Raw genomic sequence first — 57,671 nt, 5'->3', positions numbered from 1 at the left:
GGCCCCGCCCACGGAAAAGCCCGGTGTGTTCACTGAACACACCGGGCTTTTTGCCTTAGTGGAGAGCGTTAGGCCACATTGTTGGTGTAGTCGATGTCCCGGGTTTCCTTGCTCACGAACAGGGCGATCAGCGTCAGCACGGCCATGGAGGCGAGGTAGACGCCCACCAGCACTGTGCTGCCTCCCGCCAGTTCCCAGAGCCAAACGGCGATGAACGGAGCCACGGCTGCACCCAGGATGCTGGAGACGTTGTAGCTGATGGCGGAGCCGGTGTACCGGACATTGCCCGGGAACAACTCCGGCAGGAGCGCACCCATGGGACCGAACGTCAGGCCCATGAGCGAGAAGCCGATGATCAGCAGTGCCATGGCGCCCACGAATCCGGCGCTGAACAGCGGAACGAACAGCAGGCCGAAGGCGAGGATGCCGGAAGTTACAACAATCAGCATCTTGCGGCGGCCGAATTTCTCAGCCAGCGGGCCGGAGACCAGCGTGAAGATACCGAAGAATACGACGCCGGCGATCAGCATCCAGAGGAAGTCGTTCCGGCTGTAGCCCAGGCCCGGGACGAACGCTGCGGCAGCGGCCTCGGTCATCGGTTTGCCGGCCTTTTCGGCGGCGGCCTTAGCGGTGTCCAGGCTGGACGCCCGGGTGCCGTAGGTCAGCGTGAACGTGGTCATCAGGTAGAAGAGCACGTAGGTGGCGAGCATGATGAACGTGCCCAGGATCAGCGGACGCCAGCTGGTCTTGAAGACCCGTGCCAGCGGCAGCTTGGCAACCTCATTGGATTCGAGGACCTTGGTGAAGGCCGGGGTTTCGATCAGCTTGAGGCGCACGTAGAGGCCGATGATGACCATGACGGCACTGAGCAGGAACGGCACCCGCCAGCCCCATTCCATGAAGGCCTCCGGCGTCAGGGTGTAGCTGAAGACCAGGAAGATCACGTTGGCGATGATGAAGCCGATCGGGGCTCCCAGCTGTGGGAACGTGCCGTAGATGGCCCGCTTGTTCGACGGGGCGTTTTCGGTGGCCAGCAGCGCCGCGCCGCTCCATTCGCCGCCGAGGGCCAGGCCCTGGCAGAAGCGCAGGACCACGAGGAGCGCCGGGGCCCAGAAGGCCCAGCCCGGGACGCTCGCCGTCGGCAGGCAGCCGATCAGGAAGGTGGCAATGCCCATGGTCAGCAGCGAGGCAACGAGCGTGCCCTTGCGGCCGAACTTGTCACCGAAGTGGCCGAAGACCACCGAGCCGAGCGGGCGGGCGATGAACGCGACGCCGAATACAGCGAAGGATGCCAGCAGCTGGGTGGTCTCGTTCTGCCCGGGAAAGAAGAGCTTCGGGAAAACCAGCACGGCAGCGGTGGCGTACACGTAGAAGTCATAGAACTCGACGGTGGTGCCGATCAGGCTGGCGACAATCACGCGGCCGCGCGAATTCACCTGCTTGGTAGACCCACGCTCCGCGGAGGTTGCAGTGGATGACATGTAGTAACGCTTTCATGAAGACCGGTCGGATGTTCCCCAAGAGCCCGATGCCCGGGGCCGCCGGCTAGGGATTCGTATAAGTCCGATATTAGTTCCCACCGTCCAGTAAATGGACAAATGGTCCGTTATTTGGACACCGTGTCGTTGTCTCACGTGGTGGTCGTCACACCCATTCTCACACCGTCATAAAAGCCCCGATAGGCAAAAGTCACAGCGCGTTAATAAACCGCGACCGTCCCTGAAACGCGGCATCCCTACCTTTGAAGGACAACACCCCCCAAGGAGGTCTCCTAAGTGACTGCTGAACGCACCGCCGAAATCGGCACCGCAGATGCCGGCGCCGCCCGCACCGACGCCCTTACCCTCGACCACCGGCCCGGCCGCTGGATCGCCAACTGGGATGCAGAAAACAAGGAACAGTGGGAATCGGCCGGCCGCTCCATCGCCCGGCGCAACCTGAACTGGTCCATCTTCGCCGAGTTCCTGGGCTTCGTGGTCTGGCAGCTCTGGTCGATTGTTGTGGTCCAGCTTCCCGCCGCTGGTTTCACATTCTCCACCAGCGAGATCTTCTGGCTGATCTCCATGCCCAGCCTGGTAGGCGCCACGCTGCGGATCCCCTACACGTTTATGGTCCCCCGCTTCGGCGGCCGCAACTGGACCATCGCCTCGGCCCTGCTGCTGCTCCTCCCCTCGATCGGGCTGGCCATGTGCGTCTCCAACCCGGAGACCCCTTTCGGCACCATGCTGTTCGTGGCAGCCCTCGCCGGCTTCGGCGGCGGCAACTTCGCCAGTTCGATGGCCAACATCACCTTCTTCTACCCGGCCCGCGAAAAGGGCTGGGCCCTGGGACTGAACGCCGCCGGCGGCAACCTCGGTGCCGCCGTCGCACAGCTTGCCGTTCCGATCGCCATCACGCTGCTGGCAGCCGGCACCGTCAACCTGCCCGTCGCCGGCCTCATGTGGGTTCCGCTGATCCTCCTGGCAGCCTTCGGTGCCTGGAAGTACATGGACAACCTCACCAGCGCCAAGGGCGATGTCGCGGGCTCGCTCGCCGCGCTCAAGGAACCGCACCTGTGGATCATGGCGCTGCTGTACATCGGCACCTTCGGCTCCTTCATCGGCTTCGCCGGCGTGTTCCCCAAGCTCATCAAGGACTACTTCCCGGCGTTCTCCTCAATCGGCGTCGGCACTGTGGCACTGTCCCTGGCCTTCCTCGGCCCGCTGGTCGGATCCCTGGCCCGCCCCTTCGGCGGACGCCTGGCGGACCGGATGGGCGGGGCCCGCATGACCGTCGCGGCGTTCGCGGCCATGGCCGTCATCACCCTGACCATGCTCTGGACCCTGCCGCTGAAGAACTTCTGGCTCTTCCTGTTCCTGTTCCTGCTCCTTTTCACCGCCAGCGGCTTCGGGAACGGCGCCACGTACCGCATGATCCCGATCATCTTCGCCACCTCCAGCCGGGCCGCCCGCTCCGGTGCCAGCACGGTGACCACCCAGCGGCTCGCGTCCTCGGCCCTGGGCCTGATCTCGGCCATCGGCGCCTACGGCGGATTCATCATCCCTCAGGTCCTCAACGCCTCCAACACCGCCAGCGGCTCCTACACGTCAGCCTTCTACGGCTTCATCGGGGCCTACGTCCTGATGCTGGTGGTCTGCTGGTTCTTCTACATCCGCAACGCCAACCGAAACGCGATGGGACACGTCTAACATGACCACCGGCGCCGACACGCACTGCCCCTACTGCGCCCTGCAGTGCGCCATGACGCTCACATCTCCAGCGGCTCTGACCCCGGCTGTCCAGCCGGGGTCAGACCCCGTGTCGGAGCAGTCTGCGGCCGACACCCCCGTCGCCCTGCCTCTTCTGACAGTCGCCGGCCGGGATTTCCCCACCAACCGCGGCGGTCTGTGCCGCAAGGGCTGGACCTCGGCCTCACTGCTGAACCACACCGGCCGCGTCACGGAGCCCCTGCTCAAGGGCGCCGACGGCGTCCACCGCCCGGTCAGCTGGGACGAGGCCCTCGGGCGGATCGTCTCGGCTGTGAAGCAGGCCCGCGCCGAGCACGGGGCGGACGCCGTCGGCGTGTTCGGCGGCGGCGGCCTCACCAACGAGAAGGCCTACCAGCTGGGCAAGTTCGCCCGGCTGGCCCTGGGCACTTCGCGGATCGATTACAACGGACGGTTCTGCATGTCCTCGGCCGCCGCGGCCGGCATGCGCGCGTTCGGCCTGGACCGCGGGCTGCCGTTCCCGCTGGCGGACCTCGACGCCGCCAGCACCATCCTGATGCTCGGCTCCAACGTGGCCGAGACCATGCCGCCCTTCGTCCAGCACCTCCAGGGTGCGCGCGACGCCGGCGGGCTGATTGTGGTCGACCCCCGCCGCTCCGCCACCGCCGCTTTCACGTCCGACGGCGGCGGCCTGCACCTGCAGCCGTTGCCCGGCACCGACCTCGCCCTGCTCCTGGGGATCTCCCACGCGGTGATCCACGAGGGCCTCGCCGACGCCGGGTACATCGCGGACCGGACCACCGGTTACGAAGCCGCGGTCCGCAGCGTCGCGAGCTTCTGGCCGGAACGCGTCCAGTCGATCACCGGCGTCCCGGCCGGTCTGATCCGTGAAACCGCCCGGCGGCTGGCCGACGGCGCCGGCAAGGGCGGCAGCTATATCCTCACCGGCCGCGGCGTCGAACAGCACGTCGACGGCACCGACACCGCCACGGCCGCCATCAATCTCGCCCTCCTGCTGGGCCTGCCGGGCTCCGCGCGCAGCGGCTACGGCACACTCACCGGCCAGGGCAACGGCCAGGGCGGCCGCGAACACGGCCAGAAGGCGGACCAGCTCCCCGGCTACCGGAAGATCACCGATCCCGCCGCCCGCGCCCACATGGCAAAGGTCTGGGGCGTGCCCGAAGCCCTGATCCCGGGCCCCGGCCTCCCCGCCGTCGAACTCCTCAAGTCCCTTGGACAGCCCGACGGCGTCCGGTGCCTCTTCGTGCACGGCGCCAACGTGGCGGTGTCCGCCCCGGATGCGAACGCCGTGATCGCGGGCCTGCGCAGCCTGGACTTCCTGGTGGTGTGCGACTTCTTCCTCTCCGAGACCGCCGCCGAGGCGGACCTGGTCCTGCCGGTCACCCAGTGGGCCGAGGAAGAAGGAACCCTGACCAACCTCGAGGGCCGCGTGCTGCGCCGCCGCCGGGCCCTCACTCCCCCGCCCGGTGTCCGCAGCGAGCTGTGGATCATGACCCGGCTGGCCGAAATGCTGGACGCGCCGTCCGCGTTCAGCGAGGACCCGGAAACCGTGTTCGAGGAACTCCGGCTCGCGTCCTCCGGCGGCCTGGCCGACTACTCCGGGATCGACTACGCCATGCTGGACCGCGGCGAGGCCGCCTACTGGCCCTACCCCGCCGGAAGCGAAGGAACGCCGCGGCTCTTCCTGGAGGCCTTTGCCCACGCGGGCGGCCGGGCCGTGTTCACGGCAGTGACGCCCCGGCGTCGTTCTGTTTCTTCGAGCTCTGCGGACCGCGCCGGTGTTGGTCAGTCCGGAACGCCGATGACCCTCATCACCGGCCGCCTCATGGAGCACTACCAGTCCGGCGCGCAGACCCGCCGGGTGGCCGCGCTGGCCGAAGCCCAGCCGGAGGCGCGGCTGCAGCTCCACCCCGCCGCGGCCGCCGCCCAGGGAATCGCCGACGGCGACTACGTCTCGATTTCCAACGAACGAGGCGTGGTCAGCTGCCGGGCCGAACTGAGCACGGACATCCGCCCGGAGACGGTGTTCCTGCCGTTCCATTTTCCGGAACTCGAGAGCGCCAACCGGCTCACCGAGTCCGCCACGGACCCCATATCCGGGATGCCCGAGTTCAAGACCAGCAAGGTGTGGATCCGCCTGGCGGTTCCCGGCGGCGCGATGTGCGGGGACGCAGTTTCCGTGGGCGCGGCGGGCAATCGCAGCGGAGTTCCGGCCCGCGTTCTTCAAGCAGAGGAGACCTCATGACTGAGCGGATTGTGGTGGTGGGCTTCGGGCCCGTCGCCGCGCGGCTGATCGACGAGCTGTTGCCGGCCGTGCGCAGCGGCATCGCCCACCTGACGGTGATCGGTGACGAGCCCGAGGCGGCGTACAACCGCGTGCTGGTGGCCGATCTTGGCGTCGGCCGGACCACGCCGGCCGCCCTGGCCCTCGCCGACGCGGCAGCGTTGGTGGCCGACGGCGTCGACGTCCGGCTGGGCGTCCGCGTCCGCCGTGTGGACCGGGCCCGGCAGCAAGTTTTGTTGAGCGATGGCACCTCCCCCGGCTATGAGCGGCTCGTCTTCGCCACCGGTTCGCGCCCTGTCATCCCCAACCTCACCGGCCTCAACCCGGACCCGGCCGCGCCGGTGCTGCCGCCGGGCGTGACCGCCCTGCGGGATCTCCGCGATGCCTCCGTGCTCCATTCGGCCGTTGCAGGCGGAAAGCGGGTGGTGGTCCTGGGCGGCGGCGTGCTGGGCCTGGAGACGGCCCTCGCCGCGGCCGAGGAAGGCGCCACCGTGACTGTGGTGCACAACGGCCCGCACCCCCTGGGCCGGAACATCGACCGCGGCGGCGGCTCCGTACTCGCGGCTTCCTTGCGGAATTGCGGCGTGCGGGTGGCCGGCAACGCCCGCTCGGTCGGCGTGGAGCACAACGCGCCCGACGGCGGCTTCTCGGCCCTGCTGCTCGATGACGGCTCCGCGATCGACGGCGACCTTCTGGTGCTCTCCTGCGGTGTCCGGCCGCGGACCGAACTGGCGGAAGGCTGCGGGCTCTCCACCGCCGCCGGGATCCTGGTGGACCACAAGCTCCGCGCCCACCACGAACCCCACATCTTTGCGATCGGCGACTGCGCCGAAGTCCGCTGCCCGGACCCCGAGTGCGTTCAGTGCCGGACCGCACGCGGCCCGTCCGGCCTGGTGGGCCCGGGCTGGCGGCAGGCCGAATGGCTCGCCGACTATCTGACCCTGTTGGCGTCCGGCGCTTCTGCCGAGGCGGAAGCCTTGCCGTCCCTTGCGGCGGAGCTTCCGGGCGTGATCGTGCTCAAGGCCCGCGGCATGAACATGGCCGTGGCCGGGGATGTTTCCGCAGACCCGTGGGACGAGGAAGCCCTGACGGCCGGTGCCGTGAACGGCCGGGCGCGGCTGCAGATTGCCCAGTGGGCCGATCCCGAGCACGGCCGCTACGTGAAGATGACCACCCGGGCCGGCGTGCTCGAGGGCCTCGTGTCCGTGGGTATGCCGCGCACCTCGGCCGAGCTGGTGCAGCTGTTCGAACGCGGCGCGGAACTCCCCGCAGACAGGTCGCTGCTGCTGCGCCTGGACGGGCCGGACCAGGCCGCTGCCGCGGGTTCCGCCGACCCGGGCCGGACGGTCTGCCGGTGTGCGGGCGTCAGCGGGACGGCCATAGCCGCCGCTGCCTCCGATGGCTGCGGGACGGTGCCCGAGGTATCCGCGGCCACCCGCGCCGGCACCGGCTGCGGCGGCTGCCACGACGACATCAAGGGGATCATCGAGGCCCACTTTCAGGGGGCGGTTGCCTGATCGTGGGGTGTCCTGAAGGCAGGGAGCCCGGACCAGCCTGAGGCACAGTTCAGAAACGTTTACTGCGCTGCGCTGTCGAACGTCTTCTGCCACTGGGCATGCTCGCGGCCTGCGTCCAGCCGGCGGTTCGCAGTCCACCTGGGCAGGTATTCGGGCGCGGGCATCTCGCGGGCAGGCTGGGGCTTGGACTTGGGCTCAGGCCGGGTCTGGACAGGCTTGGGTTTAGGACGCGTCTGGACAGGCTTAGACACAGGCCGGGTCTGGACGGGCTTCCGGGGGTAGCTCGGCCTCGTGTCGGCCGCGGCGTGCCTCTTCCAGGCCACAAGCGCCCAAATGGCGAGTCCGGTCAAGGTGAGTTGCCAGTAAGTGACCAGTATCGAGATGACGACCAAGATTAGGAATAGAGCGGGGATCCACATGGCGACATTATGCATATGGGACACGCCCGGAGGTAGAGGACTTGCTCCCTGATCGCCCGCACGGGAATTGTCGTCCGCTTGGTCCTCCCCGCCGTCCGGATGATGAGGTCCACGGGCGGCGGAATGCCCGCCGGATTGCGAAGGGGTTCGGTTGCTGCAAGTTGCTTGCGCCGTAACCTCCGACAAACGCAAAAGCGTCCCCGGAAGTTGCCGGGGACGCTTTTGCGCTGGAATCTGGCGTCGCGGAGTTCAGTGCGTTCAACGCTCACAACTCGACTCCCCGTCGCGAAGCGGGCCTTTCTCCCCTTGGCGCAGCCGCTGCTGCAGCGATGCAATGGACTGAGGTCCGTTCGTCTGCAGGAGGCATTCCATGAACGTCCCGGTTATTTTGGCGCTCGGTGCAATAATTGTGTTCGCCGTCGTGATGGGTGTTGTCATGTCACGAGAAAAGGATCCGCAGCGGCGGGCCGCCGCGCTGACGCGCACCGGAGCGGCCGTCATGGCGGCGTTCACGGTCCTCGGGGGAATCTTCATCGGCGGGTTCGCGATGCAGGAGCCGGGCGGAACAGCCGGAACGCTGATAACGCTCGCCTGGGTCGTGCCGATGCTCATCCTCGGGGTCTCGGCCTGGTTTTGGCCGGCGGCAACCGCCCCCCTGCTGCTCGCCCTCGCCTCTGCCTTCATTGCCGCGTGCGTGTGGCTCGCCTTCGACCCCGCTGCCCTGAGCACCTTCCTCAGTGACAACGGCCCCGTTATAGCCGTCAGCGTGCTCGCGTTGGCTTTCCCGGCCGCCATCCTCGGGCTGAAACTCACCGCCCTGGCCGGCTGGCTGCTGGTGGCCCTGGGGGTTCTGCCGCTGTTGATTACGGTCATCGGAAGGTCGGGCGCGGTCGGATCGCTGATCGCTGCCAGCCTGGTTCCCCTGGTCTGCGGGATCGCCTATCTGCTGTCCGCCCGGATGGCTGGGGCCAGTTCGACGTCGGGAACCATTCACCCGGCGGCCGCCTAAAACTGCCGCGCCGCCGCCGAACCCGGCCGCGTAACGCAAATCGGGCCACGGGCAATCGGCGGGTAGCATCGGGGGCATGAGCGCCGAAGACGACGACATCACCGAAGAGTTGCTGGCCGACGCCGGGAAGCTGACCGGATTGAGCCTGGAACTGCTCGGGCTCGACCCGCACCCGGATGATATGACGGCCGAGCAGCGGCTCCAGTTTGATCCCGAGGACCTGGCCGAGATGGCCGCCGTCGATCCGGACGACCGTCACAAGGCCGTGGGCCAGACCCGCCTGCTGGCCGGACTCCTGTGGAACTCGTCCAGCATCCTCATCGACCAGCTGTTCCGCGATCTCGGCACCCTCAGCACGCTGGAGGTTGTCACGCCGGCCGACATCGCCGGGACCTCCGTCCTGTCCTCGCTGCCGCCTCAGTTCGCCGCCAGCTACGACGCGAAGTTCACCCAGAAGTTCATCGTGGTCGCAGCAGATGTCACCGCGTCCCTGGTCCGGGGCTGGACCGCGCCCGGATGCCTCGCAGCGGAACTCGCCGTCCGCTGCCTGCTCGATCAGGCGGAAATCACTGAGGAAATCTACGAACTGGACCTTCCGGAGAACTGGCGGGCCGCCGTCGGGGAAGTCCTGCTGGAGGACGCCGAAAGCGACGCTCTGTACTCCGACGACGACGGCGACAGCCCGGACAGTGCCGACGCCGACGCCGGGAAGCTGGGTTTCGAGCACTGGTACCGGCCCTTTGCGCCCGGCGATACCGTTCCGCCGTACGCCTACTCCTGATCCCTGCTTCTGAGTCCTACTTCTGACTGCCCGCGCTAGGCGAATGCCGCCAGATAGTCTTCGGTGAAACGCCGGACGCCGTCCCACTCGGTGTAGACATAGTCCCGGGTGGTGTCGGTGTCGAGGGATCCCTTGTCCTTGGCGATCTTCTTCATGACGTGCTTCTTGATGAACCCGTAGTGGGTATAGAGCAGGGCGCCGGCGAACAGCCCGACGTGCGCGGGCCGCCACCCCGTGTCCTGCTCAAACTTTTCCACGTAGCCCTCCGCGGTCTCCTCGTCTCCTTGGGCGGCCATGCTCACCGAAACCAGGGCGGAAGGCAGCCGCTCGAGCTCAGCGCGGTTCTTCTTGACGAAGTCTGCGACGTATCCCTCGTGCTTTCCCACGTGCACCGAGGCCGCCACGATCACGCCGTCGTAGCCGCCCGGCAGAGGGTCTGCAGAATGTTTGAGGTCCGCCGTCTCTGCCTGGTGCCCGTTCGCCCGGATTACCTCGGCGATGTAATCCGCGATTTTTGCTGTTTGTCCTTCAACGGTCCCGTAGGGGATATAGATTTTGGCCATGTGCCAAGTTGACCTCCCCCGGCTGTGACGCACTACGGCCGAAGGTCCCGCGGGCGGCAACGCACGGCCCTCTTGACGCCCGCACTCTTGACGGCGGCGGCCTACCGACGTGAGATGGACGAAGGCCCGGTCCGGTTCTGATTCGACCGGCCGGTACACAAGCAGGACCCACGATGAAAGGACGCAACATGTCCCTGCTCGACTCCGCCCTCTGGGACGGCAAGATCTACCTCAGCGGCTGGCGGCCCGGGCGCGGCGGGACCGGTGACGCCGTCGAACCAGCCACCGGAGAAACGCTGGGCCGCTATGGCGTGGCCTCAGTGGAGGATGTCCGCGAAGCCGCCGCGGTGGCCGCGAAAGCGCAGAAGGACTGGGCCGCCCGCAACCCGGAGGACCGCGCCGCCGTGCTCCGCCGCGCGGGACAGCTCTGGGAGGAACACTCGGCGGAAATCCAGGCCTGGATCGTCCGCGAATCCGGCGGCATCCCGCCCAAAGCCGGGCTGGAAACCCACATCGCGGCCAACGAATGCTACGACGCCTCCGCCCTGCCCTCACTCCCAGCTGGCGACGTGCTGACCTCGAACGAGAGCCGCTGGTCCTTCGCCCGGCGCCGGCCCGTCGGCGTCGTTTCGGTGATTGCACCCTTCAACTTTCCGCTGATCCTCTCCATCCGCGCAGTCGCCCCGGCGCTGGCCCTTGGCAACGCCGTCCTGCTCAAACCGGACCCGCGCACTGCGGTCTGTGGTGGCGTCACCTTGGTCCGGGTGTTCGAGGAGGCGGGTCTTCCGCCCGGCCTGCTCTCCCTGTTGCCCGGAGGCGCCGAGATCGGCTCGGCCGTCGTAGAGGCACCCGAGGTTCGCGTCATCGCCTTCACGGGGTCGACGGCGGCAGGGCGCAAAGTGGGCGAGGCGGCCGGCCGGCTGCTCAAGCGTGCCCATCTGGAACTCGGCGGGAACAACGCACTGATCGTGCTGCCCGGCGTCGACTTCCCCAAAGCTGTCTCTGCCGCCGCGTTTGGCTCCTTCATGCACCAGGGTCAGATCTGCATGGCGTCCGGCCGGCATATCGTGCACGAGGATATCTACGAGGACTACGTCAGCGCCCTGGCGGAAAAGGCCCGCCATTTACCGGTAGGCGACCCGAAGAGCGGAACAGTGGCGCTGGGACCGGTGATCGACGAGAAGCAGCTCCACCGGGTGGACACGATCGTTCAGGACGCGGTGCAGGGCGGCGCGCGCCTGGCCGCCGGCGGCAGCCATGACGGCCGGTTCTACCAGCCCACCGTGCTCGCCGACCTCGACCTCGCCAGCCCGGCGTGGAAGGACGAGATCTTCGGCCCCGTCGCCCCGGTGATGAAGTTCTCCACCGTGGACGAGGCCGTTGCCCTGGCCAACGACAATGAATACGGGCTTTCGATAGGAATCCTCGGCGACGTCGGGATGGCCATGACGATCGCCGACCGGCTCGACTCCGGAAAGATCCACATCAACGAACAGACGGTGTCCGACGAGGCCAACTCGCCCTTTGGCGGGGTCAAGAACTCGGGCAACGGCTCGCGGATCGGCGGCCATCACGCCAACATCGAATCCTTCACGGAAATCCAGTGGCTGACCGTGCGGCCGGACATCGCGCCGTACCCGTTTTAGGCCGGGTAAATGCGGGAGTTCCCCGCCGCGGATGGCGCGAAGCCGGACTCCGCGGGCAGATCAGGGCGAATGTTCTGCGGTCATCCGCCCTGATCTGCCCGCACGATGGCCGGGCCCGGTACTTAGGGCTCGAACAAGACCGAGCCGGTCATGAAGATGCCGCGCTGCGGGACCCAGAATTCCCCCAGCCGGTCCTGGACGGGCAGTGCCGACGTCTGTCCCAGGCTGTGCCCCTGCAACTGCGCCTTGCTATCGCGGACGAACCACATCCGCCGCGGGCGCGCCAAAAAGGTTTGGCCGTTGGGCGCCGCGCCCGTCAACCCGAGGTGCCCCGCCCCCAGCACCGGGCCGGCAACGGCCCCCATGGCACGCAGGAACGTCCGGCTGCGCCACAGCCGCTCCGGAACGGCGCCGGACACCGCGGACATAAGCCGGGTGACCGGCGTCGCCGCCAGCTTCAGGTCCCAGCTCAGGTCCACGCCGGCTCCGACGTCCACGCTGAAGGAATAGCCGTCGCGCCACCGGATGGAGATCCGGCGAGTGGACGCCGAGCCGATGGCGCTGCCGAAGTAGCGGGGGCAGGAGGTCCCGGGGTCGGTGGTGCTGTGAATCGTCCAGACACCGGCAGGGTCGCGGATCCAGACCGAGATGTAGCCCGGGCCGACGGACGACGCCGGAAAATGCCGAAAGGCCAGGACGTAGCCGGAGCTGAACGGAACGCCCATGACGGCGTAGCCGGCAAAGCGTTCCTCCGAACCGGAGGGCAGCGCACAGTTCTGTTCCATCGGCTCAACAAGCGAGCGGGGACTCTGCATGGCTTCGGCCTCCGGTTTGCTACATGTGAACTGTTACATGTGAACGTGGAGCCGCCGGGCCGCTTCGGAGATGGAGCCGCTCAGCGACGGGTACACGGTGAAGGTGCTGGCAATGTCGTCGACATGCAGTTTCTGGGTCACGGCGATCGATAGCGCGAAGATGAGCTCGGAGGCGTTCGGGCCCACCACCACCCCACCAATGACGGTGCCAGAACCCTTGCGGGCGAAGATCTTGATGAACCCGTCGCGGTGGTTGCGCATCTTGGCGCGGGCGTTGCTGCGCAGGGACAGCTTGATGATGTCGCCCTGGTACTTGCCGGATTCGATCTCCGCCTCGGACACGCCCACGGAGGCGATCTCGGGCGAGGTGAAGATGTTGGATGCCACCTGGTGCAGCTTGATCGGCATGACGGCGTCGCCCAGGAAGTGGGCCACGGCAATCCGGCCCTGCATCGCGGCCACCGAGGCCAGGGCCAGGACGCCGGTGCAGTCGCCTGCGGCGTAGATGTTCGGCGCCGTGGTGCGCGAGACGCCGTCGACCTTGATATGGCCGCTCTCGGTGAGCGCGACGCCGGCTTCCTCCAAGCCGATTCCGGCCGTGTTCGGGATGGAGCCGACGCAGACGAGGCAGTGGCTGCCGGTCACCTTGGAACCATCGCCGAGGGTGACCACCACGCCGTCCTCCGTGCGCTCCACGGTCTCGGCGCGGGCCCGGGAGAGGACCTTCAGCCCGCGGCGCTCGAAGACGCCCTCGAGGACCTCGGCGGCATCCGTGTCCGAGCCCGGCAGCACGCGGTCGCGGCTGGAAATCAGGGTGACTTTGGAGCCCAGGCCGTTGTAGGCCGAGGCGAATTCCGCGCCCGTGACACCGGAACCCACCACGATGAGCTCCTCGGGGAGTTCGTCCATGTTGTAGATCTGGGCCCAGTTCAGGATGCGCTCACCATCCGGACGCGCCGTGGGCAGCTCGCGCGGGTGGGCGCCGACCGCCAGCAGGATGGTGTCCGCCTCCACCGTCTCGGTGCCGTCGGCGGTCAGGACCTCAATGGTGTGGTTGTCCAGCAGCTTGCCGGAGCCGATCAGGATGCGGACGTTCTGGTGTTCCAGCCCGGCCTGGATGTCCTCGGACTGCTTCCGCGCCAGGCGGAGCAGGCGGTCGTTGATGTGCTTGAGGTCCGCGCGCATCGACGGGGCAAAGTCGCCGCCGTCGACGTCGAACTTGACGCCCAGCTCCCCCGCCTCACCGACGCGGGTCATCAGGTCCGCCGTCGCGATCAAGGTTTTGGAGGGCACGACGTCGGTCAGCACCGCGGAGCCGCCGAGTCCCGCACGCTCGATGATGGTGACCTGCGCCCCCAGCGAAGCGGCGACCATGGCGGCTTCGTAGCCGCCGGGCCCTCCGCCGAGAATTGCGATGCGGGGTGAGCTGAAGTCAGGATGCGTAGTCACAATCAACCATTGTCCACCATCCGAACCGGAGCCACCAAGAATCCGGGCCCTGCGCTCGTCCCGCCGCGCATGCTGGGCAGCAGGGCCGAGCCGCGATAACTTGTACCGGTGAGTACAACAGAATTCCTGAACACGGACCCTTTCGACGCCGCCCGCGCCGCCGCCGACTACATCGCCGAAGAGACGGGCGTCGATTCCCATGACGTCGCGCTGGTCCTCGGCTCGGGCTGGGGCGACGCCGCCGAGCTGATCGGCGAGACCACCGCCACCTTGTCCGCCGCCGAAATCCCCGGCTTCTCCGCACCCTCCGTAGTGGGGCACGTGGGCACCATCCGCTCGGTGCTGACCAAAGAGGGAAAGCGGGCCCTCGTCCTGGGCGCACGCACCCACTACTACGAGGGCAAGGGAGTCCGCGCCGTGGTTCACGGCGTACGCACCGCCGCGGCCGCCGGCTGCAAGGCCCTCGTGCTCACCAACGGCTGCGGCGGGCTCAACGAGAACTGGACGCCCGGCACCCCGGTGCTGATCAGCGACCACATCAACCTCACCGCCACCTCTCCGCTGGAAGGCGCCACGTTCGTGGACCTGACAGACCTGTACTCCTCCCGGATCCGCGGCCTCGCTCGCGAAGTGGACCCGTCCCTGGAGGAGGGCGTCTACGCCCAGTTCACCGGCCCGCACTACGAGACGCCCGCCGAGGTGCAGTACGCCAAACGGATCGGCGCCGACCTGGTGGGCATGTCCACGGCCTTGGAGGCCATCGCCGGCCGCCACGCCGGCATGGAAGTCTTCGGCATCTCGCTCGTGACCAACCTCGCCGCCGGGATCAGCCCCGTGCCGCTCAGCCACGGGGAAGTCCTTGAGGCCGGCCAGGCCGCCGGACCGCGGATTTCCAAGCTGCTCGCAGAGATCATCGCCAAGCTCTGATCACTGCATTACTGGTGCCGGCTAGGTCCTGGACTACCTCGCTGCGGTTATTCCGCAGCCAGGTAGTCCAGGACCTTTGCCTTGTCCGACGGGAACCGCCGCTCGATCGAGTCCGCGATTCCGGCGATGCTCTGGCGCGCCAGCGCCTGGCGCCAGGCGAGTTCGGCCTGGCGCATGGTCTGGGAAATAAGGCACGTCCGTGCGAAGTTATCCCGCCGATCCGGATCCGGGACATTCCCGAGGATCGCCTCGCACCGGAAGGCCGGGTCCTGGCCCTCCAGCGCCAGCACAATGTCCAGCACGGTGATGTTTTCCGGCCGGCGCGCCAAAAGAAATCCGCCGCGGGGCCCGGAGACTGACTCCAGCACACCGGCCCGGACCAGCGACTGAAACTGCTTGTTGAGATAAGCGGCCGGGAGTCTGTAGAATTCGGCCAGCCGTGCGCTGTTCACCGGCTCGCCCGGCGGTGTCCATGCCATGTTGACGCAACTGTGCACGGCCCATTCCACGCCACGGCCCATCTTCATATTCCAGACGCTACGTGTCCGGAAATTTGGGTGTCAAGGTCCTGCTTGAGGCGTTGAGATGGAACTGAAACCCCAACTCCCGATTCTTTGGGCAGGAATCCCTCGCGATTGGCGATAGTTTGGTTCCTATGACGTCTTCTGATGCCGAACTCGCCCGACTCCTGAGCGATGCCCGAGACTGGGCAAACCGGGACCCGGACCCCGCCACCGCCGCCACCTTGTCTGAGCTGATTCGTCTCACCGATGGCGGCGTCGCCGCGGCCCGCCAGGAGCTGGCCGACAGCTTCAGCGGCACCCTCCAGTTCGGCACCGCCGGACTACGGGCGGCCCTTGGCCCGGGGCCGAACCGGATGAACCGCGTGGTGGTCCGCCGCGCCGCCGCCGGCTTCACCGCCTTCCTCACCAACGCCGTCGAGCAGGCCTCCCCCGGCACCCGGCCGCGCGCCGTCGTCGGCTACGACGCCCGCTACAACTCCGATATTTTCGCCGAAGAAACCGCTGCGATCCTCACCGCGGCCGGTGTCGAAACCTTCCTGATGCCGGCCGCGCTGCCCACCCCGCTGCTCGCGTACGCGGTCCGGGCGCTGGACTGCGACGGCGGCGTCATGGTCACCGCCAGCCACAACCCGCCGCAGGACAACGGGTACAAGGTGTACCTGGGCCGCCACGCGGTTGAGGAAAGCGGCCGCGGCGCCCAGATCGTGGCACCCTACGACGCCCTGATAGCGGCGAAGATCGACGCCGTCGGCGACCTGGACTCCATCCTCCTGGCCGCCGACGGGTGGACCGTACTGGAGCCCTCGATCGCCACCGAATACCAGCGCGCCGTCGCGGCCCTGGCGGTTCCGGAAAACTTCCCGGCCCGCAGGCTGAAGATCGTCCTGACCCCCATGCACGGCGTGGGCGGGGAAACGGCGGTGGCGGTGCTGAACGCCGCCGGTTTCGACGACGTCACGCTGGTCACGGAACAGGCGCACCCGGATCCGGACTTCCCCACGGTGAACTTCCCCAACCCGGAAGAGCCCGGGGCTCTGGACTTGGCCCTGGAGGCGGCGACGCGTGAGGACGCCGACATCGTGATCGCCAACGATCCCGACGCCGACCGGGCGGCCGTGGCGGCGAAGGACCCGGGCACCGGCGCGTGGCGCATGCTGCGCGGTGATGAGGTGGGCGCCCTGCTCGGCGCCCACGTCGTAGCCCGGCAGGCCGCGGGCGGCGAGGCACCGGCCGGCGTGTTCGCCAACTCGATTGTGTCGTCCCGGTTGTTGGCGCGGATCGCGGCCGCAGCAGGCTACGCCCACGAGGAAACCCTGACCGGCTTCAAATGGATTGCCCGCGTGCCGGGACTGGTCTACGGCTACGAGGAGGCGCTGGGTTATTGCGTCGCCCCGTCGCTGGTGCGCGATAAGGACGGCATCTCCGCGGCGGTGTTGATCGCCGAGCTCGCGGCGGCCGCAAAGGCCGAGGGCAAGACCATCTTCGACACCCTGGACGAGCTCTACCTGGTGCACGGGCTGCACGCGAGCGACCAGCTCAGCATCCGGGTGGCAGACCTCGGCCTGCTGGACGCGATGATGAACCGGCTGCGCGTCAGCCCGCCGGAATCGTTCGGCGGCTCCGGCGTCGAGGCCGTCACGGACCTGGCCGTGGGCAGCGAGCAACTCCCGCCCACCGAGGGCCTGATGTACCTGACGAGGGACCTCAGCCGCGTCATCATCCGTCCCAGCGGCACGGAACCGAAGCTCAAGTGCTACCTGGAAGTCATCCGCAGCGTCGGCTCGGCCGCCGAGCTTCCGGCGGCCCGGGACGAGGCGCGTGCCGCGCTGGACGGCGTCCTGGCGGACGTCCGCGAAGCCCTGGGCCTCTAGAGCTCTACCTCGATGTACCCGCCCACAACCCGGGTACCGAAGGTGGCGAGCCGGAGTTCCGGGCTGCCGAGGCACTCACCCGTAGCGAGGTCGTAGACCTCCTTGTGCAACGGCGAAGCCACCGTGGGGCGGTCCCCGCGGGAACCGGTGATGCCGCGGGCCATGACGTGCGCCCCGGTGGCCGGGTCTTCCTGCGCGACGGCGAAAACCTCACCGGACACGGTGCGGAACAGGGCCACCTGGCGGCCCGCAATCAGTGCTGCCTCGCCCCAGGCGGGTTCGAGGTCCGCCACGGCGCACACGCGGTGCCAGCCGGCTGCGGCTGCCTGCTCAGCGGTCTGGTCCTCAATGTCGGGTACTGCGTCAAGTACTGCGGTTTCTAGTACGGCGGTCATCCCGGCCCCTCTCTGATACATCCCTTTACGGGCTGAACCGCTGCTGCGGCCACATATTCAAGCTAGGCCCGCGGTGTTTCATCCGGACGCGCCGGATGTGTCCGGCGCGTAAAAGAGAGCTAACACGGCCGGAAATGCATTCGTGATGCAGAAGTTAAGATCACGAAACATAAGGGAAACTGAAGCGAAATTCCCGTTGCCTAGTCTGGGACGACAAGCTGCAGAGCACCGTCTGCGGCCCATGCGAAAGGCCCACCGTGACCGGACACCCCTCAAGCCACCCGAACCAGGGCGCAGCCAGCGCCGCCCCGCGCCGTATTGTGGTGGCCGGCGGCGGCCCCGCAGCGCACCGTTTTGCCGATGCCATGCACGCCCGCGGACTCGATGGCTGGCACGTTACCGTCCTCACCGAGGAAGCCCACCTCCCCTACGACCGCGTCGCGCTGAGCAAGGCACTGACCGACAGCGACGTCGACCTCACCCTGGGCAGCGCTTCCATGTGGGACCACACAGCCCTGAACCTCAAGACCGGCGAACGCGTCATCAGCATTGACGCCGCCGGCAAGACGGTCAAGACCGCGGCGGGAACCGTCTTTGAGTATGACGAGCTTGTGGTCGCGACGGGCTCGGACGCGGCCCGTCTGCCCATCCCGGGCTCTGAACTCACCCACGTCTACCGCACCCTTGAGGACGTCTGGTCCATCAACAAGGCGATCGCGGACCTCACCGAGAAGCTTGGCCGCAAGGTCAACGCTGTCACAATCGGCGGCGGTCTGCTGGGTCTGGAATCAGCGGCCGGCACCGAGCAGCTCGGCGCCACCCCGATCGTCATCAACGGCTCGCCGTGGCTCATGAACACCCAGCTGGACGAGGGTGCCGGACAGGCGCTCGGCCGCCTCATCGAGGCCAAGGGCTTCACCGTCCACGGCGGGGTGTTCCCCTCCGAGGTCCTCTCCGACGACGAAGGCCAGGTCACCGGCGTCCTCATGGCCGACGGCCGGATCATCGACGCCGACATCGTGATCGTTGCGATCGGTGTGCGGCCCCGCGATGAGCTCTTCCGGGCTGCGGAGGGTGCAGAGCAGCAGTTCCAGCTCGGCCAGCGCGGCGGCGTCGTCATCTCCGACGACTGCTCCACGGAGGTTCCCGGCATCTGGGCAATCGGCGAGGTCGCCAACTTCGGCGGCATGTGCCTGGGCCTGGTGGCCCCGGCCAACACGATGGCCGAAATCGTCGCGGACCGGCTGCACGGCGGCGACGCAACTTTCCCCGGCTTCGACACGGCCACCAAGCTCAAGCTCTCCGGCGTCGACGTCGCCAGCTTCGGCGATGCCTTCGCCCGCACGGAACACGCGCTCGAAATTGTCTACGCCGACCCCGCCCGCGGCGTCTACCAGAAGATCGTCACCACCGACGATGCCAAGACCCTGCTCGGCGGCATTTTCGTCGGCGACGCCTCGCCCTACACTTCCCTGCGCCCCATGCTGGGCCGCGAACTGGCCGCCGAACCCGGCGCCTACCTCACCGCGGCCGGCGGCGGCGAGGCCCCGGAGACCGAACTGCCGGACGACGCCATCCTGTGTTCCTGCAACAACGTCTCTGCGGGAACCATCCGCGACACCGTCAACGGCTGCGGGGCCTGCGACGGCAACGCGCCCGTCCAGGAACTCGGCGAGCTGAAGGGCTGCACCCGGGCCGGAACCAGCTGCGGTTCCTGCGTGCCGATGCTCAAGAAGCTGCTCGAGACCGAACTGACCAAGTCCGGCGTCGAGGTCTCCAAGGCACTCTGCGAACACATCGAGCTGTCCCGCCAGGAACTCTTCGACGCCATCCGTGTCCTGGAACTGACCTCCTTCGAGGAGATCATGGCCAAGTACGGCACCGGGGCCGGCTGCGATATCTGCAAGCCGACCATCGCCAACATCCTGGCCAGCCAGAACAGCGCCTACGTCCTGGACGCCGGCCGCGGCACCCTGCAGGACACCAACGACCGTGCCCTGGCCAACATGCAGAAGGACGGCACCTACTCGGTGGTTCCGCGCATCGCCGGCGGCGAGATCACCCCGAAGAAGCTCGGCGTGATCGCCGCTGTCGCCGAGCAGTACGGCCTCTACACCAAGATCACCGGCGGCCAGCGGATCGACATGTTCGGCGCCCGGCTGGAGCAGCTGCCGGAAATCTGGAAGATCCTCGTGGACGCCGGCTTCGAATCCGGCCAGGCCTACGGCAAGAGCCTGCGCACGGTGAAGTCCTGCGTCGGCTCCACCTGGTGCCGCTTCGGGGTCCAGGACTCGGTGGCCATGGCCATCGCGCTTGAGCTGCGCTACCGCGGACTCCGCAGCCCGCACAAGCTGAAGATGGGCGTCTCCGGCTGCGCCCGCGAATGTGCGGAGGCCCGGGGCAAGGATGTCGGCGTCATCGCCACCGCGGACGGCTGGAACCTGTACGTCGGCGGCAACGGCGGGGCCACCCCGGCGCACGCCCAGCTGCTGGCCAAGGACCTCGACGACGAAACCCTGATCAAGTACATCGACCGCTACTTCATGTACTACATCCGCACCGCCGACCGCCTGCAGCGCACCGCGCGCTGGCAGGAAGAGCTCGACGGCGGCATTAAGCACGTCGAGGACGTGGTGGTGCATGACACCCTGGGCATCGCCGAGGACCTTGAGGCCGCTATGGCCAAGCACGTTGACACCTACGTCGACGAATGGGCCGACACCCTGAAGGATCCCGAGCGCCTCCGCCGCTTCCGCTCCTTCGTCAACGCCCCGGACCAGAAGGACGATTCCATTACCTTCGTCTCCGACGAGCGCGGCCAGATGCGCCCCGCCACGGCCGAGGAGAAGGCGCTGGCCGGTCAGCAACCAGTCCTGATCGGCGCTTCCATTCCGGTCCGCGCCACCACCCCGGAACTGCTTGACGAGAACGAGGTATAGCCATGCAGCTCACCATTGACCTCACCGGACGCGAAGTCCTGGTCACGGGCGCGGACCACGCCGCGCGGCAGGCCGTGCGGCGCTATGAAGCGGCCGGCGCCATCGTGTTCCGCCTCAGCACGCCGCAGGGCGCCGGCATGGACGGCCCGCTGCCCGAGCGTCCGTTCCTGGTGGCGGCAGTCGACGACGGCCAGCCCGGCTGGGACGCCCTCCTGGGCCGGTGCCATGCCACCGGCATTCCGGTGGCGGCCGAGCCAGCGGCCGGCCCGGTAGGACACGTCACCCTCGTCGGCGGCGGCCCCGGGACCACCGAGCTGCTCACCATCGCGGCCGTTGCGGCGCTGCGGGACGCCGACGTCGTCTTCTATGACCGGCTCGCCCCGTACCAGGACCTGCCGTCCCTGACCTCGGCAGAGCTCGTGGATGTGGGCAAGAAGCCCGGCCACCACAAGGTCAGCCAGGCCGACATCGAAAAGCTCATGGTGGAAAGCGCCCTGGCCGGCAACAATGTGGTCCGCCTCAAGGGCGGGGACCCCTATGTCTTCGGCCGGGGAGGAGAGGAAGTCGCCTCCTGCGTCGCGGCCGGGGTCCCGGTCCGCGTCATCTCCGGAGTCACCAGCGCCATCTCGGTTCCGGCCGCCGCCGGCATCCCGGTCACGCACCGCGAAGTCAGCCACATGTTCACCGTGGTCTCCGGCCATGCCCCGCTGACTGAGAACGAATTAACGCACCTTTCCGGGCTCGGCGGAACCATTGTGGTCCTGATGGGCATCGGCACCCTGCACCACCTCGCAGCCGGACTCCGCCGGGCGGGGATGCGGGCCGACATGCCGATGGCGGTCGTCGAACGCGGCTACCGCCCCGGCCAGCGCACCACGATCGCCGAGCTGGGCACCATCACCTCCGCAGCCGCGGGCTGCAGTAACCCCGCCGTCCTGGTGATCGGGGACGTTGTCCGGGTGGCCGAGGCCAACCGGGGCTGTGCCGAGGCCACGGCAGAGCTCGACCGACTGGCCGCATCACTGATGGAGGCGTAAGGATTCCCATGAGCGCATTGAACGCCGTCGCCGCAACCTTCCCGGAGCCCGGCGCACCCTTAACCCCGTTGATCCCCGCCACGTCCGGCGCACCCGCGCCGGAACCTGCAGACGACGCGACCGAACGGGACCTTCCTTTGGACGGCTTCCGGATCGGCGTCACCTCGCACCGCCGCTCGCAGGACCTCATCGAGGCCCTCGAGCGCCGCGGTGCCGAGGTGCTTCACGCCCCGGCGCTGAAGATCGCCCCGGTCCGGGAGGACCAGAGCCTGATCGAGGACACCCGGGCGATCATCGCCGCCCGGCCCGACCTTTGTATCGCCACCACCGCCTACGGCATGCGCCGCTGGTGCGAGGCCGCGGACACCTTTGGCATTGGGGACCAGCTGCTGGAGACCCTCTCGGCCACACGGATGTTCGTCCGCGGGCCCAAAGCCCGCGGCGCCGTGCGTGCTGCCGGGCTCGCCGACGTCGGAATCAGCAGCGACGAAACCACCGCCACGCTCGTGGACATGCTCCTTGCCGAGGGTGTGCGGGGCAAGACAGTCGCGGTCCAGCTGCACGGCTACACCGATGTCCGCCAGCTCGAGCGCCTGCGCATGTCCGGCGCCACCGTCCTGACGGTCACCCCGTACCGCTGGGTCAAGCCCGACGGCGCCGACCGGCTGCCCAAGCTCATCGAGGCCGCGTGCAGTGGCAACCTCGATGTCCTGACCTTCACCAGCGCCCCCGCCGTGGACGCGATGTGGAGCACGGCGCATGAGATGGGCGTCTACAAACAGCTCGTGGAGAGCCTGAAGACCACTGTGGCGACCGCCGTCGTCGGGCCCATCACCGCGCAGCCGCTGCTCGACGCCGGGCTGCATCCGCTGATCCCGGAACGCTTCCGGATGGGCGCCCTGATCCGGCTGGTCTGCGAGCACCTGGCGCTCAACCACGTCCGCCGGCTCGACACCGTTTCCGGCAGCGTGGAGCTGCGCGGCCGCTCGCTGCGGATCAACGGCGAGGCGGTCGACATGGCACCGGCGCCCCTGCTGCTGCTGCGCGCGCTCATCGGCGCCGGCGGGGCCGTGCTGTCCCGCGAGGCGCTCTCGGACCTCCTGGAATTGCGCGGTTCCGTGCATGCCCTGGACATGACCGTCAGCCGGCTGCGGTCCGCGCTGCCGGACACCCGGCTCGTGGAAACCGTGGTGAAGCGCGGCTACCGGATCCGCGTGTAACGCAGTGGCAGAACGGGCCGCCGCGGAGGTGTGACGCACGGCATTACCGGCCGGTAAATACTGGCGAACAGGCAGGGCAAAAGCGGCAACACCCGGGAAACACCCCGGAAAAATCGGACGCCTACGCTGGGGTTCATCAAGCACACCGGCCACACGATGGCCACCCAGCGAAAGGGCCTGCACATGTCCGCTCCGGCATTGTCTCCCACCTCCGGCACGTCTACCTCGACGGCAGCCGCCTCCTCCTCCGCCTACAAGACAGCAGTCACGACGGCAGCCCGGCCCAGGATCGTCGTCGCCGGCGCCGGCCGGGCCGCCCAGGCCCTCGTCCGGCAGCTCACCCGGACCCCGTTTGCCGGCGCCATCACGGTCCTCAGCAACCGGGACGACGCCCCCGAGGAACTGCTGGAGCTCGCCGTCCTGCCCCAGGTGTCCATCCGCTTTGGCCAGCCGGCCAGCTACATCGACGCGGAAAACCGCCGCGTGACCACCGCCGACGGCATGGAATTCGACTACGACGAGCTCGTCATCGCCACGGGCTCCGCTCCCGCCGAGGCGCCGGTGGAAGGCGCCGCCCGGTGCCTGAGCTATTCCACGATCGACGACGCCGCCCGGCTGGGCGAGGCCGTCAAGGACGTCACCCGGGTCCTCGGCCGGCGCCCGCTGGGCATCCTGGTCGGCACGGGCTCGGCCGCCGGCCAGGCCGAGGCCGTCCTCCGGGCCCGCGGCGTCCGCCCCATCCGCACCACCGTCCGCCCCGCCGCCGTCGTTCCCACCATTGCCGGGTCCGTCCTGCCGGCGTCCGGCATCGTCTTCGAGGACGGCTCCAGCATGAACGGTGACCTCGTGATCCTCGCCGAGGAGCGCATCGCCCGCGACGAACTGGCCGCCACGGCCGGGCTCACCACCGCGCCCGGCGGCGGGATTGTCATCGGCCAGGACTTCCGCACCTCCGTGCCGGGCATATGGGCGATCGGTGACGCCGCGGCCTACGACGGCGTCCGGCTGGGACTGCTCGTGGCCTCCGGGTCGGCCGCGTCGGTGTGTGCCTCCCAGTTGCTTCAGGCCACCATGGGCCGGCCCCTGGCGGCCGCGGCCTGAGTGTGCGGGGGCGGCCCGGCTGGGGCGTCCGCCGGGCATGTTCCTATGGCAAGATGGTTCCCTGATAAGCCGCGCACCATGCGGCGCCGCCAGGGCCCGCAGGCCCACAAGGCCCGGGAAGGGACCGCCGCGTCCCAGGCCCGCCACGAAAGGGACCACCATGAGCCACGAAGCCGCTACCGCGGGCACGCCCAACATCGCCTCCTACATCGACCACACGCTGCTCAAGCCGGAGGCCAGCGAGGCGGAGGTGCTCAAGGTTTGCGCCGAGGCGGCCGAATACCATTTCAAGTCGGTCTGCGTGAATCCGGTCTGGGTCAAAACCGTCAAGACCGCGCTGAAGGGATCCGGCGTGCTGACGTGCTCCGTGGTGGGATTCCCGCTGGGCGCCACGCCGAGCGACGTCAAGGCCTTCGAGGCCCGCGGCGCGGTCCTGGACGGTGCAGAAGAGGTGGACATGGTCATCAACATCGCCGCTGCCCGTGCCAATGACAAGGGCGCGCTGGTGGATGACATCGCCGCCGTCGCCGACGCCGTGCACGAGGGCGGGGCCATCCTGAAGGTCATCATCGAAACGGCTCTGCTGAGCGATGACCAGAAAGTGCTCGCCTGCGAGGCCGCGGTGGAGGCCGGGGCGGACTTCGTGAAGACCTCCACCGGCTTCAACGGCGGCGGGGCCACGGCCGAGGACGTCGCGCTCATGCGGCGCACCGTCGGTCCGGACCTGGGGGTCAAGGCCTCCGGCGGCGTGCGTTCCCTGGCCGATGCTCAGGCTATGATTGCTGCAGGTGCAACACGTATTGGCGCCAGCTCCGGCATCGCGATCGTCAAGGGTGAACAGGGTTCATCCGCGTACTGATCCACGCCGGCAGCGCCCACAGTTTTGAGCCCCCCGGGGCCGAGGAGGAACGAATGTCCAGCAACACCACCCAGTCCCGACGCGTTGAGAACAGCCTCGGATCCAGCATCGCCCTGTTCGTGCCGATGATGGTCCTGTTCCTCGGCGCGATCTACTCCCTGGCCTTCCTGACGCTGGACAACGTCTGGCCGATGGCCGTCTGCCTGGTCCTCTTTGCCCTCTCGTTCTGGATCCCGCAGACGCTGCTGGGCCGCTCGGATTCGGCCGGCGAAAACTAGGCTCCCCCATTCTTGATGACTGAAGCTCCGGATCTTCCGGAGCTTCAGTCGTTTAAGGACCTCTGGTGCCCGGGGAGCCTCAGTCTTCTGGGGAGCGCAGCCTAGCCGGACACCAGCCCGAGCAGGCCCTTCACCAGGCCCTCGACCAGCCCCGTGCCCAGAGCCAGGGCTGCCGGGAAGTGCGCTTTGGCCACGGCCAGGCCGGCGCCAAACATCCCCACCATCGCATAGCCGCTCACCGGGATGAGGACGAACCATTCCCGCCGTGAGCCCGCCCGGCCCAGCAGCGGGATGGAGAACGCCCCGTTGGCCTTCCAGATGTTCTTGAGCAGCGGCAGTTTCCGCAGGACCTTCGGCGGCTTGATCACCAGCGGCCAGAGCAGCGGCACTCCCCCGGTGGTGATCATGTCCCCCACAATGTGCACCAGCACCCCGGTGAGCATCGAGACCGGCAGCCAGGTCCACTGGTGCGGCGCAAACCACGTCACGACTCCTGCCATGAGCAGCCCGAAGATCCAGTTGCTGATCCAGCCGTACTTGGGAAAGAGCTTCAGTGCCTTCACCGCGATGTTGATCATGAACATGCACAGCAGGCCGGCCCCGACGGACAGCAGCCCCCACTGGGTCTGCACCTGCCACTGCCCGGCGATCGTGGCCAGCAGCACGAAGAACGCCGCGCCCAGCACCGAGTGCGTGCCCTGCCGGTGGCCCCCGCTGACCTTCTCAATGCCGCGCGCCACCAGGTTGGACAGCGGCGGCAGCGCATGCGCCACAGTGCTGGCGCGGTGGTCCCAGTCGCAGACCAGCGCAGTCCCCGCCGTCGCCATGGCACCGATCACGATTCCCGCGGGATCCAGCGGGTACCAGCCAAGCGCATACGGGCCGGTCGAGGCAATGGCTACCCACGCCGCGGCTCCCGACGCGGCGTGATGTCCTCCCATCATTGTTCTATTTCACCGCTAACGGGGCGTCGGAGAAGATGTTGCGGATGACGCCGTTGGCCCACTCGAGGATCTCGGCGTCCTGCAGGTCCCGGCCGCCGATCCTGGCGGTCTTGGGCTTCGGGACAAGCACTGCGTCCAGGGCCGGCTTCGCCTGCGCGCCGGGGTACATCCGGGTGAGGCGCATGAGCTTGGACTCGGGCAGCTGCGCCGGGGAGAACTTGATGAAGTTGCCCTGCAGCGCGACGTCGGACAATCCGGCCTCGCGGGCGCCCACCCGGAACCGGGCGACGTCGATCAGGTTTGTCGCGGGCAGCGGCAGTTCGCCATAGCGGTCCACGAGCTCCGCGAGGACCTCATCGATCGCCTCGTAGGTGATGGCGCCGGCGAGTTTGCGGTAGGCCTCCAGGCGCAACCGCTCGCCCGGCACGTAGTCATGCGGCAGGTGCGCGTTGACCGGCAGTTCGATCTTCATTTCGGCGGCCTTCTCCTCGGCCTCGCCCCGGTATTCGGCCACGGCCTCGCCGACCAGCCGGATGTAGAGGTCGAAGCCGACGCCCTGGATGTGGCCGGACTGCTCGCCGCCGAGCAGGTTGCCGGCGCCGCGGATCTCCAGGTCCTTCATGGCCAGCTGCATGCCGGCGCCGAGCTCATTGTGCGTCGCGACGGCTTTGAGCCGTTCCAGCGCCACCTCGCCGAGCGGCTTTTCCGAAGGGTAGAGGAAGTAGGCGTAGGCGCGTTCGCGGCCGCGGCCCACACGTCCGCGCAGCTGGTGCAGCTGGGACAGGCCGTACTTGTCCGCGCCGTCCACGATCAGGGTGTTGGCGTTGGAGATGTCCAGGCCGGTCTCGATGATGGTGGTGCAGACGAGGACGTCGAAGCGCTTTTCCCAGAAGTCCACGATGATCTGTTCCAGCCGGCTCTCGGACATCTGCCCGTGCGCCACCTCCACCCGGGCCTCCGGGACGAGTTCGCGGATCTTCGCCGCGGTGCGGTCGATCGTGGACACCCGGTTGTGGACGAAGAACACCTGGCCTTCGCGCATCAGTTCGCGGCGGATCGCGGCGGAGGTCTGCTTGTCCGTGTACGGGCCCACGTAGGTCAGCACGGGGTGCCGCTCCTCTGGCGGGGTGGCCAGGGTGGAGGTTTCGCGGATGCCTGTCAGGGACATTTCCAGGGTCCGCGGAATCGGGGTGGCGCTCATGGCCAGGACGTCCACGTTGGTGCGCATCTTCTTCAGCGCCTCCTTGTGTTCGACGCCGAAGCGCTGCTCCTCGTCCACGATCACCAGGCCGAGGTCCTTGAAGCCGAAGTCCTTGGACAGCAGCCGGTGCGTGCCGATCACGACGTCCACGGAACCGCTCTTGACGCCGTCGGCGGTTTCCTTGGCCTCCTTGCCGCTCTGGAAGCGGGACAGAGGCTTGACGACGAGCGGGAACCCGGAAAACCGTTCGGTGAACGTCTCGTAGTGCTGCTGGGCGAGCAGGGTCGTGGGCACCAGCACGGCCACCTGCTTGCCATCCTGGACGGCCTTAAACGCAGCCCGGACCGCGATCTCGGTCTTTCCGTAGCCGACGTCGCCGGAGATCAGCCGGTCCATCGGGATCTCGCGCTCCATGTCGGCCTTGACCTCGTTGATGGTGGTCAGCTGGTCCGGGGTCTCCACGTACGGGAAGGCCTCCTCCAGTTCCCGCTGCCACGGGGTGTCCGGGCCGAAGGCGTAGCCGCGGGAAGCCATCCGGGCGGAGTAGAGCCGGATCAGCTCGCCGGCGATCTCCTTGACCGCCTTGCGGGCCTTGGACTTGGTGCTGGCCCAGTCCGCGCCGCCCATCTTGCTCAGCGCCGGAGTGTCCCCGCCCACGTACCGGGTGACCTGGTCCAGCTGGTCGGTGGGCACAAAGAGCCGGTCGCCGGGGGCTCCGCGCTTGGACGGGGCATATTCCAGCACCAGGTACTCGCGCACCCCGTCGCCTCCTCCGGCCACCCGACGCTGGATCAGCTCCACGAACCGGCCGATGCCGTGCTGTTCGTGCACCACCGAGTCCCCGGCCACGAGCTGGAGCGGGTCCACGGCGTTCCGCCGCTTGGACGGCATCCGGCGCATGTCCTTGGTGGACCCGGCGGAGGTCCGGCCCAGGAGGTCCGCCTCGGTCAGCAGCGCCAGCTTGAGCGGATCCAGGACAAAACCGCGGCCGACGGCGGCGGTGGTCACCTCGATCAGCCCGGCCTGCGGGTCCGCCTCGAGGGTGTCCACCCGGGCGCAGGGGATGTCGTTGTCGTGGAAGAGTTCCGCGAGGCGCTGCGCCGGGCCTGGACCCTCGGTGACCACGACGATCCGCCACTGGTCCCGGACGCGGGAGCCGATGAAGTCCATCATTTCCGCCACGTCGCCCTGGTAGCCGCGGGGTTCCCGGGCGTGCAGGTTCAGCACGTCGACGTCGGGCAGCAGCTCTTCGTCGCTGGCCAGCGAGGTGATGGACCACCAGGAGACGCCGTGCTCCAGTGCTGCGGTGCGGGTATCGGTCAGCGAGCGGAAGCTGGCCGAGTGCAGCGCTTCGGACGCCGCAGAGGCCAAAACAGTGTCCAGCGCCAGGGGCGCGGGGCCGCCGTCGGACGCCGTGGACCAGGCGGCCTCGAGGAATTCCTCGTTGGTCGCGGCGAGGTCGTGGGCCCGGGTGCGGACCTTCTCCGGTTCGATCACCACCGAGATGGAACCGGCCGGGAGCTGGTCCAGGAACGGCACCATGGCGTCCACCAGCACGGGAGCCAGCGATTCCATGCCCTCGACGGCGATGCCGCCGGCGATCTTCTCCAGCATGTCCGCGGCGGCCGGGAGCTGGGACTTCAGGGTGGCCGCGCGGGACATGACGGAGGGCGTGATCAGGATTTCGCGGCACGGCGGGGCATGGAGTTCGGTGGGATGGTGCAGGCCGGGCGCTGTCAGCGAGCGCTGGTCGGCGACGGCGAACCAGCGCATCTGGTCCACCTCGTCGCCAAAGAACTCGACCCGGATGGGGTGGTCCTCGGTGGGCGGGAAGACGTCCAGCATGCCGCCGCGGACGGCGAACTCGCCGCGGCGGGTGACCATGTCCACCCGGGCGTAGGCGGCGTCGGCGAGGCTTTTGACGACACTGCTGAAGGGGGCCTCCTGGCCGAGCTTCAGGGTCACGGGCACCAATTCACCCAGGCCTGCGACGATCGGCTGCACGACGGCGCGCACGGGGGCCACCACGACGCGCAGAGCACCGGCGGTGGACGATTCGGGGTGCGCGAGCCGCCGGAGCACGGACAACCGCCTGCCCACGGTGTCCGAGCGCGGGGAGAGCCGCTCATGCGGCAGGGTCTCCCAGCTGGGGAACTCGGCCACGGCGTCGGCGGGCAGGAAGGCGCGCAGGGCCTCGGTCAGGTCCTCGGCCTCGCGGCCGGTCGCGGTGACAGCCAGGACCACGGGCACCGGAGAGCCGGCCCCGGCAGAGCCGGTTTCGTTCGCCGCATGCGCCGTGAGTCCGTCCGCCATTTCGGCGAGCAATGTGGACCGCATTCCGGCCGGGGCGCTGATCTGGTAGTCCTCGCTGCGGGCGGCAAACCCGCGGGCGGCCTCGGCCTGGATCCGGGCGTAATTCCGGTCTTCGGCGAGGACACGGCGCAAACCGGTGAGAGAGGGGCCGTTGAGGCTCATAGCTGTTGCTCCTGATGTGATCACGGGGTGCAGGCAACACGAATAGCCGGAATTCGTGAGAATCCCGGGTCCTCCAAGCCTACCGCGGAGCCCCGGGCCAGACCGACGAGGCTAGGCTGGCGGGAGGAGCGGGTGGCCCATCCGAAGTGCCCTGGGCACCGAATCGCTTGGTAGGCCACCCGCCAACTGCTGGCTGACAAGGAGTCACCATGAACGGCACAACAGCAACCCCTGAACCCGCCCGAACGCCTGCTCCAGCCCCGCAGGCGGTCTCCGCCAAGGCCGCCTCCCCGAAAACCGTGCTGGTCACCGGGGCCACCGGCTACATCGGCGGGCGGCTGGTCCCCCGGCTCCTGGAAGCCGGGCACACGGTCAAAGTCGTGGTCCGCACGCCGGCCAAGATCGCCGGCGTGCCGTGGCTGGATGACGTCGAGGTGGTCCACAGCAGCCTCGACGACGGCGAGGCCCTGCGGGAGGCGCTCGGCGGCGTCGACGTCCTGTACTACCTGGTCCATTCCATGGCGGCGGGGGCCGGATTCGAAGCCAAGGAAAAGGCGATGGCCGGGACGGCGGCCCGGGCCGCAGCCGCGGCCGGAGTGGACCGGATTGTCTATCTCGGCGGCCTGCACCCGGCAGGGGCCGAGCTGTCCACCCACATGCGTTCCCGTGAGGCGGTGGGGAAAGTTTTCCTGGACAGCCCGGTGGACGCAGTGGTGTTCCAGGCCGGCGTCGTCATTGGCTCAGGCTCGGCGTCGTTCGAAATGATCCGGCATTTGTCTGAGACGCTCCCGCTCATGCCGGCACCGAGCTGGGTGCGCAACAAGATCGAGGCGATCGCCGTCCGCGATGTCCTGTACTACCTCGTGGCCGCGGCGTCGCTGGAAGGAACCATCAACCGGACGTTCGACATCGGCTGCCGCCAGGTGCTCAGCTATGCGGGAATGATGCAGGAGTACGCGGCCGAGGCGGGCCTGCCGCACCGGGTGGTTCTGGCGCTGCCGGTCCCTGCCCCCAAGCTGGCCGGCGTGTGGGTGGCGCTGACTACGCCGATCCCGCTCTCCATGTCCCTGCCGCTCGTGGAATCGCTCCAGCACGACGCCGTCGCCGGCGAGCACGACATCGATGCGTACATCCGGGTACCGGAAGTCGGCCTGACCCCCTACCGGCGGGCCGTGGCCCTCGCCCTGGGCAAGGAACGCGACGGTCAGGTGGAAACCACCTGGGCCAGTGCCGGTGTCGACGCCGATCCCCTGCCGAGCGACCCGGACTGGTCCGGCCACACGGTGTACGTGGACGAGCGCAGCTTCCCCAGCGACGTGGACCCGCGGCACGTTTGGACCGTCATCGAAGGAATCGGCGGCCGGAACGGCTGGTACTCCCTGCCGCTTGCCTGGCAGGTGCGCGGCTGGCTGGACAAGCTCACCGGCGGCGCGGGGCTGCTGCGGGGCCGCCGGCACCCGCACCTGCTGGCCGAGGGCGAGGTGGTGGACTGGTGGCGGGTCGAGCGGATCGACCGTGGCCGGCTGCTGCGTTTGCGGGCCGAAATGCGGGCCCCGGGCAGGGCCTGGCTCGAACTTTCCGTGGAGCCGGAGGGGGCGGGCAGCCGCTACCGCCAGCGCGCCATCTTCTTCCCCAAAGGCCTCAGCGGCCGTCTGTACTGGCTCGCCGTGCTGCCTTTTCACAGCGTCATATTTCCGGCCATGTCGCGGAATATCACTGCCGCCGCCCGGGACCTGGAAGACCTCGAATCGAAGCCTGCCGGGCACACGACGTAGGATGTTGGAGCCCGAAACGTCCACTTCCCTATCACGGAGGACCCCCCTATGGCCCTGAGTGCATCCACTACCGTTCCGCACAGCGTTGACCGTGTTACCGCGGTTTTCGTCAATGAAGACTTCCTGCGCCACACGAGCGAACTCGTCGGCGGCACCCTGGAATCCTTCGCCCTTGACGGAGACCCCGCCGGCGCGTTCAGCACCACCACTGTGCGGACCATCCCCACCACGCGGATGCCTGACATCGCGCGGAAATTTGTCGGCGAAAGCCTGAAAGTAACCCAGCTGGAGGACTGGGAGGCCCCCGCCGCCGACGGCTCGCGGCAGAGCAAGATCTCCCTCAAGGTCTCCGGCGCACCGCTGGACGTGAACGCTGTCCAGCGCCTCGTCTCCGACGGCGGCAGCACCCGGATCGAGCTTGAGGGCAACGTCACCTCCTCAGTGCCGTTCCTTGGCGGCAAGATCGCCGATGCAGCCGAACCGATGGTCGGCAAGGCCCTGAACATTCAGTCCCAGCAGGCCCAGGCCTGGCTCGAGAGCCACTAGCGCCGTGGAGTTGCCCGCGTTCCTCGCCGTCGTCCTGGTCATTGCCGGCGTCTGGTCCCTGGTGGTCTGGCCGCAGTTCCTGCGCCGGGTCATGAAGGACCCGCGCGCCCGTGACGCCGACGGCAAGGCCACGCGCTTCCTGACCGTCCACGTGGTCCTCGTCAGCATCTCCATGCTGCTCGGGGCCGCGACGGCGGCGATTGGCGTTGCCGGGCTGATCGGCTAGCATCCGGCACACCGGCGGTAATACGACCGCCGGTGTGCCGGATTTCCTGCTCTGGCGGCGTGCTGGCGGCTAGAATCGGCAAAAAGGTGGACCGCTGAAAGGGGACGCCGTTTGCTACCCCGTCGTGCGGCTATATGGGCACTGGGCGCCTATGTGCTTGCCCTTGGCCTTATTGCGCTCTGGCCCGTTCCCGTGGACCAGGGATCGTCCGATCTCCTGATGCGGGCGCTGCGGAAGCTGCACCGCTGGGGCGTCCCCGCCTCCTTCGACTACGGGGTGGTGGAACTGGCCGCCAACGTGCTCCTGTTCCTTCCCCTGGGCGCCCTGGTGGCCCGGATCCTGGGCGCACGGCTGTGGTGGGGCGGGGTTGCCGTCGGCTTCGTCGTCTCGGTCCTCATTGAGCTCGCCCAGCTTGTCTTCCTCCCGGCGCGCTTTCCCTCGGTCGCCGACGTCGCCGCGAACACGTTCGGTGCCATGGTCGGCGCCTTCGCGGCCCTGTTGCTCATGGCATTCCACGGCCGTGTACGAAACCCGGACCCGGCACGTACGCTGTGAACTATCCACGGCGAGAGGACACGGCAGCTATGCGGATCTCGGTTATCGGTTGCGGTTATCTCGGCGCGGTCCATGCGGCAGCCATGGCCAGCCTGGGGCACGACGTTGTCGGCATCGACCTGGACGGGCACAAGGTGGCGCAGCTGTCCCTTGGCACGGCCCCGTTCTACGAACCGGCGCTGGATGACCTCCTCGCGGAGCTGGCCCACTCGGGCCGGCTGCGGTTCACCACCGACATGGCGGCCGCCCGCGGCGCCGAGGTCCACTTCATCTGCGTCGGAACGCCACAAAAGCGCGGCGAAAACGGCGCGGACCTGCGTTACGTGGATGCCGCCGTCGCGTCCCTCGCGGCCCAGCTCTCCCCCGGCGACGTCGTCGCCGGGAAATCCACGGTGCCCGTGGGAACCGCCGCTCGGCTGGCCGACGTGCTGGCGGAGACGGAACCCGGCGCCACGCTGGTGTGGAATCCTGAATTCCTGCGCGAAGGCCACGCGGTGGCGGACACCCTGAACCCCGACCGGTTCGTCTACGGGACACCGGACGGCAACGAAGAACATCCCGCGGTGGCCGTCCTGGACCAGGTCTATGCGACGCCGCTCGCCGGCGGGACACCCCGGCTCGTGCTCGACTACGCCACGGCGGAACTGGTCAAGGCGGCCGCCAACTCGTTCCTCGCGACCAAAATATCCTTTATCAACGCCATGGCCGAGGTCTGCGAAGCCACCGGGGCCGACGTCACCCGGCTGGCTGATGCGATCGGGCTCGATGAGCGGATCGGACGGAAGTTCCTGAACGCGGGCATCGGATTCGGCGGCGGCTGCCTGCCCAAGGACATCCGGGCGTTCATGGCCCGCGCCGGTGAGCTGGGGGCGGACCAGGCGCTGACGTTCCTGCGGGAAGTGGATGCCATCAACATGCGGCGCCGGACCCGGGTGGTGGAACTGACGCGCGAACTGTGTGGCGGGTCCCTGCTGGGCCAGCGGATCGCCGTGCTGGGGGCGGCTTTCAAGCCCGAGAGCGACGACGTCCGGGACTCTCCCGCGCTCAGCGCCGCCGCGCAGCTGCAGCTGCAGGGCGCCGTGGTGACGGTCACGGACCCCCAGGCGCTGGCCAACGCCGCCAAGCGCTTCCCGGAGCTGCCGCTCGAGCCGGATCTGGACACGGCGCTGCACAGGGCCGACGCCGTGCTGCTGCTGACCGAGTGGCAGGCCTACCGGGAGCTTGATCCGCACGCGGCCAAGGCGCTCGTGTCCGCGCCCCGCATCCTGGACGGCCGCAACGTCCTGAATCCGGCGAAGTGGCGGGCCGCCGGTTGGATCTACAAGGGCCTGGGCCGGCCGTGACGAGGTGGGCTCAGGCTGCCAGCGCCTGGCCCAGGGCGTCTTCCGCGGCGACCCATGAGAGCATGGCGCACTTGACCCGGGCGGCATAACGGGACACGCCCTCAAACGCGGCGGCGTCACCCAGCACCTCCGGATCGGCCGGCACCTTGCCGCGCGAACGCAGCACTTCGCGGAAGCTGTCAATGACGGTGCGGAGCTCCCCGACCGTCATGCCCTCGGCGAGGTCCGTCAGGACGGACGCCGAGGCCATCGAGATTGAGCAGCCGTCGCCGTCCCAGCGCAGCTCGCTGACCTTCCCGCCGGCCACGGACACCCGGACCGTGATTTCGTCGCCGCAGGTCGGGTTCAGCTGGTGGGACTGGCCGCTGCTCGCGCCATTGGGTGCGTCCGCGGCGGCGAGGCCACTGCCGTGCCGGGCCTTGGCGTGTTCCAGGATGATCTGCTGGTAGAGCTGGTCAAGACTCATGGATGTCCGTCCTAGGCTTGGAAGTAGGCACGGACATCGGCGACCGCGTTCAGGAACGCGTCCACATCGTCCGTGGTGTTGTAGAGGTACGTGCTGGCGCGCGTCGTCGCCGTCAGTCCCAGCCTGCGGTGCAGTGGCTGGGCGCAGTGGTGACCGACCCGCACGGCGATGCCCCGGCTGTCCAGGAACTGGCCGACGTCGTGTGCGTGGACGCCCGCGACGTCGAACGCCGCCAGGCCAATCCGTTCCTGCCCCGCCGCGGGACCCAACACCCGGATTCCGGGGATGGATCCCAGGCCCTGCACCAGGCGCTGGCCGAGTTCGGCTTCCCAGGCGTGGATGCGGTCCATCCCGATTTCGCTGAGGTAGTTTACCGCCGCGGCGAGCGCCACCGCCTGCGAAATGCGCTGGGTGCCGGCCTCGAAGCGTTGCGGGCTCGGCAGGAAACCCGCCCGTTCCATCGTGACGGTGGTGATCATGGAGCCGCCGGTCAGGAACGGCGGCATCGCGTTCAGCAGCTCCGAGCGGCCATAGAGGGCGCCGATACCGGTGGGGGCGAGCATCTTGTGGCCGGAGAACACCGCGAAGTCGACGTCGAGGGCCTTGACATCCAGGGGCAGGTGCGGCGCGGACTGGCAGGCATCGAGCACCACGAGGGCCCCCGCGGACCGGGCCAGGGCAACCAGGGCGGCCACCGGGTTGATGGTGCCCAGGACGTTGGACGCGTGGGTGAACGCCAGGACGCGGGTGCGGGGGCCGACGAGGCCGGCGGCGGCCGCCAGGTCCAGGGCGCCGGCATCGTCGATCGGGATGAACTTCACGACAGCGCCGGTCCGGGCCGCCAGCTCCTGCCAGGGGATCAGGTTGGCGTGGTGTTCCATCTCCGTGACCACGATTTCGTCGCCCGGGGCCAGGGCGAACCGGGCCGCTTCGGGTCCGGCGCCGGGCAGGGACGCGTTGAGGAAGGAGTACGTGAGCAGGTTCAGGCCCTCCGTGGCGTTGGAGGTCCAGATGAGTTCATCCCACTCCGCGCCGACAAAGTCCGCCACTGTTTCCCGGGCGTTTTCGAAGGCCTCGGTGGCCTCGACGGCGAGGTGGTGGGCCCCGCGATGGACCGCGGAGTTCCGCTGCTCGTAGAATTCCTGCTCCGCCTCGAGCACGCTGAGCGGGTTCTGCGAGGTGGCCCCGGAGTCCAGGTAGACGAGGGGCCGGCCATTGACGTGCTGCTGCAGGATCGGGAAGTCGTTGCGGATCCTCAGAACCTCCTCGTTTCCGAGCACAGCGGCAGAGCGGCGGAGGTGGGCTGGGGTGGCAACCATGGCGGAGACTCCTGGATCGGCGTTCGCTGCGGCGTACCCCTGCCGGCCGGGCAGCCGGCGGCACGAAATACGTCACACAGATTAAACCTAATTATCCCACGTTCCCGCAGCCCTCCTGCGCGGCCACCGCGCGGACCCGCACACCGCGGAACTCGACGGGAGGTCCGGCGTCGTAACTCTTCCGCAGGGTCAGCCATGCCCCGCCGTAGCGGGTGTCTTCGGCGGAGACGTTAGCGCCGGAGGTGCCGCCCCCGTCCCGGCGGACGCTGATGTGCCACGGCCCCAGCGTCACCACGAACTTCATCCACTCCCCGGGCCGGGGCGCCGGGCTGCCGGACTCCGCGAGCCGGACCGGGGCCGCGGTGCCGGCGTCGTGCCGGTAGAGCGCCAGCGTGCCGTCCCCGGCGACGTCCAGGACATAGCCGGGAACTTTCAGGGCGGACCCCGGACGGTAGGGCGCGTCGGAGTCCTGGCCAAAGGCCACCCCCGCGCCCGGGCCTGCCCCAGGGAGTCCGGACGGCCAGCGCAGCTCGAACTCGATTTCCCAGTCCGGGGAATCAACCGCCCCCGCCAGGGAGCCCAGGACGTAGCCGGACTTGTCCGGGCTGGAGATGCTGAGGGCCCCGTCGGCAAACGCCGGCTGCCCATCCCAAACGGCGTCGGCAGCCCACGGCAGATCGCCGGTTCCCCGGCGGCCGGCGGAGAAGCCGTCTTCCCGGAGCGGTTCCTCCTGGTGCAGGACATAGCGGATGTTGGAGCAAATGAAGCCCCGCACACCCAGGTCCTGCAGGCGGGCGTGCTCGCTGCGACGGTGCAGCTCCCAAGCGAGCACCGGCTTGCCGGAGGCGACCATCTGGCGGATCATCGCCTCCGGCGCGTTGTGGTGGATGCCGAGCAGGTCCGCCCGCGGGATGAGCCCGGCCACCTTGTCCTGCTCCCGCGCCGTGAGGTAGCCGAAGGTGGTGTAACCCCTGGCCGCCGCGAGCTCATGCCCCCGCGACGCGGCCGGCTGCTTCCACACCACATGCTCCCGGGCCCCGGGATAGTTCTCCAGCAGGGCCAGGATTTCGTCGGCGTTGGTCCCGGGCTTGTCCTCAAGGAAGATCACGTGGCTGGCGGCGAACGCGTCCAGGACGTCGGTGAGGAGCGGGATGGGCTCCAGCGGCGTGGCCGGGCCGAGCCAGGCCCGGGCGTCATTGCGCAGCGGCTCCAGCGCGGCGTAGGGCGCCCGGGCGATGGTCAGGTCAATGCCGGTCAGCCGCTGCGTGTTCAGATCGTGGTGGCAGACCAGCACGCCGTCTTCGGTGGCGGAAACGGACACCTCGATCGCCTTCAGCCCCGCTGCCGCCGCCCCCTTGTAGGCGCGCATCGTGTGCTCTGGCCAGTTGTCCCCGGAGCCCCGGTGCGCGACGAAGAACGACGGCGCCTCGAGCAGGTCCGCGACCGTGAAAGGCCCTTTGTCCCCCGGCGCCGCGACCGCACCCGCCGTGACGAATTCCTTGGCCGCGGATGCCGCCGGGACGATCGGGGGCCGCGGCCGGGCCGTGGCCCCCGGCGCCGCGGAGTTTCCGGGGCACGAAGAGCAGCCTGCCACGCCCAGCACCGCCCCTGCTGCGGCGAGGCCCAGGAACTGCCGCCGCGCGATCACGGCGATCCTGCGCCCGGCAGATTCGCGGGGGTGAGGGCCGAATTCTTCACGGAGGCTTGGGCCGGGGTTTCGGCCGGGGCTTGACCAGTGGTTCCGGCCCGGGCGCGCGCGGGGGCTGTGGCGGGGACAGGCGGCGACGCCGCACGGCGGGCCTCGTCGGTTGCGATGACCACCATGGCCAGCACCGTCCAGACGACGATGCCGCCGGCGGAACGCGTGGCCAGGGAGCTGTATGTCTGTGGAATGACCAGCGCCATGATCCCGGCCAGCGCCAGGCCAGGGTAGCCGGTCCTCATGCCGCGGAGCACCAAGACTGCCATGGCACCGAAGTAGAGCACGGCGAACAGGAGGCCGAAGTCGATGCCGTACATCAGGATCGGATTCTCGAAGCTCGTTTGCAGCCCGGCCTGGACCGCCACCCGGTAGCTGGAGCCGATCCCCTGGCCGGCCACGGCGTAGTCGTTCCAGCGGCTGAGGAAGTACTCGAGGGCGATGCTGCGCGCCTCACTGGACCCGGTGTCGTTGGCAACCCGCGCCGCCACGCCGGCCACCAGCGGGGATTGCATGATGGCGGCGCCCACTCCCGTCATCACCAGGAGCATGGCCGTCTTGACCCAGACAGGCCGCCGGACAAAAAGCACCACCACCACGGTTGCCACGGCCAGGGCCACGAGTCCCACGCGGGACTGCGAAATCAGCACCGCCACGGCCATGAGTCCCAGCAGCCCGGCCTGCAGCCACTGACGTGACAGGCCTGCCACCAGTGGCGCCGCAACACTGACAACGAGGGACAGGGCGAGCGGCTGGTCCAACGTCCCCATCCAGCGCCCGGAGTTCCTGGCGAACCAGTACTGGGTCTCGAATCCTGCCTCATAGAACAGGACATTGCCGCTCAGCCACTGCGCGACAGCCACGGCACACGCGAGGGCAACGAGGCCCAGGAGCACGGTGCGCAGCAGCACCACGAGTCCGCCGCCGCGAACGGCTTCGGCGAGCAGCAGCAGGAAGAACAGCACCGGCACCACAATCTGGTCCACCAGCAGCACCATTCCACCGCCATTGCCGGACGTCGATGTGGCCAGGTACGCCGCCACGATGACCAGGCCAAGGACCAGGAACAGCAGGAAGTGACGGCCCAGGACAATCCTGACGCTGGCCGGATCGTGAAAGAGCCGGACCAGGAAGATGCAAAGCACCAGCCAGGTCGCGGGATGGACGGACACGGGGCCGGAGGACACTCCGGTGAGCGTCGCGGCCCCGATCGCCGGCACCAGCAGCCACAGCCCCAGCACCGCAGCCAGTGGCACCCTGGCGTGTTTGCGGCAGAGGAAAGCCGCCGCGAGGGACACTCCGATCCAGGCCGCCAGCTGCATTTAGGCCACCCGGCCGGACGTCACGATCCGGCCCGGAACAGCGACGCCGTCCACCCTCACCTCCGGCCGGCAGAGTGCTTGACCGGTGCCGGTTCCGCGGGCACCGCCGGGGGCGTCACCTTGGCTCGTCGGATCGGCCTGCGGAGCCATGCCCGGGGCTGCTTGCGCCCTTCGGACAGTCGGAGCGGAAGGGCGTTCAGCACAGCGCCCGCCACTGTGACCTTGACCAGATCCAGGTTCCGCAAGGACGCGCCCAGCAGTTCGCGCGTCACGCTCCGGTACCGGACCACCAGCACTGTGAAGTCCGCTTGCACGGCCAGCAAGGCCGCGTCGCTGAACGGCTGCATGGCTGGCGCGTCGAGGATGACGCGGCTGTAGCTGCCCCGCATCTCGCCGAGCGCGGCCGTCATGGCCCGGCTTGCCAGAAGTTCTGTGGGGTTCTCGGGAACAGAGCCGGCAGCCACAATGTGCAGCCGGTCGCTCGCCGTTTTTTGGATGACACCGTTCAGTCCGGCCCGGCCGGCGAGGACGTCGGTCAGGCCCATTGTGTTGCCAAATTTGAGTTCCGACGCCAGCCTCGGGCGCCGGAGGTCCGTTTCCACCAGCAGGACTTTCTCCCCCGCGTCGGCCCAGGCCCGGGCCAGCATGAGTGCCACGGTGGTCTTGCCCTCCCCTGCCCGCGCCGAGGAAATGAGCACGACGCCGGAGGCCGGCAGTGCGGGCAGATGGTCCACGTTGGTGCGGAGCCGGCGTGCCGCCTCATCGAGCAGCGAGGCCGCGCGGCGATCCAGGATGCCGGAGAACTTGCGTGCGTCTGCGCTGACCGGGACGCGGGCCAGCAGCGGCAGCCCGGACGCGGCTTCGACATCTTCGGGGGTCCGGAGCGTGTGGTCCGCCATCCGGCGGGCGACCGCGATGGCGATGCCGGCGCCGAGGCCAAGCAGCGCGCCCAGACCAAGGTTCAACGAAAGTCGGGGGGACACCGGATCCGTGTCGTCCGTGGGTCCCGCCACCACGTTCAGGACGGTCTGCCCGCCGCCGCTCTGGGTCCGGCCGGCTTCAACGTCAGCCAGGGCCGTGTTGAGGCCGGAGACGATCTCGCGGGCGATCCCGAGAGCTTTGGCCTGGTCCGGCATGCTCACGACGACCGTCAACATCATGGTGTCCTGGTCCGCCGAGGCGCTGACGCTCTGCGCGATGTCCGCTGCCGACAGGCCGGTGGAACTGCTGCTGACGAGCTTTTCCACAAACTTGTCGCTCTTGACCAGGCTCGCGTAGGAGGCGATGCGTCCCCGCGACAGTTCGAGGGACTGCAGGGACGACTGTCCCGTTGCCGGCGGCGACACGACGTAGAACTTGACGGCGCTTTGATACACCGGCGTTGCCGTCGATGTCACGCCCCAGGCGACTCCGACGCCCGCCAGCAGGCACACGAGCACTATCAGCCAGCTCCGCGCAATTGCGCGTCCGTACTCAGACAGTTCCAAGCGAACCCCCCATGCGGCCACCACGCCGTGCCTGCAGCGGCACGGTCCTTCATGGTCCCTTGACGCCCCATTATTGACTGCGACCGCGCCGTGCGGAAGCTTTTTGGTTCTGTGTCTTTGCGGCCGGTCCCGGCGCTCAGGCCTCCCGGTGGCGCAACGAAGGTTGCTATGCCGGCGGACCGACCTGGCTTAGGGCCTGAATCCTAGCCAAATTCCGGCACCGGCCGTAGTCTTTCCCTAATCAGGACGGACCGTCAGGTCCAGCAACAGTTTGGGCGTCAAGTCCTTGGAAACAGGACTTGGACTCAGGTCCTGACGGCAGGTCTCAGCAACAGGTCTCAGTGGCGGGGTCCCAGCAACGGGCCCCGGGGCCAGGCCCCGGTGGCCGGACCGGTGTTCCTGCGTCAGCAGCGGCCCCGGTCCTTTGTTCAGGGTTGCCTTCCGCCGCGGTACCGGATCGAGGGGGCACGATGAAGACTAACGGGGAGCAATTCTCGGTACTAGTGGCGCACCCCAGCGCGGACCTCTACGGCTCCGACCGGGTGCTGCTGGAAACCATTGACGGGTTGCACCGCAGCGGCGCGCGCGTCCTGGTGGCCTTGCCGTCGCCGGGGCCGCTCGTGGCAGAACTCAAGCGCCGGGGCGCCGCGGTCATTCTGTCGCCGACGCCGGTGCTGCGCAAGAGCCTGCTGACGGCACCTGGACTGGCGAAACTCGCGGCCGCGTCTGTATACGGGCTGCTCCGCAGCATAGGTGTGATCCGGGGCGCGCGCCCGGACGTCATTCTGGCAAACACCATCACTGTCCCACTGTGGACGGCCGCGGGACGGCTGACGGGGGTCCCGGTGGTCACCCACGTCCATGAGGCGGAGGCCAACGCCCCCCGGGCTCTCCGCGCGGCCCTGGCCCTGCCGCTGCTGCTCTCAAGCGGGATCCTGACGAACAGCCAGTTCAGCTCCGACACACTGGCCTCCGCGCTGCCGGCGCTCCATGGCCGCCCGAGAGTGCTCTACAACGGCGTCCCCGGGCCGGACGCGCCGGTACCGCCACGGCCGGACCTCCAAGGCGGGCTCCGGATCCTGTACGTCGGACGGCTGTCCCACCGCAAGGGCGTGGATGTGGCCATCGACGCGCTGCTGCGGCTCCGCAGCGACGGCGTGCCGGCCAGCCTGTCCGTGGTGGGGGCGGTCTTCCCCGGCTACGAGGACTACGAGACCGGCCTCCGCAGCCAGGTCCAGGCCCATGGTGCCGAAGACCACGTCACGTTCCATGGTTTCCAGAATGTGGTCTGGCCGTTCCTTGCCGAGTCCGACGTCGTGGTGGTGCCTTCCCGCCTCGACGAGCCGTTCGGCAACACGGCCGTCGAGGCGGTCCTGGCCTCCCGCCCTGTCATCGTCAGCAACACCTCGGGCCTGCGGGAGGCCGCGGCCGGTTACCGTTCGGCGCAGTTCGTCGAACCCGGCGACGCGGGCGAGCTCGCCGAGGCGCTCGCCCGCGTCGCCGGCCAATGGCACCACTACCAGTCCAGTGCAAGGCTCGACGCCGCCGAAGCCGGCCGCAGGCACAGTCCGGAACGCTACGGGACCCTCATGACCGGGCATCTGGCGCAGGCTGCGGGCAGGCTTTTGTGAACGGCAGCCCTGCCCCCCGTGCGGCCTCCGTACCGGCCGCACCAGCCAAAACGGCGCGAGGCGTCCGGTGGAGCTTCGGGGCAGTGCTGGCCCGGCAGGGATTCCAAATGCTCTGCGCCGTGGTTCTGGCCCGCCTCCTGGGGCCGCAGAGCTATGGAGTCATCGCGGCGGCCACCGTGTACATCAACCTGGTGGCGCTGCTGTTGGACCAGGGCCTCTCCGCGGCGCTCGTCCAGCGGCCGGACGTGACCCGCCGCCTGGCAGGTGCCACAGCCATGCTAAACATCCTGGTGGCGGCCCTACTCGCGGTGGTGACCTGGTGCGCCGCTCCCTGGATTGCGCAGTTCTTCGGCGTGGCTGAGCTTGAGCCGATCCTTAGGCTGCTGGCTCTGGCGATCCCAGTCAAAGCCCTGGCCATCACACCGCGGGCCATGCTGTCCCGGAACCTGGCCCTCCACAGGGTCGGCGCAGCGGACATTGCGGCGGCAGCCGCGGGCAGCGCGGCCGGGATCGGCGCTGCGCTTGCCGGCGCCGGACCGTGGTCCATGGTCTACCAGGTGGTCGCCACTGACGTCGTCTGCAGCGCGTTGTTGCTGGCAGCGAGCCGGGGTCCCGTCCCCAATTTTGCCTTCCGGACCATCGCGCCGCTGTTCCGATTCAGCTTCAGCGTCTTTGCCACCGACTGTCTGGCCTACTTCTCCCGGAACCTGGACAACATCCTCGTGGGCCGGGTGCTCGGCGTCGCCGCACTCTCCCTTTACGGGATGGCCTACCGTATCCTCGTCATCCCGGTCCAGTTGATTGGCCAGACCGTCAACCGGGTCATGTTTCCCGCGTTTTCCCGCGCGGCCGGCAGCCCGGAGACAGTGGCCGCAATCCTTGTCTCCGCGACGAGGCTGCTGGCGATCTCCGCTGTTCCGCTGATGGTCTTTGTGGCATGCGCCGCCCCCGAGCTCGTGGGCCTGGTTCTGGGCCCCGAGTGGCTGCCCGCGGCCGGGCTGGTAAGTGTGCTCGCCATCGGGGGCGCACGCGAAACCGTTTTCTACGTCACGCCCTCCCTGATGAAGGGTCTGGGGCAGAGCGGGTTGATCGTGAGGTACGAGATCCTGGCCGCCGTTGTGCAGGTTGGCGGTATCGTGATCGGACTCCAGTTCGGCGTCTTCGGCGTCGCCGTCGGATACTGCGCTGCCGGCTTTATCCTCACGCCCGTGCTCCTGCGCATCCAGTCCCGGCTGACAGGTGTGACGACGATGTCCCAGCTGGCGGCAATCTTCCCCGCTGTCCACGCCGCAGCCTGGGGTGCGGCCGGATACGGGGCGCTGTCCCTGGCCACCGCACACGGCCCGTGGCACCTGTTCGGCGGGCTGGGGCTCTTTGCAGCCCTCACCCTCGCCGCGCTGCGGGTTTTCCACCGGCGCATGCTCTCGGGCTATCTCGAACAGGCGCGGGCATTCATTGGACGGCCTGCCCCGCGGCAAGCCCCTACAACGACAAGAGGTCAGAATGACTGACATCACACACCCCAGCGTTCGCCCCTCGGGCGACGAACTCGCCGTCAGAATCCCGGCGGACGGCCTCGTCGTTGCGGTGCTGACCTACCGCCGGCCCGATGACATCGCCCTGGCGCTGCCGCGGCTGGCGGCCCAGGCCGGTACAGTCCTGGTCTCACCGGGACAGGGAGGCCCAGACGGGCCCGAAAATCCGCAGGCCACCGTGCTCGTGATCGACAACGACCCCGAGGCGAGCGCCCGCCCCACCGTGGAACGGCTCGCCGGCACTCTCCGGCCGGGGCTGGTCCGGTACGTCCACGAGCCGAAGCCCGGCATCGCGGCGGCGCGGAACCGCGCCCTGCACGAGGCGGCATCAAGCGCGCTGCTCGTCTTCATCGACGACGACGAAGTGCCCTCGGAGCAGTGGCTGGCGCAGCTGGTGGGCCTGCAGCGCTCCAGCGGCGCCGCCGCCGTCGTGGGTCCGGTCATCAGCGAATACGAACACGCGCCGGAGCCCTGGATCGAGGCCGGCAGGTTCTTCCACCGCCGCAGGCTCCCCACCGGGACCCGGCTGGACGTGGCGGCGACGAATAACCTGCTCCTGGACCTGCGGCAGGTCCGCGCCTTGCGGCTCGCGTTTGATGAACGCTTCGGTCTCAGCGGAGGATCGGACACGCTGTTCACCCGGCAACTCGTCCAGCGCGGCGGATCCATGCTGTGGTGCGATGAGGCCGTGGTGGTGGACCGGGTTCCGGCCTCGCGGCTCACCCGCAGGTGGGTCTTGCGCCGCGCCCTTCGCAGCGGGAACTCCGCGGCGCGTGTCGACCTGGAACTCGCCGCAGGCATGGCGGCCCGGCTGGGGGCCAGGGGCGCTTCCCTGGGATCCGGATCAGTCCGGTTCGTCGGCGGGTCGGCGCGCCTGGCAGCGGGACTCATCAGCGGCTCAGTGCGGCAACAGGCGCAGGGAATGCGGGCCGCCGCCCGGGGCCTGGGTATGGCATCCGGCGCCTTTGGCTATGTTTACAGCGAGTACCGCCGAGAATAGTTTTGCTGCAGTTCACCGTCTCTGAGGCGTCGCCGCGGCAGGTTGGATACGAGGGGAATTTTGCAGCTAATACAAGCGACACGCCCGGGCGCGATCAAGCTGATATTCGACACGCCCCGTCGTTACCAATTTGCAACCTGCCGGGCACCTCGACTAGCGTGTCTGCACAGAAGCCGGGGTCGGGGAACGCCTCCCGGGAAGTCAGTCGCAAGGGCCACGGGTCCGCCCACGCCTCGCCCAGGTCTCAGTCACCTGGGCCTCAAGAACACAACTTGCGCTGACCATGCACCAAGCAACATACCGGCGCGGTCTCCACGCCGCCGGCAGACAGGCCCCGCGCGGGCCTCCCGCCAGTTCCGCTATGTCCTTGCGATTCCCCGTGCCCGGAGAGTAAGACAAAAGAGGTTTGACACTATGGCCATTGGCACGAAGAAAGTCCAGCGCAAGAACGTCCGCGCAACGTATGCCGCGGGCGCTGCGGCAGTGACAATCACTGCCCTCGCCCTGTCCGCGGCACCGGCCGTCCAGGCTGCGCCCGCAATGGCGCCCGCAGCGCTGACGGTTGGGTCCTACAAGCCGAGCGCGTCCACCACCGGTGTTCCGGCCGGAACGGCCCTGAAGCCGTACAACACCTCGGGTGCGGACCTCGTCATCACCAGGGACGGCACGGTCCTGGACGGGCTGGACATCTATGGCGACATCAAGGTCCGGGCCAAGAACGTGGTCATCAAGAACAGCCGGCTGCACGGCGGCAAGGCGATCCCGAGGTCCAACACCGGCGTCGTCGACGCCAACAACGCCGCCGTGGTCAACCTGGTGGTCCAGGACAGCACGATCGTCCCGGACAGGCCGTCCTACTACCGCGACGGCATCGTCGGCCACGACTACACCGCGCGGCGGAACCACATCCAGCGCTCCAACGATGGCCTGGGCATTTTCAACCGCCCGGGCGGCCCGGTGACTGCCAACGTCACGGCCGAAGCCAACTACATCCACGGGCTGACCTACTGGTCCTACGACCCTGCCCACAGCGACGGCACGCACAATGACGGCATCCAGGTCCAGGGCGGCCAGAACATCCGCATCGTCGGCAACAACATCGTGGCCAACTCCACGCCGGGCACCGGCAGCGCGCCGAACCCGCGCGGCACCCACGCGGGCATAGGCATCATGCTGCAGCAGAACGTTGCCAAGCTCGCCAACGTAGTGGTCGACAAGAACTGGGTGGATGACGGCCAATCGTCCATCAATATCGACAACGGCAAGTACTCGAACATCACGGTCACGGTCTCGAACAACAAGCTCGGCCGCAACCAGTTCGATTTCGGCAACGGCTCGAAGTACCCCGTCCGGGTTATCAACCGCGCCGCCAGTACCGTGGCCGGCCTGACCACCAGCAACCGCTGGGCCGACACCCAGGCCCTGCTGGTGGAAGGCAAGACCGGCGGCATCCGCTACAACTACTAGGATCCATGAGCGGGTCCTGACGGGCCGGATCCGGATAAGATCCGGCCCGTTTTGTGTGTCATCTGGCTTTCAGGCTCACGGTGGCGGACGTCTTGGCGTTGCCGAACGAATCGTTGGCCACAATCTTGTATTCATGGGTGGTTCCGGACGGCACGGAGTCGACGTGCTGCATCGTGGGACGGTACCAGAACCTGGACGAGACCCAGCGGGTGCTGATGATCTTCCCGTCCCGGTACAGCTTGTAGTTCAGCCTGGAGTTGTCACGGTCCCAGTTGGCCTGCCAGCTGATGCTGATCGTGCCGGATGAGGGCGATGCCAGCACGGGGTTTGTGGACGCGGCCGAGGACCTCGGCCCCTCCTTGTTCGGGGCGATGCTGGTTACGGCAAAGCGTGCAAGCCCCTGCTGCCCGCGCAGGTTGACGTTTAGGAATTCGCCGCCCATCACCACGTACTGATCATTTCCGGCAACGGTCCACGGCCCCTGGTTCTGGCCCGTGGCCGTCCCGGTGTCCATATCCGGGAACCACACGAGCAGCGTCGGCATGGGCTGGCCGGTGAAGCTCGGAAGACGTGAACTGGGCCGGGTCAGGGTCCCCGTCGCCGCCTTGCTGTAGGCGAGCGCCCGGTGCCAGGACCGGGGGTCGGTTTCTGGGAAACCGTCGATCTTCCCGCAGTCATGGGAGTGCCCCGCCTTGTACACCGCGGTGCTGCTGGCAAAGGTGCTGTAAGAGTCGCCCCGGCAGTCATCGATCCACTTGATGGCGAGGTTGGACCAGTTCGCGGCGAAGGATCCCTCGAGGTTCCCGGTGCCGCCGCTGTCAATGAGGATGAACGCCGTCCCGTACCAGCTGGTCCCGTCGCTCGAGAGTGACGTGATGGCCGCGTAGGTGCCGGCGTTGCGCACCACTTCGTTGGCCGGCGTTGGCAGGTTCTTACCGCCGACCGGGTCCACGGCGCCCAGGCCAAAGCCCGGCTCGCTGCTGCCGTTGAGCGTGGTGAAGGCCCCGCCGACAACCACCCTGCTGCGGTCGGGAGCCAGGACCAAGGCATTAACCCGTCCCCCGCCGGCCGCAGGCTTCCACGCCAGCAGGCCGCCGTCGGAAGCGCGGACCGCCGCCAGCCTCGATCTCACGGCGGATCCGACCGCGGTGAACGAGCCGCCTAGGTAGACCGTGGCCGGCGTGGCCACGATCGCGCGGACGGAGCCCGACATAGGCGGGGCCCAGCCGGGAATGAGGGCCCCGGTCGCCGGGTCGAGGGCCGCAACCTTCCGCACGGCGTGGCCGTTGACCTGGGTGAAGTCGCCGCCCACATAGAGCCGTTTGTGGTCCGGGGACGCCGTCACGGCCAGGGCCTGGGCATTGAGGGACGCCGTAAAGCTGGTGATGAGCTTTCCCGTGGTCAGGCTGAACGCCAGGATGTTTTTCCGGGCCGTCGTCTGCGTGCCGGCCGGGGCGCCGGCGGGGCGGGCAGTACTGAACTTACCCACGGCGTACACCGTGTCCGCGATGACGGTCTGCTGCCACACCACCCCGTCCACCTGGACCGTCGGCAGCGAATCCGCCGTCACCGTCACAGGGCTCGAGGGCAGGCTCGGGTCGGCGGGCGCGGAGTCCGCGGTTGCGCCCGGGGCGGCCGTAAAGGCCAGGGCTGTGGCCAGCGCAGCACTGGCACCCGCCCTCCAGACCCGGACCGCAGCCGGCCATCCGCGCCGCCATCGACGGAAACGGGGACCGCTCCGGGGCGGTTCTCCGTGGGCATGAAGCGCGGGCGCGCCCCCAGGCTTCCAGGACATCAGAATCCTCCTTCGCTCAGCATCGCCAATCCTTGAGTTACTTGAGTGACTTGCCCGGTTGCGGCTGCCCGTTCCCGGCCTTTCTGGTCTTACCTTCCATTCGCCCCGTCAGATGGGCCGCACATCGAGGTTGTCGAACCGTGCCAGCACCGGCGCGTTGGTCGCGGAGCTAGACAGGTAAGACAGGAGGCCCACGCCTCCCCCGCCCTGCAGGCCGGCGGTAGAGTCGGTGGCCGTGACGCTCCACGGTCCAGGCTCCGCCGCTCCCGTCCGCCAGGTCTTCGCCCGGAGCGTGGTGGGCGAGGCTCCCGAGACTTCCACCCTCAGCTGCAGCTGCTGGCCGGCCGCGAGCGTGATTCCCGGCGTGAACTGCCCGAGGACGGTCTCCGCACCGCCGGCGAGGCGGGTCAGCTGGAGCGTGGTGGCTCCGTTGGCCGCCACCTTGACCTTGCCGCGGTACTCGGCGGTTCCCACGCGCCGTCCGATCACTCCGAGGTAGGAGCCCCCTCCGTTGCCGATCTTGTCCAGCGATACCGTCACGAGCGAGTTGCTGGCGGCAGTGGAGACCGACGGCAGGAATGCTGACGGGCCCCGGCCTGCGGCCAGGTTCATGGTTCCTTGCCCTCCGCCGACCGAGAAGAACGACGCCGAGCCGTTCAGCGACCACGCTCCGCCGGTGTCCGCCGTTCCCCAGCCGGACGCCAGCGTCCGGCCAAAGGCGTCCTGCGCCAGGACCCCGCCGGAACTGACGGTGACGTCGTGGCTGACCGTACCGGTGGCGCCGCTGTTGTCCGTCACGGTCAGTGTCACGGTGTAGGTACCGCCGGACGCGTAGCTGTGCGACGCCGTGACGCCGGTGCCGGTGCCGCCGTCGCCGAAGGCCCACGAGTAGCCCGCGATGGTGCCGCCGGGATCCGAGGACGCGGCGGCGTCGACGTTCACCGTCAGCCCCGTGGTGCCGGCCGTGAAGGCAGCCGTCGGCGCGGTGCCGGAGGAGCCTGCGATGGTGATGCTGCGACTGTCTCCCGTGACGGTGTTTCCCAGCGGATCCCGGGCGGCGATCCTGTAGCTGTGCGCACCGGCGGCCAGTCCGGCGTCGTTGAACTCCAGGGCCGGGCGTTGCCAGAACGTGGACTGCGCGGAGACGGTATGCACCGGGACGGGGTTTCCGTCGCGCAGGACACTGTAGGCCAGGAACGAATTGTCGCGGTCCCAATTGGCCTGCCACTGCACCCGGACCCGCCCGGCGGCGGGGCTGGACAAGGTGGGCACGAACGCGGCCCCGGTGACGCGCGGGCCCTGCAGGTTGGGCGCCGCATCCCTGCGCGCAAACCGGGCCAGGCCCTGTTGCGGCTGCTGGTTGACGTTGCGGAACTCCCCCACCATCACCACATAGGTGTTGTTGCCGGTCACGGCCCAGGGGCCCTGGCTTTGGCCGCTGGCAGTTCCGTTGTCCATGTCCGGGAACCAGTTCAACAGCGCCGGCGCAGGCTGCCCGGTGAAGGAGGGGTAGCCGAGGGGATCCCGCACGAGGGTCCCCGTGGCGGCCTTGCCGAAGGCGACCGCCCGGTGCCAGACGCGCGGGGTGACCTCGGGGAATCCACCCAGGTTGCCGCAGTAGTGCGGGTGCCCGGCGACATAGACCGCGGTGTCAGTGGCGAAGGCACCGTAGGAATCGCCATGGCAGTCCTCTACCCATTTGATCCGGCCGTCGGACCAGTTGGCCGCGAAGGCGCCCTCCAGGTTGCCGCCCGTGCCGAAAATGTAGCCGGTGCCGTAGAAGCTCGTGCCGTCCGTGGACAGCGACAAAACCGCCGAGTCGGTTCCCGCGTCGCGGACCACGTCGTTGGCCTGCAGGGGCAGGTTGGCGCCGCTGAGCGCGTCCACCATGCCGAGCCCGTAGCCCGGGCGGGACGAGTTGTTCAGCGTGGTGAACGCGCCGCCGACCACCACCCGTGCGCCCTCGGGAGAAAGGGCCAGGGCGTTGACCCGGCCGCTCGCGGCAACCGGCGCCCACGGCAACAGCGCTCCGTCCGCGGCGCTGACGGCCGCGAGCCGGGAGCGGGACGTGGTTCCGACGCCCGTGAAGGTGCCTCCCATCCACACGGTCCCGCCCGATGTCGCGATGGCCCGGACGGAGGCGTTCATCCTCGGCGCAAACGAACCGATCAGCGCTCCGGTCGCGGGGTCCAGCGCGGCGACCCGCAGGCGCTGCACGCCGTTGACGGACGTGAAATCCCCGCCGATGTACAGCCGGGATCCGTCCGGCGATGGCGCGACGGCGAGCGCCTGGGCATTGAGGACGGGCGCGAAGCCGGTAATGAGCCGCCCTGTGGTGATGTCGAAAGCCAGGATGTTGGCCCGGGCGGTCAACTGCGTCCCGGGGGCGGCGCCGAAGGGCCGGGCGTTGCCGAACTTGCCGACCACATAGACGGTGTTGCCGATCACGGCCGTTTGCCACGCCACGCCGTCGTGCTGGGCGGTGGGGAGGCTGTCTGCCGTGACGGTCACCGGGGTCTTGGGGTCGTTTGGGTCAAGGGGAGCGGAATCGGTGACGCCGTCGGGTGCCCACACGAGCGCCGCGGCTATGAACAGGGCCAGCGCAGCGGCCAGGGCACCCGCCACGGCAGCGGCGCGGCGGGTGCCCTGGCTTGTGGAGGAGCGGGCCCGCGCAGTGGTTGCGGGCTCCGCAGTGCTTCCGGTTCCGGCTTCTGTTCGCCACGTCATGGAATGATCCCTTCATCTGGAAGACGGGTACCCCTCCTCAGCCCGGCCCGTCCCGCGGTCAAGTCTTCAACGGCCCGCCCTCAGGTAGGCCGCACATCGAATTCGTCAAACCTCGCCTGCACCGGCGCGTTGCCCGCGGTGCTCCACAGGAAGGACATCAGCCCGACCGACCCGGCGCCCTGGAGCGTAGCCGAGGCGTCGCCGGCTGTGACGAGCCAGGATGCCGGTTCGGTGGCGCCATCGCGCCAGACCTTCGCCTGGAGGGCGGCGGGTGCCGCACCGGTCACGGTCATCCGCAGCCGGAGCTGGTCTCCTGCGGCCACGGTCAGGCCGGGCACCGTGACGGACTGCAGCGTGGTTTCCGTGCCGCCCACGAGCTTGGTCAGGTACAGGCTCGTACTCCCGGTGGAGGAGATCTTGAGCTTGGCCCGGTACTCGTCTGCCCCCGCCTTCCGCCCGATGATGCCGAGGAACATGCCGCCGCCGTTGGCGACCTTGTCCGTCGAGGTCTTGACCCGGACGTCCGCGGCCGGGACCGAGACTCCGGACAGGTAGGCCAGGCGCTGGGCTCCGGCCGTGCCCAGCGTCATGGAGCCAACCCCCGACGCCACGGCGTAGTTGCCCGCCGTGCCGGCGGCTGTCCAGGCCCCTCCGGTATCCGCCGTGCCCCAGCCCGGGGCCGCGGTCCGCCCGAAGGCGTCGGCGGCGATGGCCGAGTTGGGCGGCGGGTCTGTGACCGTGACCGTCGTCGTGGCGGTGCCGGTGGCCCCGTCGTTGTCCAGCACTGTCAGGACGACGACGTAGCTGCCGGCCGCGGCGTAGGTGTGCGATGGGGCGACGCCGGATCCAGTGGAGGCGTCGCCGAAGTCCCAGTCGTAGGAGGCGATCGTGCCGTCCGGATCTAATGTCCCGGCGGCGTCGAAGGCTGCGGTGCGGTTGGTGACCTTGGCCGTGAACTGCGCGGCCGGGGGCTGGTTTGGCTGCACCGAGACCTGCACGGTGTTTGTGCTGGACGCCCCGTCGTTGTCCGTGACCGTCAGGGTGACCGGGTAGGTTCCGCCGCTTGCGTAGCTGTGGGATGTGGTTTTCCCCGTTCCTGTGGCCGAGTCGCCGAAGTCCCAGGCGTAGGAGCCGATGGTGCCGTCGGGGTCCGCGGACGTCGACGCATCCACGCTCACAGTCAGCTGGCTGGTGGTGGACGTGAACGCCGCCGCGGGCGGTTGGTTCCCCGGCGGGGCCGTGGCCGTGATGGTCCGGGTGGTGCTCGTGGAGTTGCCGTCGCCGTCGGTCACGGTGAGTCGGACGGTGTAGGACCCGGCAGCCGCGTAGGCGTGCTGGGTGGTGACGCCCGTGCCGGTGCTTCCGTCGCCGTACGCCCAGGTGTAGGAAGCGATGGGTCCGTTCGGGTCCGAGGAGCCGGAGGCGTCGGCGCTGAGGCTCAGGTAGGTGATCGAGGAGGTGAAGGCTGCCGTGGGCGGCGTGGCCGGGACGGTGAGCGTGCGGCCGGAGGCGCGGTAGTGGTTTTGGACCTGCTGGAGGCCGAGGGCGGCGGGATAGAGCGCGACTTCGTCGATGTCGCCTTTGAGGCTGCCGCTGCTCGGCTGGCTGGGCCAGGTGCCCACCAGGTCCGATCCGATCCGCCAGTACCCGTCAAAGACCCGGCCCGAGGTGACGTCGGTGCGGAAGGCTGCCCGGGCGCCGTCGATGTAGAGGAACATGCCGCCGCCGCTGAGGGTGGCGGTGATCTGGTGCCACTGGCCGTCGTTGAACCCCGTGCCGCTGTTGATGCTCCGGACTGCCCCGTTCCAGAGGCCAAAGTAGATCCGGCCGGCGTCGTCCATGTAGACATTGCGGTCAGTGACCCGTGACGTGCCGCTGGCAACGTTGCCGAATCCGATGATTTTCCCGCCCGTTGTGCTGCTCGTGCGGACCCACGCTTCCGCGGTGAAAACGTCCGGCGCGCGCTGGAACGCGTTGTCCGCGGCGACTCCGTTGACGGTGCCGTCAAAGGTTCCGGCGCCGGCGGTTTCGCCGACGACGGCGCCGTCGCCCCGCAGCCCGGTTCCGGCAGCGGCTGCGAGGTCCTCGGCGCCGGCGGAATCCACCAGGGTGGGTCCGGAGGTGTCATTGAAGCGCCAGAAGTTCCCGGGGCGGTCAGCCTGGACGGCGTCGGCGTAGCCGCTGGCTGGCGTCGAGGCCGCGGCCGTGATCGAGACGGTGTCGGACCGGGACTCGTTACCGAGCGCGTCCGTGGCGAAGATCCGGTATCTGTAAGTCTGGCCCGGCACCAGCCCGGAATCGACGTAGCTCATGCCGGGCCGCTTCCAGAACGTGCTGTCCTGCGTGACGGTGTAGACAGGGGCGGCGGTGATGCCGTCCCGGATCACGCGGTAGGTGAGCCGGACATTGTCCGGGTCATGGTTGGCCTGCCAGCGCACCCGCACCGTCCCGGCTGCGGGCGAGCTCAGGGTTGGGTTGCTGCGGGCCCCGCTGAGGACCGGGCCGCGCGCGTTCGGTGCTTTGTCCCGGACGGTGAACCGGACGAGGCCCTGCTGGCGTACTCCGTTGACGGTGGTGAATTCCCCGCCCAGGACCACGTATTGTGCGTTGCCGGTGACGGCCCAGGCGCCTTGGTTCTGTCCGGTATAGGTGCCGGTGTCGAGGGCCGGGAACCAGTTGAGCAGCGAGGGTGAGGGCTGTCCGGCCCAGTTGGGGTAGCCGAGCGGGTCCCGGATGATGGTGCCTGTGGCGGCCTTGCTGAACGCGATGCCGCGTTGGAAGCTCCAGGGTTCGGTCTGCGGATAGCCGCCGACGTTGCCGCAGTAGTGGGCGTGGCCCACCTTGTAGATGACGTCGCCGGCCGGATAGACGGCGTAGGTGTCGCCGTGGCAGTCTTCCATCCAGGTGATCTGGCCGCCGTTCCAGCCGGCGGCGACCGTCCCTTCGAGGTTGCCGCCCGTGCCAAAGACGTAGCCGGTCGCGTAGACGTTGTCGGCGTCGCCGCTCAGGCTCGTGATGGCGGAGTTGACTCCCGCGTCCCGCACCCGCCCGTTGACGGCCCAGGGCAGGAGCCCGCCGTTGAGGGTGTCCACGGCGGCGAGCCCGTAGCCGGGATTGGCGGAGCCGTTGAGGGTGGTGAAGGCGCCACCGACCACCATGCGGGTGCCGTCAGGGGACAGGGCCAGGGCGTTGACCCGGCCGCCTTCCGCCGAGGGCGCCCAGGCTGTGAGGCCGCCGTTGGTGGCCTGGACGGCCGCCAGCCGGCTGCGCGCGGCTGATCCCACCGCGGTGAACAGACCGCCAAGGTAGACGGTGCCGGCGGTCGGCACGATCGCCCGGACGCTTGCGGCGACCTTGGGCAGGAAGGAGGGAATGAGCGCCCCCGTTCCGGGATCCAGGGCGGCGACCCGCCAGACGTTCGCACCGTTGACAGTGGTGAAATCACCGCCGACGTAGATCCGCGAACCGTCTGGCGATGCGGCGATGCTGAAAGCCTGGGCGTTCAGCACGGGGGCAAAGGGAAGCAGTTCGCCGGTGCTGAGGTTGTAGGCCAGGATATTGCGGCGGACCACGGTGTTGGTCCCGGCCGGTGAGCCCGCCGGCCGGGCGCTGCCGAAGCTCCCCGCCGCGTAGACGGTGTTGCCGACCACCACCTGCTGCCAGACGACGCCGTCGATCTGGGCTGTCGGCAGTGCATCCGCCGTCACCGTGGCCGGGTTGGCGGGATCGGCCGGCCCCGGCGGGACGCTGTCCGCCCCCGCCGGGGCCACTGCCGCCAGCCCCAGCGACAGCGCGAGCGCCGAAGCCGCCACGGCTGCCACGACCTTTTCCAGCAACCGTCGCGGGGCCGGGCCGCGGCCCCGCGCCTTTCCTGGCGCGGGTCCCTGCAGTGACTCCGGCATCGTCATGGCCTCCCCCAATGCCCTAGGCCTACGGGATCTTCACGGAGAGGGTGTCAAAACGCAACACCACCGGGAAGTTGGTGGACGATCCCGAGAGGTAACCGACGAGTCCTGCGCCGCCGGCCACCTGGAGCCCGGCCGTCGAGTCGCTGCCGTTCAGCTGCCACGCTGCCGGTTCGGCTGCCGATGCCCGCCAGACCTTCGCGCTGAGCGCCGTCGGTGCCGTGCCGGTCAGGCTGAGCCGGATGATCACGGGATCGTTCGGTGCCATGGTCAGGCCGGCAATCGCGAGGGGCCCGGCAATGGTCGTCTCGGCGTTGTTGATGACCCGGGTGAGGTACAGGGAGACGGCACCGTTGCTCCCGACCTTGATCTTGGCCCGGTAGTCGTTGTTGTTCGCCCGCCTGCCGAGCAGGGAGGCGAACATCCCGCCGCCGTCGGCGATCTTGTCGGCGGAGACCGTGACGGTTCCATCGAAGGCGGCGGTGGACACCGAGTTCAGGAACGCGCTCCGGCTGGCTCCGGCGGCCCCGAGGCTCACAGCACCGGAGCCGTTGTTCACTCCGAAGTTGGTGTTGCCTCCTGAGAGCGTCCAGGCTCCCCCGGTGTCCGCCGTGCCGAAGCCTCCGGTGACCGTCCGCCCGAAGGCGTCCGCGGCGACGACGGTGTTGGCCGCCGGGGCCGTGACGGTGACCGTGCGGCTGAGCGTGCCCGTGGCGCCGTCGTCGTCGGTCACCGTCAGGGTGACGGCGTAGCTGCCGGCACTGGCGTAGGTGTGCGACGCCGTCGCCCCGGTTCCGGTGCTTGCGTCACCGAAGTCCCAGGCATAGCCGGTGATGGTCCCGTCCGAATCCGCTGATTCCGAGCCGTTGAAGGAAGCGGCAAGGTCGGCGGCGGTCGAGGTGAACGCGGCGGTCGGGGCCACGTTCGCCGGCGGGGCCACCACGGTCACGGGATGCCCGACGCTCGCGGTGTTTCCGGTGTTGTCCGTCACCGTCAGCCTGACCGTGTAGGTGCCGCCTGCCGCATACGTGTGCTGCGCAGTCACGCCGGTGCCGGTGCCGCCGTCGCCGAAGTCCCAGGCGTAGGTGGCGATGGGTCCGTTGGCGTCCGCGGACGTGGTCCCGTCCACCGATGCCGTGAGTCCACTGGCCGCAGAGGTGAAACCGGCCACGGGCGGTGCGGGAGGGGCGTTGACCGTGCGGCCCGAGGCCACGAAGTGCGCCTGCACCCGCGACAGCGGCAGCACGGCCGGGTAGATGGCGACGTCGTCGATCTGGCCGTTCAGGTAGCGGCTGGTCGGACGGTTGGGCCAGCCGCTCAGGTTGTCGCCGCCGATGCGCCAGAAACCGTCGATCGGCCACGCGGACGTGGTGTCGGTCCGCCCGGCCGCGAGGGCGCCGTCGAGGAACAGCTGCATCCCGTTGGGGCCGAGGGTCGCCACGACATGGTGCCACTGGTTGTCGTTGAACGTCTTGGTTGTGCTGACGGTGATCCGGGAGGCGGTCCCGCTGGTGCCGGTTGGACGGACACCGAAGGAGAGCCGGCCGGCGTTGTCCATGTAGACGTTGCGGTCGAAGTCGGCCGAAAGTCCGGTCTGTGAATTGCCGTAGCCGATGATCTCGCCGCCCACGTTGGTGCCGGTCCGGAACCAGGCCTCGGTACTGAAGACCTGGGGGCGCATCGAAAGCGTCGGGCTGCTGGCCACGGAGTCGGTGGTGCCGTTGAAGGCGGCGGCGTTGTCTGCGTCCCCGGTCATCGCACCCGCGGCGCCGAAACTGACACCGGGCCGGACCATCAGATCGTCCTTGCCGGCGAGGTCCACGCCGGTGGCCCCGCCGGTTTCGCCGAGGCGCCAGTAGTTGCCAGGCTTGTCGGCCAGCACCTGCTGGGCGTAGCTCCCCGGTGCCGTGGTGGAGCCGGGGACCGTGATGGTGACGGTCTCGCTGCGGGCCTCGTTGCCGAAGGGGTCCCGGGCGAAGATGCGGTAGCCGTAACTCTGGCCGGCGGTCAGGCCTGAGTCCAGGAACGTCATGCCGGGCCGGTTCCAGAAGGTGGAGGCCTGGTTGACGGTGGAGATGACGGCGCCGTTGCGGCGCACCTCATAGGTGAGGTTCTCGTTGTCCTGGTCCCAGTTGGCCTGCCACCGGACCCGCACGGTGCCGGCGGCCGGGCTGGACAGTGTCGGGTTGAAGTTCACGCCGCTCAGCCGCGGCCCGCGCAGGTTCGGCGCGAGGCCGGTGCGCGGGAACCGGGTCAGTCCCTGCTGGGGCTGGTTGTTGATGGTGGTGAATTCGCCGGCCATCACGATGTAGTCGGCGTTGCCGGTAACCGACCAGGCGCCCTGGTCCTGCCCCGTGAAGGTGCCGGCGTTCAGGATCGGGAACCAGTTCAGGAGCGACGGTGCCGGGTTCCCGGCGAAGTTGGTGTACCCGTGGCTTTCGGCGGTCACCGTGCCGGTGGCCTTCTTGCTGAAGGCGATGCCGCGGTTGAACTGCCAGGGTTCGGCCTGCGGGAAGGCTCCGATGTTGCCGCAGAAGTGGGCGTGCCCGGCCAGGTAGACCGCGTCGCCCAGGGGCTGGATCGAATACGTGTCGCCGTGGCAGTCCTCGAGCCAGGTGGTGGAGCCATCGGACCACTTGACGGAGAACATTCCTTCCAGCGTGCTGCTGCGGCCAAAGGTGTAGCCGGCGCCGTAGACGTTGACGCCGTCGGTGGCGAGGGTGGTGATGGCGCCGGTCGAGCCGCCGTTGCGGGCGATGTTGTTGATCTGGAAGGGCTGGACGGCGCCGAGGGCCGTGTCCACCTTGGCCACGCCGTAGCCGGGGTTGCTGGAGCCGTTGAGGGAGGTGAAGGCCCCGCCCACCACCATGCTGGCGCCGTCCGGGGAGAGCGCGAGTGCGTTGACCCGGCCGCCGGCGGCAACCGGGTTCCAGGGCAGGAGCGCGGCGTTGGAGGCGCTCACGGCGGCGAGATTGCCGCGGGTCACGGAGCCGACGGCGTTGAACAGGCCGCCAAGGTACACCGTGGTGGACGTTGCCACGATCGAGCGGACCGACGCGGACATGCGGGGCAGGAAGCTAGTAATGAGGGCACCGGTAGCGGGGTTCAGGGCGACGGCCCGCCACACTGTGGAGCCGTTGTACGCGGTAAACGCGCCGCCGACGTACAGCCGCGACCCGTCCGGGGACGCTGCCAGTGCCGTCACCTCGCCGTTGAAGCTGGGCGCAAACGTGCTCAGCAGCTCACCGGTGGTGAGGTTGTAGGCCAGGATGTTGTTCCGCGGGACGGTGCCGGTGCCGGCAGCGGCGCCGGCGGGCCGTGCCTCGGTGAAATTGCCGCCGACGAACACCGTGTTGCCGATAATGACCTGGGCCCAGGCGACGCCGTTGATC

General features: G+C 68.8%; 41 protein-coding genes. 23 read left to right on the top strand and 18 right to left on the bottom strand.

Going from position 1 to position 57,671, the window contains the following annotated elements; genetic code table 11:
* Positions 1 to 68 precede the first annotated feature (68 nt).
* Positions 69 to 1,481, bottom strand: a complete 1,413-nt coding sequence (locus tag LQV16_RS07245) for an MFS transporter (RefSeq protein WP_229993232.1) — start codon at positions 1,479 to 1,481, stop codon at positions 69 to 71.
* A gap of 318 nt (positions 1,482 to 1,799) precedes the next feature.
* On the opposite strand from LQV16_RS07245, the gene LQV16_RS07240 reads away from it, so the two are divergent.
* Genes LQV16_RS07240 through LQV16_RS07230 form a run of 3 tightly spaced genes read left to right on the top strand, consistent with a single transcriptional unit; the run spans position 1,800 to position 7,028 of the window.
* Positions 1,800 to 3,188, top strand: coding sequence for an MFS transporter (locus tag LQV16_RS07240; protein ID WP_229993241.1), 1,389 nt, complete (start codon positions 1,800 to 1,802; stop codon positions 3,186 to 3,188).
* Position 3,189: 1 nt separating this feature from the next.
* Entirely contained in the window at positions 3,190 to 5,472 is a 2,283-nt protein-coding gene (locus LQV16_RS07235; protein ID WP_229993231.1) for a molybdopterin oxidoreductase family protein, read from the top strand.
* Entirely contained in the window at positions 5,469 to 7,028 is a 1,560-nt protein-coding gene (locus tag LQV16_RS07230; RefSeq protein ID WP_229993230.1) for an FAD-dependent oxidoreductase, read from the top strand. Before LQV16_RS07235 ends, LQV16_RS07230 begins: the two co-directional genes overlap by 4 nt.
* Before the next feature lie 59 nt (positions 7,029 to 7,087).
* Here LQV16_RS07230 and LQV16_RS07225 read toward each other — a convergent pair whose 3' ends face one another.
* On the bottom strand, positions 7,088 to 7,279 hold the full coding sequence (locus LQV16_RS07225; RefSeq protein ID WP_229993229.1) for a hypothetical protein: 192 nt from the start codon (positions 7,277 to 7,279) through the stop codon (positions 7,088 to 7,090).
* A gap of 538 nt (positions 7,280 to 7,817) precedes the next feature.
* On the opposite strand from LQV16_RS07225, the gene LQV16_RS07220 reads away from it, so the two are divergent.
* Entirely contained in the window at positions 7,818 to 8,456 is a 639-nt protein-coding gene (locus LQV16_RS07220; RefSeq protein ID WP_229993228.1) for a hypothetical protein, read from the top strand.
* 76 nt (positions 8,457 to 8,532) lie between these two features.
* Positions 8,533 to 9,237, top strand: a complete 705-nt coding sequence (locus LQV16_RS07215; RefSeq protein WP_229993227.1) for a hypothetical protein — start codon at positions 8,533 to 8,535, stop codon at positions 9,235 to 9,237.
* Between the two features lie 35 nt (positions 9,238 to 9,272).
* Here the strand turns inward: LQV16_RS07215 and LQV16_RS07210 are convergent, their stop codons facing one another.
* Positions 9,273 to 9,800, bottom strand: coding sequence for a flavodoxin domain-containing protein (locus tag LQV16_RS07210; protein WP_229993226.1), 528 nt, complete (start codon positions 9,798 to 9,800; stop codon positions 9,273 to 9,275).
* A gap of 188 nt (positions 9,801 to 9,988) precedes the next feature.
* Between LQV16_RS07210 and LQV16_RS07205 the strand changes: the two genes are divergently transcribed.
* Positions 9,989 to 11,446, top strand: a complete 1,458-nt coding sequence (locus LQV16_RS07205; protein WP_229993240.1) for a benzaldehyde dehydrogenase — start codon at positions 9,989 to 9,991, stop codon at positions 11,444 to 11,446.
* A 122-nt stretch (positions 11,447 to 11,568) separates the two neighbouring features.
* On the opposite strand, the gene LQV16_RS07200 is transcribed toward LQV16_RS07205, so the two are convergent.
* Together LQV16_RS07200 and LQV16_RS07195 are read right to left on the bottom strand one after the other, a co-directional pair.
* Complete coding sequence (locus LQV16_RS07200) at positions 11,569 to 12,261, bottom strand: hypothetical protein (RefSeq protein WP_229993225.1); 693 nt, start codon at positions 12,259 to 12,261, stop codon at positions 11,569 to 11,571.
* A gap of 33 nt (positions 12,262 to 12,294) precedes the next feature.
* Positions 12,295 to 13,710 carry an NAD(P)H-quinone dehydrogenase gene (locus tag LQV16_RS07195; protein WP_229993224.1) on the bottom strand — a complete coding sequence of 472 codons (1,416 nt, stop codon included), beginning with the start codon at positions 13,708 to 13,710 and terminating at the stop codon, positions 12,295 to 12,297.
* Between the two features lie 108 nt (positions 13,711 to 13,818).
* Here LQV16_RS07195 and LQV16_RS07190 point away from each other — a divergent pair, with 108 nt between their 5' ends.
* The gene (locus LQV16_RS07190; protein ID WP_229993223.1) at positions 13,819 to 14,637 is read left to right on the top strand and encodes a purine-nucleoside phosphorylase; all 819 of its coding nucleotides are present in this window, start codon (positions 13,819 to 13,821) and stop codon (positions 14,635 to 14,637) included.
* A gap of 47 nt (positions 14,638 to 14,684) precedes the next feature.
* Here LQV16_RS07190 and LQV16_RS07185 read toward each other — a convergent pair whose 3' ends face one another.
* Complete coding sequence (locus LQV16_RS07185; protein WP_229993222.1) at positions 14,685 to 15,164, bottom strand: Rrf2 family transcriptional regulator; 480 nt, start codon at positions 15,162 to 15,164, stop codon at positions 14,685 to 14,687.
* A 128-nt stretch (positions 15,165 to 15,292) separates the two neighbouring features.
* On the opposite strand from LQV16_RS07185, the gene LQV16_RS07180 reads away from it, so the two are divergent.
* Positions 15,293 to 17,032 carry a phospho-sugar mutase gene (locus LQV16_RS07180; RefSeq protein ID WP_229993221.1) on the top strand — a complete coding sequence of 580 codons (1,740 nt, stop codon included), beginning with the start codon at positions 15,293 to 15,295 and terminating at the stop codon, positions 17,030 to 17,032.
* On the opposite strand, the gene nirD is transcribed toward LQV16_RS07180, so the two are convergent.
* Positions 17,029 to 17,427 carry a nitrite reductase small subunit NirD gene (gene nirD, locus LQV16_RS07175; protein ID WP_229993220.1) on the bottom strand — a complete coding sequence of 133 codons (399 nt, stop codon included), beginning with the start codon at positions 17,425 to 17,427 and terminating at the stop codon, positions 17,029 to 17,031. The two genes, LQV16_RS07180 and nirD, sit on opposite strands and share 4 nt — an antisense overlap.
* A gap of 257 nt (positions 17,428 to 17,684) precedes the next feature.
* On the opposite strand from nirD, the gene nirB reads away from it, so the two are divergent.
* The 6 genes from nirB to LQV16_RS07145 all read left to right on the top strand — a co-directional run bounded on the left by nirB (position 17,685) and on the right by LQV16_RS07145 (position 24,861).
* Positions 17,685 to 20,366: a nitrite reductase large subunit NirB gene (gene nirB / locus LQV16_RS07170; RefSeq protein WP_290369345.1), complete on the top strand. Its 2,682-nt coding sequence runs from the start codon at positions 17,685 to 17,687 to the stop codon at positions 20,364 to 20,366.
* Positions 20,367 to 20,368: 2 nt separating this feature from the next.
* The gene (gene cobA / locus LQV16_RS07165) at positions 20,369 to 21,403 is read left to right on the top strand and encodes a uroporphyrinogen-III C-methyltransferase (protein WP_229993219.1); all 1,035 of its coding nucleotides are present in this window, start codon (positions 20,369 to 20,371) and stop codon (positions 21,401 to 21,403) included.
* An 8-nt stretch (positions 21,404 to 21,411) separates the two neighbouring features.
* Positions 21,412 to 22,623, top strand: a complete 1,212-nt coding sequence (locus LQV16_RS07160; protein ID WP_229993218.1) for a uroporphyrinogen-III synthase — start codon at positions 21,412 to 21,414, stop codon at positions 22,621 to 22,623.
* 183 nt (positions 22,624 to 22,806) lie between these two features.
* Positions 22,807 to 23,724 (top strand): FAD-dependent oxidoreductase, encoded by a 918-nt coding sequence (locus LQV16_RS07155; RefSeq protein ID WP_229993238.1) that lies wholly within the window; start codon positions 22,807 to 22,809, stop codon positions 23,722 to 23,724.
* Between the two features lie 160 nt (positions 23,725 to 23,884).
* Entirely contained in the window at positions 23,885 to 24,583 is a 699-nt protein-coding gene (deoC, locus tag LQV16_RS07150) for a deoxyribose-phosphate aldolase (RefSeq protein ID WP_229993217.1), read from the top strand.
* Between the two features lie 53 nt (positions 24,584 to 24,636).
* A complete protein-coding gene (locus LQV16_RS07145) occupies positions 24,637 to 24,861 on the top strand; it encodes a hypothetical protein (protein ID WP_229993216.1) in 225 nt (74 codons plus the stop codon).
* 101 nt (positions 24,862 to 24,962) lie between these two features.
* Here the strand turns inward: LQV16_RS07145 and LQV16_RS07140 are convergent, their stop codons facing one another.
* Positions 24,963 to 25,805: a metal-dependent hydrolase gene (locus LQV16_RS07140; protein WP_229993215.1), complete on the bottom strand. Its 843-nt coding sequence runs from the start codon at positions 25,803 to 25,805 to the stop codon at positions 24,963 to 24,965.
* Between the two features lie 4 nt (positions 25,806 to 25,809).
* Complete coding sequence (gene mfd / locus LQV16_RS07135) at positions 25,810 to 29,481, bottom strand: transcription-repair coupling factor (RefSeq protein ID WP_229993214.1); 3,672 nt, start codon at positions 29,479 to 29,481, stop codon at positions 25,810 to 25,812.
* A 209-nt stretch (positions 29,482 to 29,690) separates the two neighbouring features.
* On the opposite strand from mfd, the gene LQV16_RS07130 reads away from it, so the two are divergent.
* From LQV16_RS07130 to LQV16_RS07110, 5 genes are all read left to right on the top strand, one after another.
* Positions 29,691 to 31,256: an SDR family oxidoreductase gene (locus LQV16_RS07130; RefSeq protein WP_229993213.1), complete on the top strand. Its 1,566-nt coding sequence runs from the start codon at positions 29,691 to 29,693 to the stop codon at positions 31,254 to 31,256.
* A gap of 48 nt (positions 31,257 to 31,304) precedes the next feature.
* Positions 31,305 to 31,802: a DUF2505 domain-containing protein gene (locus LQV16_RS07125; protein ID WP_229993212.1), complete on the top strand. Its 498-nt coding sequence runs from the start codon at positions 31,305 to 31,307 to the stop codon at positions 31,800 to 31,802.
* 4 nt (positions 31,803 to 31,806) lie between these two features.
* Positions 31,807 to 32,028 (top strand): SCO4848 family membrane protein, encoded by a 222-nt coding sequence (locus LQV16_RS07120; RefSeq protein ID WP_229993211.1) that lies wholly within the window; start codon positions 31,807 to 31,809, stop codon positions 32,026 to 32,028.
* Between the two features lie 153 nt (positions 32,029 to 32,181).
* The gene (locus LQV16_RS07115) at positions 32,182 to 32,583 is read left to right on the top strand and encodes a VanZ family protein (RefSeq protein ID WP_229993210.1); all 402 of its coding nucleotides are present in this window, start codon (positions 32,182 to 32,184) and stop codon (positions 32,581 to 32,583) included.
* Positions 32,584 to 32,612: 29 nt separating this feature from the next.
* Positions 32,613 to 33,926, top strand: a complete 1,314-nt coding sequence (locus LQV16_RS07110; RefSeq protein WP_229993209.1) for a UDP-glucose/GDP-mannose dehydrogenase family protein — start codon at positions 32,613 to 32,615, stop codon at positions 33,924 to 33,926.
* Positions 33,927 to 33,936: 10 nt separating this feature from the next.
* Here LQV16_RS07110 and sufU read toward each other — a convergent pair whose 3' ends face one another.
* From sufU to LQV16_RS07085, 5 genes are all read right to left on the bottom strand, one after another.
* Positions 33,937 to 34,392 carry a Fe-S cluster assembly sulfur transfer protein SufU gene (sufU, locus tag LQV16_RS07105; RefSeq protein WP_229993208.1) on the bottom strand — a complete coding sequence of 152 codons (456 nt, stop codon included), beginning with the start codon at positions 34,390 to 34,392 and terminating at the stop codon, positions 33,937 to 33,939.
* Positions 34,393 to 34,403: 11 nt separating this feature from the next.
* Entirely contained in the window at positions 34,404 to 35,711 is a 1,308-nt protein-coding gene (locus tag LQV16_RS07100) for a SufS family cysteine desulfurase (RefSeq protein ID WP_229993207.1), read from the bottom strand.
* 91 nt (positions 35,712 to 35,802) lie between these two features.
* Positions 35,803 to 37,359, bottom strand: coding sequence for a glycerophosphodiester phosphodiesterase (locus tag LQV16_RS07095; RefSeq protein WP_229993206.1), 1,557 nt, complete (start codon positions 37,357 to 37,359; stop codon positions 35,803 to 35,805).
* A complete protein-coding gene (locus LQV16_RS07090) occupies positions 37,356 to 38,732 on the bottom strand; it encodes a hypothetical protein (RefSeq protein ID WP_229993205.1) in 1,377 nt (458 codons plus the stop codon). Before LQV16_RS07090 ends, LQV16_RS07095 begins: the two co-directional genes overlap by 4 nt.
* A 56-nt stretch (positions 38,733 to 38,788) precedes the next feature.
* Positions 38,789 to 40,219, bottom strand: coding sequence for a polysaccharide biosynthesis tyrosine autokinase (locus LQV16_RS07085; protein ID WP_229993204.1), 1,431 nt, complete (start codon positions 40,217 to 40,219; stop codon positions 38,789 to 38,791).
* A 470-nt stretch (positions 40,220 to 40,689) separates the two neighbouring features.
* On the opposite strand from LQV16_RS07085, the gene LQV16_RS07080 reads away from it, so the two are divergent.
* The 4 genes from LQV16_RS07080 (at position 40,690) to LQV16_RS07065 (ending at position 45,852) form a co-directional block, all read left to right on the top strand.
* On the top strand, positions 40,690 to 41,850 hold the full coding sequence (locus LQV16_RS07080) for a glycosyltransferase family 4 protein (RefSeq protein WP_229993203.1): 1,161 nt from the start codon (positions 40,690 to 40,692) through the stop codon (positions 41,848 to 41,850).
* Positions 41,847 to 43,361 (top strand): lipopolysaccharide biosynthesis protein, encoded by a 1,515-nt coding sequence (locus LQV16_RS07075; protein WP_290369344.1) that lies wholly within the window; start codon positions 41,847 to 41,849, stop codon positions 43,359 to 43,361. Before LQV16_RS07080 ends, LQV16_RS07075 begins: the two co-directional genes overlap by 4 nt.
* Entirely contained in the window at positions 43,354 to 44,385 is a 1,032-nt protein-coding gene (locus LQV16_RS07070) for a glycosyltransferase (protein ID WP_229993201.1), read from the top strand. The genes LQV16_RS07075 and LQV16_RS07070 overlap by 8 nt, the downstream gene beginning before the upstream one ends.
* Positions 44,386 to 44,799: 414 nt before the next feature.
* On the top strand, positions 44,800 to 45,852 hold the full coding sequence (locus tag LQV16_RS07065; protein WP_229993200.1) for a hypothetical protein: 1,053 nt from the start codon (positions 44,800 to 44,802) through the stop codon (positions 45,850 to 45,852).
* A 58-nt stretch (positions 45,853 to 45,910) separates the two neighbouring features.
* Here the strand turns inward: LQV16_RS07065 and LQV16_RS07060 are convergent, their stop codons facing one another.
* From LQV16_RS07060 to LQV16_RS07045, 4 genes are all read right to left on the bottom strand, one after another.
* The gene (locus LQV16_RS07060) at positions 45,911 to 47,647 is read right to left on the bottom strand and encodes a hypothetical protein (protein ID WP_229993199.1); all 1,737 of its coding nucleotides are present in this window, start codon (positions 47,645 to 47,647) and stop codon (positions 45,911 to 45,913) included.
* A 108-nt stretch (positions 47,648 to 47,755) separates the two neighbouring features.
* Positions 47,756 to 50,374: a PKD domain-containing protein gene (locus LQV16_RS07055; RefSeq protein WP_229993198.1), complete on the bottom strand. Its 2,619-nt coding sequence runs from the start codon at positions 50,372 to 50,374 to the stop codon at positions 47,756 to 47,758.
* Between the two features lie 80 nt (positions 50,375 to 50,454).
* Entirely contained in the window at positions 50,455 to 54,282 is a 3,828-nt protein-coding gene (locus LQV16_RS07050; protein ID WP_229993197.1) for a PKD domain-containing protein, read from the bottom strand.
* A 22-nt stretch (positions 54,283 to 54,304) separates the two neighbouring features.
* Positions 54,305 to 57,671 (bottom strand): PKD domain-containing protein (locus LQV16_RS07045; RefSeq protein WP_229993196.1); only part of this gene is annotated, 3,367 nt, incomplete at its 5' end.

The sequence above is a fragment of the Arthrobacter sp. Bi26 genome (genome assembly GCF_918697925.1).
Classification (GTDB): domain Bacteria; phylum Actinomycetota; class Actinomycetes; order Actinomycetales; family Micrococcaceae; genus Arthrobacter.
This window is presented reverse-complemented; position numbering and strand designations above follow the sequence as displayed.

What these genes read in the sequence shown, in the direction of transcription:
- LQV16_RS07245 (WP_229993232.1), bottom strand. Translation starts at nt 1,481, where the DNA reads ATGTCATCCACTGCAACCTCCGCGGAGCGTGGGTCTACCAAGCAGGTG.
- LQV16_RS07235 (WP_229993231.1), top strand. Translation starts at nt 3,190, where the DNA reads ATGACCACCGGCGCCGACACGCACTGCCCCTACTGCGCCCTGCAGTGC.
- LQV16_RS07230 (WP_229993230.1), top strand. Translation starts at nt 5,469, where the DNA reads ATGACTGAGCGGATTGTGGTGGTGGGCTTCGGGCCCGTCGCCGCGCGG.
- LQV16_RS07220 (WP_229993228.1), top strand. Translation starts at nt 7,818, where the DNA reads ATGAACGTCCCGGTTATTTTGGCGCTCGGTGCAATAATTGTGTTCGCC.
- LQV16_RS07215 (WP_229993227.1), top strand. Translation starts at nt 8,533, where the DNA reads ATGAGCGCCGAAGACGACGACATCACCGAAGAGTTGCTGGCCGACGCC.
- LQV16_RS07210 (WP_229993226.1), bottom strand. Translation starts at nt 9,800, where the DNA reads ATGGCCAAAATCTATATCCCCTACGGGACCGTTGAAGGACAAACAGCA.
- LQV16_RS07205 (WP_229993240.1), top strand. Translation starts at nt 9,989, where the DNA reads ATGTCCCTGCTCGACTCCGCCCTCTGGGACGGCAAGATCTACCTCAGC.
- LQV16_RS07200 (WP_229993225.1), bottom strand. Translation starts at nt 12,261, where the DNA reads ATGCAGAGTCCCCGCTCGCTTGTTGAGCCGATGGAACAGAACTGTGCG.
- LQV16_RS07185 (WP_229993222.1), bottom strand. Translation starts at nt 15,164, where the DNA reads ATGAAGATGGGCCGTGGCGTGGAATGGGCCGTGCACAGTTGCGTCAAC.
- LQV16_RS07180 (WP_229993221.1), top strand. Translation starts at nt 15,293, where the DNA reads ATGACGTCTTCTGATGCCGAACTCGCCCGACTCCTGAGCGATGCCCGA.
- nirD (WP_229993220.1), bottom strand. Translation starts at nt 17,427, where the DNA reads ATGACCGCCGTACTAGAAACCGCAGTACTTGACGCAGTACCCGACATT.
- cobA (WP_229993219.1), top strand. Translation starts at nt 20,369, where the DNA reads ATGCAGCTCACCATTGACCTCACCGGACGCGAAGTCCTGGTCACGGGC.
- LQV16_RS07160 (WP_229993218.1), top strand. Translation starts at nt 21,412, where the DNA reads ATGAGCGCATTGAACGCCGTCGCCGCAACCTTCCCGGAGCCCGGCGCA.
- LQV16_RS07155 (WP_229993238.1), top strand. Translation starts at nt 22,807, where the DNA reads ATGTCCGCTCCGGCATTGTCTCCCACCTCCGGCACGTCTACCTCGACG.
- deoC (WP_229993217.1), top strand. Translation starts at nt 23,885, where the DNA reads ATGAGCCACGAAGCCGCTACCGCGGGCACGCCCAACATCGCCTCCTAC.
- LQV16_RS07145 (WP_229993216.1), top strand. Translation starts at nt 24,637, where the DNA reads ATGTCCAGCAACACCACCCAGTCCCGACGCGTTGAGAACAGCCTCGGA.
- LQV16_RS07140 (WP_229993215.1), bottom strand. Translation starts at nt 25,805, where the DNA reads ATGATGGGAGGACATCACGCCGCGTCGGGAGCCGCGGCGTGGGTAGCC.
- mfd (WP_229993214.1), bottom strand. Translation starts at nt 29,481, where the DNA reads ATGAGCCTCAACGGCCCCTCTCTCACCGGTTTGCGCCGTGTCCTCGCC.
- LQV16_RS07130 (WP_229993213.1), top strand. Translation starts at nt 29,691, where the DNA reads ATGAACGGCACAACAGCAACCCCTGAACCCGCCCGAACGCCTGCTCCA.
- LQV16_RS07125 (WP_229993212.1), top strand. Translation starts at nt 31,305, where the DNA reads ATGGCCCTGAGTGCATCCACTACCGTTCCGCACAGCGTTGACCGTGTT.
- LQV16_RS07110 (WP_229993209.1), top strand. Translation starts at nt 32,613, where the DNA reads ATGCGGATCTCGGTTATCGGTTGCGGTTATCTCGGCGCGGTCCATGCG.
- sufU (WP_229993208.1), bottom strand. Translation starts at nt 34,392, where the DNA reads ATGAGTCTTGACCAGCTCTACCAGCAGATCATCCTGGAACACGCCAAG.
- LQV16_RS07100 (WP_229993207.1), bottom strand. Translation starts at nt 35,711, where the DNA reads ATGGTTGCCACCCCAGCCCACCTCCGCCGCTCTGCCGCTGTGCTCGGA.
- LQV16_RS07090 (WP_229993205.1), bottom strand. Translation starts at nt 38,732, where the DNA reads ATGCAGCTGGCGGCCTGGATCGGAGTGTCCCTCGCGGCGGCTTTCCTC.
- LQV16_RS07080 (WP_229993203.1), top strand. Translation starts at nt 40,690, where the DNA reads ATGAAGACTAACGGGGAGCAATTCTCGGTACTAGTGGCGCACCCCAGC.
- LQV16_RS07070 (WP_229993201.1), top strand. Translation starts at nt 43,354, where the DNA reads ATGACTGACATCACACACCCCAGCGTTCGCCCCTCGGGCGACGAACTC.
- LQV16_RS07065 (WP_229993200.1), top strand. Translation starts at nt 44,800, where the DNA reads ATGGCCATTGGCACGAAGAAAGTCCAGCGCAAGAACGTCCGCGCAACG.
- LQV16_RS07060 (WP_229993199.1), bottom strand. Translation starts at nt 47,647, where the DNA reads ATGTCCTGGAAGCCTGGGGGCGCGCCCGCGCTTCATGCCCACGGAGAA.
- LQV16_RS07055 (WP_229993198.1), bottom strand. Translation starts at nt 50,374, where the DNA reads ATGACGTGGCGAACAGAAGCCGGAACCGGAAGCACTGCGGAGCCCGCA.
- LQV16_RS07050 (WP_229993197.1), bottom strand. Translation starts at nt 54,282, where the DNA reads ATGACGATGCCGGAGTCACTGCAGGGACCCGCGCCAGGAAAGGCGCGG.